This is a genomic window from Burkholderia sp. KBS0801, assembly GCF_005937855.2.
Lineage (GTDB): Bacteria > Pseudomonadota > Gammaproteobacteria > Burkholderiales > Burkholderiaceae > Burkholderia > Burkholderia ambifaria.
This window is the reverse complement of the sequence record NZ_CP042178.1, coordinates 1,950,783-2,007,045: the sequence shown is the minus strand read 5'-3', so window position 1 is coordinate 2,007,045 and position 56,263 is coordinate 1,950,783. Positions and strand designations below refer to the sequence as shown.

Here is a 56,263-nt window from a genome sequence, read left to right as displayed (position 1 = left end):
CCGCTGAACGACGTGAGCGCCGAACTGGTCGGCCGGATCTCGGGGCGGCCGGCCGACGACCCTGTCACGCGGTTGCGCACGATGAGCCTGTTCGGGCAGTTGACGGTGTTCCACCTCGTGCAGCGCTCGGCACTGCAGTTGCTCGACTGGGACGGGTTCGACGGTGAAGGCGGCGCGCTGCTGATGGCGACGATCGCCGACCAGACGCGCGTGCTGCTCGAACATTGGCATGCGCAGCGCGGTGCCATCACCGACGAAGCGCCGCTCGCCTTACCGCGCGGCGCGGGCGCGAAACGCACGGCGAAGCCTGCTGTATCGACCGCCGCCGCGAAGCGCGTGCCGCGCGCGAAGAAGCCGGCGGCACGCTGAGCGGCATGCGCGATCAGTTCGGCTTGCGTTCCGGCGGCGGCGCGGGACGCGTGTCGGCGGCAGGCATGTCGGCGGCATCGCCGTCGTATTCGGGGCCCACGGGTCGCGAACCTTCGTCATACGCGACGAGGCTGCGCTGCGGATTCGCGATCCGGATCCCGCGTTCGCGGAACATCACCGCGATCCGCCGGTTGAACTCGCGCTGCACGCCCCAGCGTGCCGAGTCCTTGCACTGGATCTGGCCTGCCAGCGCGATCATCGCGCCGTCGACCTGGTCGATGCCCCAGTAGCTGAAATCCGACAGGATGCCGTCCTTGTAGTTCGGGTCGTCGCGCAGCGCGGCGGCGATCTCTTTCAGCGTCGCGATTGCGAGATCGATGTCCTGGCCGTAAGCGATGCTGACCTTGACGGCCGCGTTGCCGAGCCCGCGGTTCGTGTTGTTGACGGTCGTCACCGAGCTGAACGGGATCGTGTACAGCGACCCGTCGCCCGCGCGCAGCCGCACGGTGCGGATCGACAGGTATTCGACCGTGCCCGACACGCCGGCGAGCGTGACCCAGTCACCCACCTGCATCGCGTTCTCCATCAGCAGGAAGATCCCGGTGATGAAATCCTGCACGAGCTTCTGCGAGCCGAAGCCGAGCGCGACGCCGAAGATGCTGGCGCCCGCGAGCAGCGGGCCGATGTTCACGCCGATTTCGCTGAGGCCCGTCAGCACGACGACGAGCGCGATCAGGATGAACAGCAGCGAACGCAGCATCGGCAGCAGCGTGCGCAACCGCGCCGCGCGCACGAGGTTGCCTTCGCGCGTCCATAGCTGCAGGCGCCGCTCGATCGCGATGTTCGCGGCTTCCCATACGAGCAGCGCGACGACGGCCGCGATCGCGATCGTGATCAGCGCCGACGCGAGCCGATGGCCGATCGTGCCGGTCCCGAACGCATGGAAGATCGGCACGCCCCAGGTTTGCAGCAAAAGCACGACGGTCACGACGGCGATCACCGCCGACACGATCTGACGCATCAGCGGGTAGTAGCGGTACGCGTGCAGGTGGACGATCGTGCGATCGTCGTCGCGGCGCTGGAACAGCCGCGCGAGTGCGCCGAACACGACGATCGACACGATCCGCATGCCGACCATCACGGCGATCGAGCGGCCGCCGAGCGTGATCAGCACGCGGTAGCCGTTGTGGACGTCGAGCGCCCACACGAACCACAACGCCATCACGACGAACACCGCCACGGGCGCCCACGCGTCGGCGAGCGCGTTGCCGATCACCGCGAAGGCCGGCCGCTCGTCGCCGGCCGCGCGAATGCGCGCGGCGACCGGCTGGCGGCACCGCAGGATCAGCGCCGAGATCATCAGGTGGCCGACGAGCGCGACGGCTTTAAGCAGCGCGACGTGGCCGGCGTCGCTGAGGCCGAAGCTGCCGGCGAGCTCGACCGCGGCGGTGCAGGCGCCGAGGACGATCGCGATGCGCGCGATCGAGCGCTGCGCGAACGCGGCCCAGGCATCGCTGATGTGCAGCAGCCGCAGCTGCGGCGCATCGGGCTGGAAGAACAGCCGGCTGCCGATCGTCACGAGGCGGCAGATCACGTAGATGTCGATCAGCGATTCGAGTGCGATTTCGGTGGGCGTGCCGGCGTCGTCCAGCAACGACATCGTCAGGCTCGCGACGCCGACGAACACCAGCAGCGGCACGACCCGCAGCGCGAGGCTGATCAGCGCGCGCGGCATCCGGCGCAGCAGCGTGGTGTTGCGCCGCGCATGACCGCGGCCTTGCGACAACGTATCGGGCCTGCCGGTGCCGTCCGCCCGGGCGGCGGCGTCGACCGTCGAGGCTGGCGGCGCGTGGTCGTCCAGGCCGGGCGGCTCGGACCCGGCGGGTTCGGCTGGCTCGGCGGGCTCGTCTTCGGCCACGCGCGACGATTCGGCGCGACGCGCGCTCAGCGCCGCCAGCGCGCGCCGCAGCAGCCGCCTCGCGAACCATTCGATGACGAACGCCGGCACGAGCACGGCGAGGATGATCCCGAGCGCGCGCGTGAGGTCCGCACGTGCATCGGCGCGGACCAGCCGCTCGTGCCACCAGTTGCCCACCGAGCCCACATCGAGCAGCGAGCTCAGCGATTCGCGCAGCGCGCCGCCGATCTGGGCGGCCCAGCGCGATCCCTGCCGGACGACCAGCGATGCGAGCCCGTTCGTCGTGAGCGCGGCGGGCGCGGCGGCAGCCGATGCCGCGCTGGCAGGCGCCGCGCCGCTCGCCGGCAGCGCGGGCGTGCTCAGCACGCCGACGGCCGCGATCGCGCGCAACGTGGTTTCGACCTGTTCGCGCTCGCGCGGGTTTTGCAGGACGGAGAGCGCCTGCTGCGCCTGTTGCGGCGTCAGCGCGGGCACGGCGCCAGAGGCGGCCGATGCGGCGGCATGGGCGGGAGCGGCCGCGTGGGCGGCCGAGACGACGGCCGCGAGCAGCCAACCGAGCAGGAAATGTCGCATGAGTAGGCGTGCGGGCGCGCGTCGAAGCGTGGCCCGCCGGTCTGGACGATGGACGGAAGTTAACATGATCGCGAGCGCCGCCGAATAGTTCCGTCGATGAATATTCGATTCGGGCATACCGCATCGGGCATGCTGCATGCGGATTCCTGACGAATCAGCCTGGCTCGTCGTGAAAGACCGGCAGCACGTGCTCGGCGAGTTCCTCGATGACCTCGCGCACCGGCCGGTCCGAGCCGGGATTCAGCGTGACATGGTGCGTGCCGGCCGCGCGCATGTCCCGCAGAATGCCGATCAGCGCGTTGCGTCCGGTTGCATAACCGAGCGACAGCGCGGTGGCCGGCGCATCGCGATTCGCATCGAGATCGAGCCGCATCGACACGCCGAACGCGCGAAAGGCCGGTTGTGCGAGCCGCTCGACCGCCGCTCGCCACATCGAATGGCGCGCACGCTGCGTGTCCGGATCGCGGTGGTACGTCATCCAGCCGATCGCGTTCCGTGCGATCCAGTCGACGCTTTGTCCGCCGGAGCCGACCGCAAGCATCGGCACCGCGTCATCGCCGCGCGGCAGCAGCGTGAAGTCGGGTGCGTCGGGCGGCGTTTCGTCGGGCAGCACGCGGGACGGCACGGCGAGCGCGGCCGCGACGATGTCCCAATGCCGGCGATACCGGTCGCGCCGCGTTTGCGCGTCGACGCCGAACGCCGCATATTCGGGCGGCCGGTCGCCGGAGCCGAGGCCGAGGATGAAGCGTCCGCCGGACAGCGTCGCGACCGACAGCGCGCCCTTCGCGACATGCAGCGGATGACGCAGCGGTAGCACGATCGCGCCGCTCGCCAGCACGATCCGGCGCGTGCGCGCCGCGAGCGCGCCGAGCAGCACCCACGGATCGAGATGCCCGACCGGGTCGGGATAGTCGGCGCTGTTCAGCGGCACGTCGCGAATCCACAGCGCGCGAAAACCGAGCGAATCGGCGAGCGCCGCGAGTTCGAGCTGCTCGTTGAAATCCGCGATGGTGTGACCGCTGCGCAGCAGCGGCAACGTCAGGCCGATCGATAGTCGCTCGGCCGAGAAGACGCGATGCGCGACGTCGGCGCGGTCGAAGGCGGGCAGGGGCATGTCCATTCCTTGAAGACGGGGGCGAAGCGCTCGCGCCCCGTACGGTGTCCGAATGCTAACGTGTTCGCGATGTTCGCGACGCGATCCGCAGCGTCGTGTTGCGCGGCGTGAGACCGAGGCGCTGGCACGCGCCGCCCGGTTCGGCGCCGACGACCAACCGCCGCGCGATGAACTCGGCCAGCGTCGGGCGATTGTAAGCAGATCGTCGGCATCGTGCAGGCGCGAGCGTACGGCAGGCGCACGCGTCCCCACTGCCGCGACGCCGGCGTCGATCGCGCGGGCCCTTTCCCGTCGCTTCACTTTCGAAACATTCACGCATTTCCATTGGCGTGCGATTTGCATCGGGGTCATTTCATCGGCCCGCGCAGCCTTGCGCAGTGAAGCATGGTGCGCTCCTTGCATATCTGTATGTGCCGTGAGCGCGATCGCGGGTGCAGCAAGGGCCGGGCGATCGCTTCAGTGGGTCGGACGTACAGAAGACGGGGACAACAGAATGAAAACAGACCGAATCGCAACGCGCCGTGTTGCAAACATGAATCGCCGACCTGCCCGTGACTTCGCGTCGCCGTTGATTGCGGCGACGTGAGCGCGCGGCCTTCCATTCCATCCGAACCCACCGGATTCGTTCTGAACGACGACGTGCACGCGTGACGCGCGAGGCCGACGATTGTCGGTCGGTCGTCGGGGATGAACCGCCGGTGCATGCAGATGGCGACCATGACTTCCGGATCATCATGCCGACGCGCGAAACGCGGGCGCACCGCGCCCGACGCATGCGCGTGCGTGCCGCATGCGGTCCGGCGCGGCGCTCCGCGCAACATCAGGAAATCGAAGGTGTAGTTCCGGGGAAAGGTCCGCCGGCCGTGCCGCGGCGGATCCGATGACATTGTGCTGTCAGTTGATCCACTACCCCGATGGATCAATTGTTGAAGCGCCCGTCACCATGTGGTCGATGGGCGTCTTTTTTTGCGCGCCGGTCTCGTGCGCGGACCGCCGGCCCGATCGCGCGGCGTTCTGTATCATGTGCTGGCGCGCTGGCCGCCCGTGCGGTGCACGACCTGCCGCCGCGCCCGAACACGTGCCGCCAACATGAACGACACCACCTTGCACGACCCCTCATCCGCCAGCATCGATCCGGCCGCGCTCGATGCGCTGCACACGTTCGTCGAGCGCCATCCGCGGCTGCTTGTGCTGACCGGTGCCGGAATCAGCACGGATTCCGGCATTCCCGGCTATCGCGACCACAACGGTCAATGGATGCGCTCCCCGCCGATCCAGCTGCACGAATTCCTCGGTTCCGACGCGGCGCGCCGACGCTACTGGGCGCGCAGCATGATCGGCTGGCCGGTGGTCGGGCGCGCGCAGCCGAACCGCTCGCACGTCGCGCTCGCGCGGCTCGGCGGCGCCGGCCGGATCGAGCGCCTCGTCACGCAGAACGTCGACGGCTTGCACCAGCGCGCGGGCAGCGGCGACGTGATCGAACTGCATGGCGGCATCAACCATGTCACGTGCCTCGATTGCGGCGAGCATCACGCGCGCGCGATGATCCAGACCGTGCTCGAAACGGACAACCCGGCGCTGCTGGGCGCGCAGGCGGAGCCCGCCGCCGACGGCGACGCGCACCTCGAATGGGCCGCGCTCGACACGTTCCGCATTCCGGCCTGCCCGGCCTGCGGCGGGCTGCTGAAGCCTGCGGTGGTGTTCTTCGGCGAGAACGTGCCGCGCGAGCGCGTCGCGCTGGCGTCGCAGGCGCTCGATGCGGCCGATGCGCTGCTCGTCGTCGGCTCGTCGCTGATGGTGTATTCCGGCTATCGGTTCTGCGTGTGGGCGCAGGCGCGGAACAAGCCCGTCGCCGCGCTGAACCTCGGCCGCACGCGCGCCGATCCGATGCTGACGCTGAAGGTCGAGGCGCGTTGCGCGCCCGCGCTCGACGCGCTGAACGCGCGGCTGGGCGTTTGCGGCGGTGCGGCGGAGCACGCATCGTGACCGGGCCGACGTCTTCGCCCGATCCGTCCGCGCGGCTGTCGGCGCCGGCCGCCGAGCGCAATCGCGGGCCGATCCTCGATGTGCTGCGCCGCGTGCTGCCGGAGAGCGGCAGTGTGCTCGAGATCGCGAGCGGCACCGGGCAGCATGCGGTCCATTTCGCGCAGGCGCTGCCGGGGCTGCGCTGGCAGCCGAGCGATCCCGACGCGCACGCGCGCCGCTCGATCGCCGCGTGGGTCGCGCATGCGGGCCTCGCGAACCTGGCCGAGCCGCTGGCGTTCGACGTGCGCGATGCGTCGTGGCCGGCCGCGGCGCTCGACGCGATCGTCTGCATCAACATGATTCATATCTCGCCGTGGGCCTGCACCAATGCGCTGTTCGACGGCGCGTCGCGCGCGCTGCGCCCGGGCGGCGTGCTGTTCCTGTACGGCCCGTATCGCCGCGAAGGCCGGCACACGGCGCCGTCCAACGAAGCCTTCGACCAGCAGCTGCGCAGCCGCGACCCGTCGTGGGGCGTGCGCGATCTCGAGGCGGTCGTGGCGCTCGGCCTCGATCGCGGGCTCGACTGCATCGAGGTCATCGAGATGCCGGCGAACAACCTGAGCGTCGTGTTCCGCCGGCTGCCGCACGCGGAGCAATGACACGCCGGCGCGCATCGCGGCCGGGTTTCCACTATCCTTTCGCCTGTGCGCGCGGCCCGGTTCGGGTCGCGCCCCGTTTTTTCCGGAGAATTGAATAATGGGCAAACAAGCCATCGGTGTGATCGGGCTCGCGGTGATGGGCCGCAATCTCGCACTCAATATCGAGAGCCGCGGTCATGCGGTGTCGGTGTACAACCGCAGCCGCGCGAAAACCGACGAACTGATCGCCGAATTCCCCGGTCGCAATCTGGTACCGACCTATACGCTCGAGGAGTTCGTCGCGTCGCTCGAAACGCCGCGCCGGATCCTGATGATGGTGAAGGCCGGCGAAGCGACCGATGCGACGATCGCCTCGCTCAAGCCGCTGCTCGAGAAGGGCGACGTGCTGATCGACGGCGGCAATACGCATTTCACCGACACGATCCGCCGCAACCAGGAACTCGCGCAATCGGGCCTGCACTTCATCGGCACCGGCGTGTCGGGCGGCGAAGAGGGCGCGTTGCGCGGCCCGTCGATCATGCCCGGCGGCCAGCGCGACGCATACGACCTGGTCGAGCCGATCCTCAAGCAGATCGCCGCGAAGGCGCCGTCGGACGGCGAGCCGTGCGTCGCGTACATGGGCCCGGACGGTGCGGGCCACTACGTGAAGATGGTCCACAACGGGATCGAATACGGCGACATGCAGCTGATCGCCGAGAGCTATGCGGTGCTGAAGGACGTCGCGGGCCTGACCAACGACGAACTCGGCGCGGTGTACACCGAGTGGAACCAGGGCGAGCTCGACAGCTACCTGATCGAGATCACGTCGAAGATCTTCGGCAAGAAGGACGATGCAACCGGCAAGCACCTCGTCGACGTGATCCTCGATCGCGCCGCGCAGAAGGGCACCGGCAAGTGGACGAGCCAGAACGCGCTGGATCTGGGCGTGCCGCTGCCGCTCATCACCGAGTCGGTGTTCGCACGCGTGCTGTCGTCGCTGAAGACGGAGCGCGTCGCGGCCAGCAAGATCCTGTCGGGCCCGGCCGCAGCACCGTTCGACGGCGATCGTGCGGCGTTCATCGAAGCGGTGCGCCGCGCGCTGTACCTGAGCAAGGTGATCTCGTACGCACAAGGCTTCGCGCAGTTGCGCACGGCGTCGGAAGAGTACGGCTGGAGCCTCGACCTCGGGACGATCGCGAAGATCTTCCGCGCGGGCTGCATCATCCGCGCGCGCTTCCTGCAGAAGATCACGGACGCGTACGCGAAGGATCCGGCGCTCGCGAACCTGCTGCTCGACCCGTACTTCAAGGACATCGCCGCGAACTACCAGGCCTCGCTGCGCGACGTCGTGGTGGCCGCGGTGAAGGCCGGCGTGCCGGTGCCGGCGTTCGCGTCGGCGGTCGCGTACTTCGACAGCTACCGCTCCGAGCGGCTGCCGGCGAACCTTGTGCAGGCGCAGCGAGACTTCTTCGGCGCGCACACGTTCGAGCGCACCGACAAGCCGGGCAGCTTCCACGCGAACTGGTCGTAACGGGCTGCGAGGACGTATTGTTGCGAAAATCTATTCTTTGAGTAGGGTTTTTCGTTTCCGGATCCCGGAATTGTTGGCTCCGCGGAAACAGTGTTTTCGTTCTTTCATGGTTTTCCCTAGGTGATCTCCGGACTAAACTTTGATCAATCGCTGCAGACATGGTGTGTGCGGCGAAGCAAAAAATACCGGAGGTAATCATGAAATCGCTGATCGCAACGTTCGCTGCAGCTGCTGTCCTCGCCGTTCCCGCCGTGTCGTTTGCCCAACAGAACGCGCCCGTCACCCGTGCGCAGGTCAAGGCCGAGCTGGCCGAGCTGCAACAGGCCGGCTACAAGCTGGGCAGCGACCGTACCGACTACCCGGCAGGCATCCAGGCAGCTGAAGCCCGTCTGAGCCCGCAACAAAACGTCGCCGCTGCCGATACGAGCGGCTACGGCGCGCAATCGGCCGCCCAGCAAGAGTCGGGCGCTCCGGCAGCCGCCAAGACCGGCTGGCAAGTGAAGCGCGTGTCGGATGGCGCACCGGTCTACAAGGGTCGTTAATCGCCTTCGGTCGCCGGCCGCATGTGCGGCCTGAGCTGAGCCCGAGCAGTACACGCAGCCCGTCGTTCCGCATCACGGAACGACGGGCTGTTTTTCATTGGCGTCCGCCGCGTCAGTGCAGCGGCCGCGGGCCGCGGCCGATGTCCCGGAACAGCGCTTCGGCCGGTTCGAGCGCCTGCAGCCACGCTTCGTCGTAGCCACTCAGCGTGTCGAGCGCCTCGCGCAGCCGCTCGATTGCGAGCACCGGCAGCTCGACGCTGTGCCGGGTCGCGCCGCTCAGGTGCGTGACGCTCGCTAGCTGGACGAGGGCGTCCGCGGCTTCGGCGACGTCCGTCGCGAACACCAGGTGCCGGTTGAGCAATTCGACGAGGCCGCTGGAACCGGCGAAATCCTCGGCGTTGAGCTGCACGGACAGAAACGTCGCGTTGTTCATGTTGATCTCCTCTTTATTGGCGGATCGTGCGGTGCATCTCCGAGTATAGGAGGTGGCCGGCAACGGGGGCGGTGGCCGACTGGCCATCGCGGTCCGGCCGGCGGGAACCCGCCCGGACGCCCGCGCGGCGCGGCTTGCAGACGGTCGGCGGCCGGCCGGGGCGATGCAAGATTGTTGCCGGATCGGGCGCCTGTCGCAGTCCCGACCGCGACAAATGGTATCTTTCACGATCGGGACGACGTGCAAATGGCGCGAAAAAGGGGCCGGTGAGCCCCGTCGCGTCGGCGTCCCGCTGTGGAAACTGACGGCCGCGACTGCGGTCGGATACTGGTTGGTCCGGCCGTGCGGCCGGACATCGTGCGTCGCGCGCCGGAGGGCGGTGGGCGGCGCATCGACGCAAATCCGGGAGGACCCTTGAGAGAAACGATTCCGATCCACGAGGCGCTCGCGCGCTGGTTGCCGCAGGCGGCGCTCGTCGTCGCGGCCGCCGCGCTGACGGGCTGTACGATGACGCCGTGGACCGACAGCTGGCAGCCGGTGCGGCCGTCGACGCCCATGTCGGCCGCCACGCCGGGCGTGATCGCCGGCTATTACCGCGTGAATCCGGGCGACACGCTCGCCGGCATCGCCGCCGCCTACGGGCAGCGCGTGCAGGACCTGGCCAGCTGGAACCGCATGTCGCCGAATGACGCCGTGTCGCCCGGCCAGGTGCTGCGCGTCGCGCCGCCGCCTGCCGCGACGTCGCTCGGGCAGCCGTCCGCCGCGGCCCAGCCGGGCTCGCTGGCATGGCCGGCGACGGGAAGCGTCGCCGCGCCGTTCTCGGCCGGCAGGACGCGCGGCATCACGATCGCCGCGTCGGGCCCCGACCATTCGGTGCGGGCCGCGGCAAACGGGCGGGTGGTCTACGCCGGCTCCGGCGTCAAGGCGTACGGCCCGCTCGTGATCCTGAAGCACGACAACGGGCTCATCACGGCCTACGGGCACAACGGCAGGCTGCTCGTCAACGAGGGCGACGCGGTGCGCGTCGGCCAGCCGATCGCCGAGATGGGCACCGACGCGAGCGGACGCTCGACGTTCGAGTTCGAAGTTCGGCAGAACGGCAAGGTCGTCGATCCGATGAACTTCCTGCCGCGCAACGGCGGCTGACACGCCGCATCACGACGTGTGCGCCCGGCGGCGCACACGTCCCCGCCTTCATCCTTCCTTGAGCTCCGTGGCGTCAGCCTGCCTCGCATGATTGCCGAGCCAGCGAATGCCCACCGCGAGCCCCGTCGCGCCGAGCGCGATCAGCGAACACTGGATCGCGACCGGCAGATAGCCGTGCGGCCGCGGATCGACGAACGGATACGGATACCAGTTCTCCACCGAGCCGCGCACGAGCGTATAGCCGAGATAGACGATCGGAAAGGCGAGCCATGCGAGCGCGCTGCGCCACGGGATCGGCGAGCGCGGCTCCACGTACAGCCAGTCGCACAGCACCACGAGCGGCACGATCCGGTGCAGGACCCAGTTGTTGAGGGGCGGCGTGACGTGCAGCAGCGCATCGAGCCGGGCGAGCAGCAGTTCGTAGACGATCGCGGTGATCAGCATGTAGAGCACGGCGGCGCCGCGCATCGATTCGTAGCGGGCCGAGCCGGGGCGCGTGACGCGCGACAGCCCCGCGATCAGCATCACCGCCGCATACAGGCTGCTCAGTTGGGTGAAGTAGCTGAGGTAGTTGCCGAGATGAAAGGTCGGCATGGCCCAGTAGTCGGCGACGCTGTGCAGCGTGGTCGACACCGCGAGCAACGCGGCGATCAGCCGGTAGGCCGCAACGAAGAACGCTTTGCTCATGATGCCCGCGCAACGTCGCACGAAAGCTTCATCGTGCCACAGCCATCGGCGCGCGCGATGCGGATTTTCCATATGACGGCGCGGCGACGCGGCAGCCGCGCGAATTCCTCGGATATTTGATCGGGCCGGGCAACAGCGGCCGCACGCGGGGCTACAATCGGTGCAGCCGCCGGGTACCGCCCGGCGCTGCATCTGCCTGCCCCGCATACCAAACGAGAAACACGAGACCAAGCATGAGAAACATCCTCGCGAAACAGACGCGCTACAGCTCGCCTGCGATCTTCTTTCACTGGATCATCTTCCTGCTGGTGGCGCTGGCCTACCTGGCCATCGAGATTCGCGGACCGAAAGGCAGCGACAGTCGCGCGTTCTGGATGAACGTGCACTTGCTCGCGGGTACGTCGGTGCTCGTGCTCTCGGTGCTGCGCGTGTTGTGGCGCGTGGTCAGCCGCGTGCCGGAGCCCATCGTGCAGGCGCCGCTGCTCAAGTGGCTGTCGAAGCTCGCGCATTTCGCGCTGTACGTGTTCATCATTGCCCAGCCGCTGCTCGGCATCATGATGATCAACATGGGCGGCAAGCCCGTGTCGCTCGACTGGATCGGCGTGTCGTTCACGCTGTTCGGTCCGGACAAGGCGCTGCGGCCGACGATCAAGGAGGTCCACGAACTGCTCGGCAATGCGTTCTACTTCGTGATCGGGCTGCATGCGCTGGCCGCGCTTTATCACCATTTCGTGCGGCGCGACGACGTGCTGCGCCGCATGGCGCCGTGATCGCCGCGTGCTGAAGCCGCGCGGCAGCCGGGGCGCATGGTTGTGTTGACAACCATGCGCCCCCGGTTCGTTTACCGCGATGCGCGGCTGGCCTTCGCGGCGAACCTTCGGTAACATCTCGGCTGTTTTTACATTCCGCTTACGCGTCGCCGCGCATGCTGCATCGACATCGTCATCTGACCGCCTGGCTCGGCGTGTTCGCGATCTGGCTCGCGATCGCGGCGCCGCTGGTGTCGCAGTGGCGACTCGCACGGGTGGCAACCCCCGACGCGATTGTCTGCGGCAGCGAGCATGGCGCGCACCGTGCGCCGGATGCAGGCCACGCGCACGATCCCGCGCGGCATCTCGATGCGTGCGGCTATTGCGGCTTCTTCGCGCACAGTCCCGCGATCGGCGGCGCGGCCGCCGTATCGTTCGCTTTCGTCCCCACCCAGGTCGTTTCCGCCGTCGCGCCGCATGCCGTCGCGTCGCGCGCCACCCCCTATCCGCGCGCGTATCCACGCGCACCGCCCGAGCGCGCCTGACGCGCTGCCTTTCGTTCCATTCATCGCCGATATCCATGCGGTCCATCGAGGCCGCATGGAGGGCGTCACTCGGGCTTTCGATCATGACCATTCTTTCCTTGCGCGCGCCGAGGGCGTCGCGCCATTGCCGCGCGCGGTGCGTGCCGCGCATGCTGAAACTCACCATTCCCGCGCTGGCCGTCGGCGCGATGAGCGCGGCGGCCGCCGCTGAAGCCGCACGTGCGGCCGGTGCGCCGACGGACGACGCGGCCGTGCTGCTGCCGCCCGTCGAAGTCGTCGCGTCGCCGCTGACGACACCGCTCGTCATCGTCACGGATCCGAAGACGCCGCGCCAGCCGCTGCCGGCCAGCGACGGCGCCGACTACCTGAAGACGATCCCCGGTTTCACATCCATCCGCAGCGGCGGGACCAACGGCGACCCCGTGCTGCGCGGGATGTTCGGTTCGCGGCTGAACATTCTTGCGAACGGGATGCCGACGCTCGGTGCGTGTCCGAACCGGATGGACGCGCCGACCTCGTATATCGCGCCGGAAAGCTATGACAAGGTCACGGTCGTGAAGGGGCCGCAGACCGTGCTGTACGGCCCCGGTGCATCGGCCGGCACCGTGCTGTTCGAACGCGTGACGCCGCGTTTCGAGCGCCCAGGCATGCGTTTCGACGGCAGCGTGGTCGGCGGCTCGTTCGGCCGCAACGACCAGAACGTCGACGTGACGGCCGGCACGCCGGACGTCTATGGCCGCGTGAGCGCGAACCACGCGCACGCGCAGGACTACAAGGACGGCAACGGCAACACGGTGCCGTCGCAATGGGACAAGTGGAACGCGGATGCGGCGCTCGGCTGGACGCCCGACGATCACACGCGCGTCGAACTGACGGCCGGCACCGGTGACGGTTATGCCCGCTATGCGGGGCGCGGAATGGACGGCGCGCATTTTCGCCGCGAGACGTTCGGCCTGTCGTTCGACAAGCGGCATCTCGGCGACGTGCTCGAGCGCATCGAGGCGCGCGTGTACTACAACGAAGCCGACCATGTGATGGACAACTACACGCTGCGACAGCCCGACCCGACCAGCAGCATGCCGATGAGGATGGCATCCGAAGTGCGGCGCCGCACGCTCGGCGCGCGGGCGGCGGCGACGTTTCGTTTCGGCGACGACTTCAAGCTCGTGACCGGCGTCGACGCGCAGTCGAACCGGCTCGACGCGCGCTCGGCGATGGGGCGGCAGAACTACGGCGACCAGCCGTGGGATGCGCAGGCGACGATGTGGAATGCAGGCGCGTTCGGCGAGCTGACGTGGTACGCGAGCGATGCGGCGCGCGTGATCGGCGGCGCGCGGGTCGACTACGCGAGCGCCCGCGACAAGCGTGCGACGACGAGCGGAATGATGGCGAGCAAGCCGAATCCCACCTTCGACGACGATCGCGCGCGCGTGCTGCCGAGCGGTTTCGTGCGCTACGAGCGCGATCTCGCGTCGCTGCCGGTCACGTGGTACGCGGGCGTCGGTCATGCGGAACGCTATCCGGACTACTGGGAGCTGTTCTCCGCGAAGCGCGGGCCGGCCGGTTCGGTCAATGCGTTCTCGGCGGTGCAGCCGGAGAAGACCACGCAGCTCGACATCGGCGCGCAGTACAAGAGCGACCGGGTCGATGCGTGGGTGTCGGCCTACGCGGGCTATGTGCAGGACTACATCCTGTTCAATTACGCGGCCGGGATGATGGGCCCGACCACACAGGCGACCAACGTCAACGCGCAGATCTTCGGTGGCGAAGCCGGTGTGTCGTGGCGGCCGGTCGCACCGTTGCGCGTCGAGACGTCGCTCGCGTATGCGTGGGGGCGCAACGCGACGAGCGGCGATCCGTTGCCGCAGATGCCGCCGCTCGAGGCGCGCGTCGGGCTCGAATACACGCGCGGCGCATGGTCGGCCGGCGGCCTGTGGCGGATCGTTGCGCCGCAGCATCGCTATGCGCTGAACGAGGGCAACGTGGTCGGCAAGGACTTCGGTCCGAGCGCCGGATTCGGCGTGTTGTCGCTGCATGCGCAGTACAACGTCAGCAAGAAGGTGCAGATCTCGGTCGGCGTCGACAACCTGCTGGACAAGGCCTATGCCGAGCACCTGAACCTCGCCGGCAACGCGGGCTTCGGCTATCCGGCGAACGCGCCGGTGATGGAGCCGGGGCGTACGGCATGGGTGCGCGTGAGCGCGAAGCTGTAATCCATGGCGCGTGTGCGATGCAGCATGCCCGCGCATCGACGCGACCCCGCCCGAACGGGCGGGGCGCGTCAACCGATTAGAGAACCGTATCTAGTCAGGGCGCAAACGTTCGCGACTCGTGATTCACTCCCGCATTCGACGCACACGATGCCCGCGACCGTCGGCAACGTGCCGTGCGCGTCGATCCGATCTCATTCGCACCGGCAGCACAATAATCAGGAGAACATGCATGGCCAGATCGATGCGTTCCAGGGTGGTGGCAGGAGCAGTGGCATGCGCGATGGGCGTCGCGCCGTTCGCGGGGACGACCGCGGTGATGACGTTCGCAACGACGCATGCGGCGATGGCGGCCACCGCGCCGTCGGACGACTACGCGACGACGCGTTATCCGATCATCCTCGTGCACGGGCTCACCGGCACCGACAAGTACGCGGGCGTGCTCGAGTACTGGTATGGCATCCAGGAGGACCTGCAGCAGCACGGCGCGACCGTCTACGTCGCGAATCTATCCGGATTCCAGAGCGACGACGGTCCGAACGGACGCGGCGAACAGCTGCTCGCTTACGTGAAGACGGTGCTCGCCGCGACCGGTGCGACCAAGGTCAACCTGGTCGGTCACAGCCAGGGCGGCCTCACGTCGCGCTATGTGGCGGCCGTCGCGCCCGATCTCGTCGCGTCGGTGACGACGATCGGCACGCCGCATCGCGGCTCCGAGTTCGCCGACTTCGTGCAGGGCGTGCTCGCTTACGATCCGACCGGTCTGTCGTCGTCGGTGATCGCCGCGTTCGTCAATGTGTTCGGGATCCTGACGAGCAGCAACAACAACACGAACCAGGACGCGCTTGCCGCGCTGAAGACGCTGACGACCGCCCAGGCGGCCACGTACAACCAGAACTATCCGAGCGCGGGCCTCGGCGCGCCGGGCAGTTGCCAGACGGGTGCGCCGACGGAGAGCGTCGGCGGCAATACGCACCTGCTGTATTCGTGGGCCGGCACGGCGATCCAGCCGACCGTTTCCGCGTTGGGCGTCACGGGCGCGGCCGACACCAGCACGATTCCGCTGGTCGACCCGGCGAACGCGCTCGACCTGTCGACGCTTGCGTTGCTCGGCACGGGCACGGTGATGATCAATCGCGCGTCGGGCCAGAACGACGGGCTCGTGTCGAAGTGCAGCGCGTTGTACGGGAAGGTGCTGAGCACGAACTACAAGTGGAACCATGTCGACGAGATCAACCAGTTGCTCGGCGTGCGCGGTGCGTATGCGGAAGACCCGGTCGCGGTGATCCGCACGCATGCGAACCGGCTGAAGCTCGCGGGCGTGTGATCGATGACGGCACGGGAAGGACGCGCGCCGCTGGTGCGGCGCGTGGCGGTCTACGGCGCGGTCGGGCTGGCGGCGATCGCCGGCGTCGCGATCTGGAGCGGGGCGGCGTCGCATCGCGGTGCCGACACGGCGCGCCTGTCGGCCGATGCGGCGGCGCGCGACGGCGCGAGCGCCGCATCGCCGCCGCCCGCACTGCCGGCGAGCGCGGGCCTGCCGTCGCCGCTCGCCGGTTCCAGCGCGCCGCGGCTGCCGCTCGATGCCGGCGGCCATCTCGCGAAGTCGCGCGCGGTCCGCGATTTCTTCGACTACTGCCTGAGCGCGCGCAGCGACCTGAGCATGACCGCGCTCGATGCGCTCGTCGTGCGCGGGATCGCCGCGCAGCTCGACGGCACGATCGCGCAGCCCGAGGCGCTTGACGTGTGGCATCGATATCGCGCGTATCTCGACGCGCTCGCGAAGCTGCCGGACGCCGGCGCGGTCGACAAGTCGGATCTCGGTGCGCTGCAGGTCGCGCTCGACCAGCGCGTGTCGATCGCGTATCGGACGCTCGGCGACTGGAGTCAGCCGTTCTTCGGCGCCGAGCAGTGGCGGCAGCGCTACGATCTCGCGCGGCTGAAGATTGCGCAGGACCGCACGCTGACGGAGGCGCAGAAGGCGGAGCGGCTTGCGGCGCTCGCGCAGCAGATGCCGGCCGACGAACGCGCGGCACGGCAGAAGGCGGACCGGCAGCAGGCCGCGATCGACCAGATCGCGCAATTGCAGAAGAGCGGGGCGACACCCGACGCGATGCGCGCGCAACTGACGCAGACGCTCGGGCCCGACGCCGCCGCACGCGTCGCGCAGATGCAGCAGGACGATGCGTCGTGGCAGAGCCGCTACGCCGACTATGCGGCGCAGCGCGCGCAGATTGAAGCAGCCGGGCTGTCGCCGCAGGATCGCGACGCGCAGATCGCCTCGCTAAGACAGCGCATGTTCACGAAGCCCGGCGAAGCGGTGCGCGCGGCGTCGCTCGACCGCGGCGCGGCCGCCGCGCGATGATGAGCGATGGCGCATGATGGCGCACGCCATCACGCCGCGCGCGTGAAGTGCCGCGGCAGGTGCTGTTCGATGGTTGCCGCGAGCGTGTCGAACGCGGGGCCGATGCCTTCGTGCGCGACGCATGCATAGCCGAGCAGCAGGCCGCGGCGTGCGGTATCGAGCCGGCTGTAGTAGCTGGTCAGCGGGCGCACGATCACGCCCGCGTCGAATGCGCTTTGCGTGACCGCGCGATCGTCGCATGCGTCGGGCAGGCCGAGCACCAGATGCAGGCCGGCTTCGTCGCCCATCACCGGCAGCGCGTCGCCGAAACGCGCATGGATCGCATCGATCAGCAATTGCCGGCGCTCGCCGTACAGCGTGCGCATTCGTCTGACGTGCGAAGTCAGGTGCCCGTCCATGATGAACTCGGCGAGCACGGCCTGCTGCATCAGCTGGCCCTCGCGATACAGCTCCGACAGCCCGGTGCGGAACGTGTCGACCAGATGCTCGGGCACGACCATGTAGCCCATCCGCAGGCCCGGGAACAGCATCTTGCCGAGGCTGCCGACGTAGATCACGCGGCCGCCGTCGTCGAGCCCCTGCAGCGACGCGAGCGGGCGGCTGCCGTAGCGGAATTCGCTGTCGTAGTCGTCCTCGATGATCCAGCAGCGGTGCCGGCGCGCGTATTCGAGCAGCATCCGGCGCCGCGCGAGGCTCATCACCATCCCGAGCGGATACTGGTGCGACGGCGTGACGAGCACGAGCCGCGGCGGCTGCTGCATGTCGGCCGCGCTCGGATCGATGCCTTCCTGGTCGACCGGCACCGGCGTGAGCGTGAGGCCGGTCGCCTGCAGCACGCTGCGCACGCCCCAGTAGCACGGCTCCTCGACCCATGCGCGATCGCCGATGTCGGACAGCAGCCGCACCGCGAGGTCGATCGACTGGTGGATGCCGGTCGTGATGATCACCTGATCCGGCGAGCATTTGACCGAGCGCGCGACGCGCAGGTAGTCGGCGAGCGCGCGGCGCAGCGGCCGGTAGCCGCCGCCCGGCGCATAGGTCAGCAGCTCCGGATTCGCTTCCTTCCACAATCGCGCCTGCAGGCGGCTCCACGTGCGGCTCGGGAATTCCGACACGTCCGGCACGCCGGGCATGAACGCGCCCCATTGACGTCGCGACACGCCCGCGTGCTCGATCAGCTGCCGGCCCCGCATTGACAGGCCGCCGTGCGCGTCCGGCTGCGGCGGTTCGTCGGCGGCTGACGGCGGTGGCGCGGCGCCCGGTGCATGGATCACGGCGGCGTCCGGCCGCGTGTCGGCCACGTAGGTGCCGCTGCCGGTCGTCGTCAGCACGTAGCCTTCGGCGGTGAGCTGGTCGTACACGTGCAGCACGGTATTGCGCGCGATCGACAGGTCGGCCGCGAGCGTGCGCGAACTCGGCAGTTTTGTGCCCGGCCCCAATTCCCCGGTCAGGATGGCCTGCTGCATCAGCTGCAGCAACTGCCGGTACATCGGTTCGGGCGAGCTGCGGTCGATCCGGCCCGAGAGCCAATCGGCGACGATGACGGTGTCCAAAGTGGTCCCACGCGGAATATTGAAATGGTTCCCTATTGTAGGACCGTGCGCGCCGTATAGTGAATCTCATCTCATAATCAATTGTCGCGCAGCAAGGGGACAGCCACGATGAAGTCCGATGATGTGATCGTCAGCTTTCGCGGCGTGCGGAAGACCTACGACGGCGAGACGCTGGTCGTCAAATCGCTCGACCTCGACATCCACCGAGGGGAATTCCTGACGCTGCTCGGGCCGTCCGGCTCGGGCAAGACCACCTGCCTGATGATGCTGGCGGGCTTCGAGTTCCCGACGGGCGGCGAGATCTGGCTCGACGGCGAACTGCTGAATACCGTGCCGCCGCACAAGCGCAACATCGGCATGGTGTTCCAGAACTACGCGCTGTTCCCTCACCTGACGGTCGAGCAGAACGTCGCGTATCCGCTGACGGTGCGCAAGCTGTCGGCCGCCGAGCGCGCGGAGCGCGTCGCGCATGCGCTGAAGATGGTGCAGATGGAACGCTTCGCGAAGCGCTATCCGGCGCAGTTGTCGGGCGGCCAGCAGCAGCGCATCGCGCTCGCGCGGGCCCTCGTGTTCGAGCCGAAGCTGGTGCTGATGGACGAGCCGCTCGGCGCGCTCGACAAGCAGTTGCGCGAACACATGCAGTACGAACTGAAGGCGCTGCACGAGAAGCTCGGCGTGACGTTCGTGTACGTGACGCACGACCAGGGCGAGGCGTTGACGATGTCCGATCGCGTCGCCGTGTTCGACAAGGGCATCGTGCAGCAGCTCGATACCGTCGATTGCCTGTACGAATCGCCGTGCAACGAATTCGTCGCGAACTTCATCGGTGACAGCAACCGGCTGCGCGGCACCATCGCGCGCGTCGACGGCGAGTTCTGCGAATTCCGGCTCGACGACGGCACGCAGCTCGTCGGACGCCGCATCGGCGATGCGGCCGAAGGCGCGCCGGCCGTCGCCTGCATCCGCCCCGAACGCATGAGCCTTGCCGCCAACGGGCACGCGAATGGCGCCGCCAACCGCGTGACCGGCGAGGCGCGCAGTCTCATCTATTTCGGCGATCACGTGCGCATGCGCTGCGCGCTGCCGGGCCAGGAGGAATGCTTCGTGAAGGTGCCGCTCGGCACGGATGCGCTCCACGCGTTCGCGCCCGGCGCACCGGTCGCGCTCGCCTTCGCGCCCGAGCACCTGCGCGTGTTCGCGTGACACCGGGTTTCACCGTTTTTCCGTAGCACGTCGTCAACAACAAAGCCCATTTCCACCACGAGAGGAGAGGAACCATCATGAACGGAGCAAGCTCTACCGCACGTCGCACCGCGCTCGCACTGGCGCTGGCTGTCGTCGGCGCATCGGCCACGGCGGCCGAACTCACGGTCGTCAACTTCGGCGGCGCGAACGGCGACGCGCAGAAGGCCGCATTCAACCAGCCGTTCGAGAAGGCGACCGGCAACAAGGTCACGGCCGTCGAGTACAACGGCGAGCAGGCGAAAGTGAAGGCGATGGTCGAGGCGAAGCACGTCAACTGGGACGTGGTCGAAGTCGAATCGGGCGACCTGAACCGCGGCTGCGACGAAGGGCTGTACGAGAAGCTCGACTGGTCGAAGATCGCGAAGAAGTCCGACCTGATTCCGGAAGCGCCGCAGGTGTGCGGCGTCGGCTTCTTCGTGTGGTCGACCGCGCTGTCCTACAACGCGGACAAGCTGAAGTCCGCGCCGACCGGCTGGGCCGATTTCTGGAACGTGAAGAAATTCCCGGGCAAGCGCGGGATGCGCAAGGGTGCGCGCTACAACCTCGAGTTCGCGCTGATGGCCGACGGCGTCCCGACGAAGGACGTGTACAAGGTGCTTGGCACGAAGGCCGGCCAGGACCGCGCGTTCAAGAAGCTCGACGAGCTGAAGCCGTACATCCAGTGGTGGGAAGCCGGCGCGCAGCCGCCGCAGTTCCTGGTGGCCGGCGACGTCGTGATGTCGACCGCGTACAACGGCCGTATCGATGCCGCGCAGAAGGAAGGCAAGAACCTGAAGGTCGTGTGGAACGGCAGCATCTACGACCTCGACTACTGGGCGATTCCGAAGGGCTCGCCGAACAAGGCGCTGGCCGAGAAGTACATCGCGTACACGCTCACGCCGAAGCCGCAGCAAGGGTATGCGCAGCACATCGCGTACGGGCCGACGAACGTCGCGGCGATCAAGTCGCTCGACGCGAAGACGCTCGCGAACCTGCCGAACTCGCCGGCCAACGGCAAGAACGCGGTGCTGGAGGACATCGGCTTCTGGACCGACCACAGCGACGAGCTCGAGCAGCGCTTCAGCGCGTGGGCCACGAAGTAACCGTCTTCAGGCTGTCCTGATGCAACCTGCCGCGCGACGCGCCGAACGCGTCGCGCGGCATTCCGCCGGATCGAGCCCGGCCGGAGAGAACCGTTGAACACGATGACGATCGCTCCTTCCTCGCCGTCGACAGCCGCGCTCAAGCGCGAACTGAAGGCCGCCGAGGCCCGCAAGCGCACGATGGCACTGCTGCTGGTCGCGCCGCTCGCGATCTTCCTGCTGCTCATCTTCGTCGTGCCGATCGGCACGCTGCTCACGCGCGCGGTGCAGAACCCCGAGATCGCGACCGCGCTGCCAAGGACGGTCGCCGCGCTGTCGGGCTGGGACCGCAAGGCGCCGCCGGCCGACGCTGCGTACGTCGCGCTCGCGGCCGACATGACGAAGGTCGCCGACAGCGAGGCGATGGGCGCGCTCGCGCGGCGCCTGAACACCGAGATTCCCGGCTATCGCTCGCTCGTCGCGAAGACGGCGCGTGCGATGCCGCTGAAGGGCGACAACGATGCCGTCGCGGCGCTGACGCCCGCGCAAACGCGCGCGAAACTGCTCGACCTCGATGCGCGCTGGGGCGATGCCGCGTACTGGCAGGCGATCGCGAAGAACGGCAGCCAGGTGTCGCCGTTCTACCTGCTCGCAGCGCTCGACCACAAGCAGGACGGCTTCGGACAGATCGTGCAGGCCGATCCCGACCAGTCGATCTATCTGTCGATCTTCGGCCGCACGTTCGTGATCGGCGTCGCGGTCACGCTGTTCGCGCTGCTGCTCGGCTATCCGCTCGCATACTGGATCTCGACGCTGTCGGATCGGCGCGCGAACCTCGTGATGATCCTGGTGCTGATTCCGTTCTGGACGTCGGTGCTGGTGCGCGTGGCCGCGTGGATCGTGCTGCTGCAAAGCGAGGGGCTGATCAACACGGCGCTGATCGGCAGCGGGCTGATCTCGCATCCGCTGGCGCTGCTGTTCAATCGCGTCGGCGTGTACATCTCGATGACGCATATCCTGCTGCCGTTCATGATCCTGCCGCTCTACAGCGTGATGAAGTCGATCCCGCCGACCTACCAGCGCGCGGCCGTCTCGCTCGGCAGCCATCCGTTCGCGGCGTTCTGGCGCGTGTACGTGCCGCAGACCTATCCGGGCGTCGGCGCGGGCGCGCTGCTCGTGTTCATCCTCGCGATCGGCTACTACATCACGCCCGCGCTGCTCGGCGGGCCGAACGACCAGATGGTCAGCTACTACGTCGCGTACTTCACGAACGTGACGATCAACTGGGGCATGGCGTGCGCGCTCGGCGGGCTGCTGCTCGCGGCGACGCTGGTGCTGTATGCGGTGTACGGGCGCTTCACGCGCTCGAACGTGAGCCTCGGCTAAGCGCCGGGCACAGGGAAAAGGGAAGGGGATGTCGACCATGAAACTCGCCAGGCCGCTGTTCGCTCCGCACATGTCGTTCGTCGAACGCGCGTGGTACGTCGCGCTGCGCGTACTCGTCGTGCTGACGCTGCTGTACCTGATCCTGCCGGTGCTCGCGATCGTGCCGTTGTCGTTCTCGTCGAGCACGTTCCTCGTCTATCCGATCCCCGGTTTCTCGACGCGCTGGTACGAGAACCTGATCGCGTCCGACGAGTGGCGCATGGCCGCGAAGAACAGCTTCATCGTCGCGCCGTCGGCGACCGTCGTCGCGACCGTGCTCGGCACGCTCGCCGCGATCGGCCTCACGAAGGCGGATTTCCGCGGCAAGGGGCTGCTGATGGCCGTGCTGCTGTCACCGATGATCGTGCCGGTCGTCGTGGTCGGCGTCGGCATGTACCTGTTCTTCGCGCCGCTCGGGCTCGCGAATACCTACACGGGGCTGATCGCCGCGCATGCCGCGCTCGGCGTGCCGTTCGTCGTGACGACGGTCGCCGCGACCCTGCAGGGCTTCAACCAGAACCTGGTGCGCGCGAGCCTGTCGCTCGGCGCGAATCCCGTCACGACGTTTTTCCGCGTGACGCTGCCGGTGATCGCGCCGGGCGTGATGTCGGGCGCGCTGTTCGCATTCGCGACGTCGTTCGACGAAGTCGTCGTCACGCTGTTCCTCGCGGGCGCGGACCAGACGACGCTGCCGCGCCAGATGTTCACCGGCATTCGCGAGAACATCAGCCCGACGATCGCCGCGCTCGCGACGATCCTCATCATCTTCTCGACGAGCCTGCTGCTCGCGCTCGAATGGCTGCGCGGACGCAACGCGCGACGTGCGGTGGCGTAACGCGATCGTTGTGCCCTCAACGATGCCGCGCACCCGGCGCGGCATCCCGAAGCTTTCGTTTCGCTGACTGACGGCGCGCTTGCCTGCAGGTTCGATGCGGCTCTGTAACAATACGGGTCGCGACGGTACGTGAACCGGTTTCACCGCATGGCATGCGCCGCCGCGCCGCTCAATTCCGCGACGCCGTGCGTCGCTCGTCAGCCGAGCCTCATCTTGTCCGAATTCGCTTCCCCCGCCGGCGCCCGGGAGCCGGCCGTCAACTGGCGCGCGATGTCCGCCGTGCTGCTGGCCGTCGCGCTCGCGACGCTCGACACCGCGATCGCGAACACCGCGCTGCCCGCGATCGCCACCGACCTGCACGCGTCGCCGGCCGCGTCCGTATGGATCATCAACGCCTACCAGCTCGCGATGGTCGCGACGCTGCTGCCGTTCGCGTCGCTCGGCGACATCGTCGGCCACAAGCGCGTGTATGTCGCGGGCCTCGCGGTGTTTACGCTCGCGTCGCTCGGCTGCTCGCTCGCGTCGACGCTGCCCCAGCTGACGGCGGCGCGGATCGTGCAGGGCTTCGGCGCGAGCGCGATCATGAGCGTGAACGTCGCGCTGATCCGCAACCTGTTTCCCGCGCACCGGCTCGGGCGCGGCGTCGGCTTCAACGCGCTCGTCGTCGGCGTGTCGTTCGCGGTGGGGCCGACGATCGCGTCGTTGATCCTGTCGGTGGCCGCCTGGCCGTGGCTGTTCGCGGTGAACGTGCCGCTCGGCGTGCTCGCGCTTGCCGTCGCGATTCCGTCGCTGCCGCAGTCGGCGCGCGGCAAGCATGTGTTCGATCCGCTCGCCGCGCTGTTCAACGTGATCACGTTCGCGTCGCTGATCTTCGCGCTCGGCGAATTCGCGCAGCGCGGGCCGCTGTCCGTCGTGTTCGCGGCGGCCGCGGTCGCGCTCACGTTCGGCTGGCTGCTGATCCGCCGTCAGGCCGGGCATCCGGCGCCGATGCTGCCGGTCGACCTGTTCCGCCGGCCGGTGTTCACGCTGTCCGCGCTGACGGCCGTCTGCGCGTTTGCCGCGCAGGGGCTCGCGTTCGTATCGCTGCCGTTCTACTTCGAAACCGTCCTGCATCGCAGCGCGGTGGAGACAGGCTTCCTGATGACGCCGTGGTCGGCGGTCGTCGCGCTCGCCGCGCCGATCGCGGGCCGGCTGTCCGATCGTTATCCGCCCGGATTGCTCGGCGCGATCGGGCTCGCGCTGCTGAGCGCGGGGATGGTCGCGCTCGCCGCGCTGCCGGGCGCGCCGAACGTTCTCGACATCGGCTGGCGGATGATGCTGTGCGGCGCGGGCTTCGGCTTCTTCCAGTCGCCGAACCTGAAGGCGCTGATGTCGAGCGCGCCGCCCGAGCGCAGCGGCGGCGCGAGCGGGATCATCGCGACCGCGCGGCTGATCGGGCAGGCGACCGGCGCGGCGCTCGTCGCGCTGTCGTTCGGCATCGCGGGGCGTCACGGGCCGACGCTCGCGCTGATGCTCGGCGCGGGTTTCGCAGGTGCTGCGAGCGTCGCGAGCGGATTGCGGCTGTTTGCACCGTCGCATCGGAGCGGTGTGCCGGCCGCGCCGCAGCCTGTGAACGAGCGTGCGACGGAGTAGGGTGATGCGCGAATTCCGCGCGACCTGAAGGCGACAAAGCCGGCGCGCGGCAAATCACTGCCGCGCGCCGGCCTTCACATATCGCTCAGAACCCGCCCGACTTGATCAGCTGGTTGAGGTTCGCGATGTTCAGGCTGCCGAAGCCGGTCGTCAGATCCCAGCCGGTGCCGGCGGTGTAGCCATACCCCTGATAGCCGTTGTTACCCGACACGACGTCATAGCGCACGAGCGACCGGTTCGACGGAATCGCGCGATACAGGTTGCCGGCCGGGAAACCGAGGCCCGTGCCGTTTGCCGCGAGCAGACGCGCCCAGAAGCCGGTGAAGATCGGCGCGGAAAGGCTCGTGCCGCCGATCTGCTGCAACTGGCCGTAGTTGTAGATGTACGCGCCCGTGCCTTGCGCGGCGTCGAACGATACATCGGGCAACTGACGGTTGCTGCCCGACTGCCACGACGGCGCCGGCAGGATCGAGCTGACGCCGCCGCCCGTGGCCCATAGCTTGCCGTTGCCGTCGAGCCCCTCGTTCCACACCGTCTCGTTCGAGAATGCACCCGAGGACGTCGTATACAGCGTCGTGCCGCCGATCGCGAGCACGTGCGGCGACGCGGCCGGCCACGACACCGTGTAGTTCCCGCCGTCCGGATAGCCGCGGTTGTTGCACTCGTACACGCCTTCGTCGCCCGACGACACCGAGAACGTCTGTCCTTGCGCGGCGGCCGTCGTGAAGATCTGCTCTTCGGCGTCGAGCGTGCCGTCCGCGTTCGCGTCGGTCTCGCACCAGCCGAGCGACACGTTGATCACCTTCGCGGTGTTGTCCGACACCGCGCGGTTGAATGCCTGCGTGAGCCCGGTGTTGCCGGCGGCGTTCAGGTCCGCCATGTAGAACACGAGCTTGCCGACCTGGCCGCCGGCCGAGCCGACGATCGACTGGCTGTCGAGATCCCATTCGCCCTGGCCGTCCTGGTCGTCGCTGTAGCTGCCGCTCGTGCCGGTGCCGTTGGTCTTGACGGTCTGGGTCGTGACCGTGCCGTAACCGTTGCTCGACGTGAACTGCCTGAGGTCCTGCAGCGTTTGCGACACGCCGCCGATCGTGACGATGCCGACGGTCACGCCGGCCGCGGTCGGCACGCCGGTCGCGTTGTAGAGGCCCGGGAATTCCTTCGGATAGTGGCCGGTGGCCGTGCCGGCCGCGAGCGCCTGCGGCTTCGCGACGTTGCCGATGCGCAGCAGCGGCCGTGCGCGTGCGACGTTCTGCAGCCCGAGCACCGAGCCGACGACGTCGCCGAGCGCATGCGGCACCTGCGCGGTCGACGCGTTCGCGAAGCCGGAGCGGCCCGCGTACTCGAAATGAACGAGTGACGTGTTGAACGCGGTCCTCACCGTGCCGGCCGTGCCGTGCGCGGACACCAGCAGCCGGTTCGGCGCGACTTCGATGTTCACGAAGCCGCTCTTGCGCAGATAGTCGACGACCGACTTGACCTGGGCTTCGGTCGGCGCGTAGCCGGCGAGGAACTGTTCGTGCGTGAGGTACTGGCGGTAATGCGCGTTGCCGGGCCGGTTCACGTCGTGCGCGAGTTGCTTGAGCTGCGCGGCGTTGCGCAGCTTCAGGCTGACGACGATGTCCGTCGTCTCGCCGGCCGCGAGCTCGAGCGACGGCTCCGCGCTGCGCGCCATCAACTGCGGGCCGGTCAGAAAGGCTTTCGTATGGGTATCGACCCAATCCGTCGCCGCATGGGCCGCGGCGGCGGCGAACACGAGCGGTACCGCGCACGCGAGGTGGCGGGGCGACAGAAGGGGCAGCGCAAACCAGGTGTTCCTTTTCATCGGGAGTCCTTTTGAGGAGGGACGACGTTGCTGGAACCCCCGGCCCTTGTGGGGCCGCGAGCGGTCACGAGCGTAGGGCGTCGGTGCTATTCAGGTAGCTGCCAGTTTCCATAGCTGTCAGATCTGACATCGACGGGCTCGCACTCCTGCGGCACGTCGTTCGTGCACGCGCAGCGGCCCCGGCGAAGGGAACCGGTTCGCGGCACGCTCGCGCGACGGTCGACGACGTTTGAACGCACGCGTCGTTCGTTGAGGTGCCGGAATGCGCGCGATTGCGGAGTGCAGCGCCGTGCGAGCGCATTTGCCGCGAGCGGGCCTGCACGCGTCGTGCGTCGCACTATGTGGTCAAGTGCGGCCGCGGCATCCGCGCGACGACGTCCCGAGGGGCGGATTCACGAAAACGGGGCCGGTCGATCGCGCGCCTTTCCCGAACTGTGGAACGGCGCGTCGCCGAGTCTTGCAGCGTGCTTTCGGTTCGCGAGCCGGGTGAGCCGATTAGAGGAAGGGCTCGAATTCATGCGGTGGCGCGCGCTCGCGGTCCGTCGCGCGCCGGTACGCCGCCGTTCGGCCTGTTGCTGCGAACGCACGCCTGAAAGGATCGCACGACGCCCCCCCGCGAAATTCCTCCTTGACGCGCACCATTGCGAGGCTATCCTTCAATCCATAACCATCAAGTTATTGATTGAAACATGCAAAACACTCACGACGTGCTGTTCAGGACGCTTGCCGATCCGACGCGCCGCGCGCTCTTCGAGCGGCTGTGCGAGCAGGGCGAGCTGACGGTGGCCGCGCTGACGGCCCATGCAGGCGTGTCGCAGCCGGCGGTATCGAAGCATCTGGGTGTACTGAAGCAGGCCGGGCTCGTCAGCGACCGTCACGCGGGCCGGCAGACGCACTACAGCGCGCAGCCGCAGGCGCTGACTCCGTTGATCGACTGGACCAGCCAGATGGCAGGCTTCTGGCAGAACCGGTTCGACGCTCTCGAAGATCTGCTCAAAAGGATTGATCAATGAACCAGCCCACTTCCGAAACACGCACCGTCGTCGTCGAACGGGAACTGTCGCATTCGCCGGAGAAGATCTGGCGCGCGCTCACGCAACCGCACCTGATCGAGGCGTGGCTGATGAAGAGCGATTTCGAGCCCGTCGCGGGTCGCACGTTCAGCTTTCACGCGGACTGGGGTTCGGTCGACTGCACGTTGCTGACGATCGAACCGCAGCGCGTGCTGTCCTACACGTGGGCCGCTTATGGCCTGGAAAGCGTCGTCACATGGACGCTCACGCCGACGCCCGGCGGCACGCTGTTGCGCATGGAGCAGGCCGGCTTCCGCGCGGATCAGGAACAGGCATACCGCGGTGCGCAGCACGGCTGGGTGCGGTTCTTCGAGTCGCTCGAACAGGTGCTCGCGCGTGCCGATGAAGACGAGGAGGGCCGGGCATGAGCGCATCCGACCCGGGCCTGCCGCCGTCGGCCCGTATCGACGCGCTGATCGCGGGGATCGCCGACTGGCGCGGCAAGACGTTCGCCGAAGTGCGCGAGACGATCCTCGCCGTCGACGACGGCATCGTCGAGGAATGGAAATGGATGGGCAGCCCCGTGTGGGCATGCGACGGGATGATCGCGGTCGCGAACGCGCACAAGGGCAAGGTGAAGCTGACCTTCATGCACGGCGCGCACCTGCCCGATCCCGACGGGCTGTTCAATGCGGGCCTCGAAGGCAATGCGCGCCGCTCGATCGATTGGCTCGAAGGCGACAAGCTCGACAAGCGGGGGCTGAAGCGCCTCGTTCGCGCGGCAATCGACTACAACCGCGCGCACCTGAAGAAGAACGCGCGCAGCGGCGCTGGCGCGAAGGCGCGAGCCGACAAGGCCGCCTGACGCACCGGCAGACCGGGCGCACGGCCCGGCCGCCGCCTTCGCGCCGCCGGCCGGCAGACGAAAAAAAGCCCGACACGAGGTCGGGCATTCAAATCGGCCGCAACCGCCGCGAGGCGGCTGCGGCACCTGCAAAAGCAGGACGCTTACGCTGCCAGCAGCGAGCGCAGCACGAACGGCAGGATACCGCCGTGCTTGTAGTAGTCGACTTCGATCGGCGTATCGATGCGCAGCAGCACCGGCACGCGCTGCGTTTCGCCGTTCTTGCGGTGAATCACGAGCGTGACGTCCTGCTGCGGCTTGAAGTCGTCGCCGAGGCCTTCGATGTCGTAGGTCTCTTCGCCGGTGATGCCGAGCGACTGGACGCTGTCCGCACCCTTGAACTGCAGCGGCAGCACGCCCATGCCGACCAGGTTCGAGCGGTGGATCCGCTCGAAGCTGCGTGCGATCACGGCCTTCACGCCGAGCAGTTGCGTGCCCTTCGCGGCCCAGTCGCGCGACGAGCCCGTGCCGTACTCCTCGCCCGCGAACACGACGGTCGGCGTGTCGGCGTCGACGTAGCGCATCGCGGCGTCGTAGATCGACAGCTGGTCGCCGCTCGGCTGGTGGATCGTCAGGCCGCCTTCGACGCGCGAGCCGTCTGCCTTCACCGGGATCATCAGGTTCTTGATCCGGACGTTCGCGAACGTGCCGCGCATCATCACGTCGTGGTTGCCGCGGCGCGAGCCGTAGCTGTTGAAGTCGGCCTTCTGCACGCCGTTCTCCTTCAGCCACTTGCCTGCCGGCGAGTCTTCCTTGATCGAGCCTGCCGGGCTGATGTGGTCGGTCGTGACCGAGTCACCGAAGATGCCCAGTGCGCGCGCGCCCTTGACCGTCGGGATCGACGTGGCCGGCTCCATCGAGAAGTCGTTGCCGAAGAACGGCGGCTCCGCGATGTAGGTCGACTTCGGCCAGTCGTAGACCTGGCCCGTTTCGCCCTCGATCTTGCTCCACAGGTCGCCCTTCTTGGTCAGCTTCGAGTAGTTGTCCTCGAACTTCTTCGGGTCGAGCGCGAACTTGAGCAGCGCGTGGATTTCCTCGCTCGTCGGCCAGATGTCGCCGAGGTAGATGTCGTAACCGTCCTTGCCCTTGCCGACTGGCTCGGTCATCAGGTCGCGCGTGATGTTGCCGGCGATCGCGTAGGCGACGACGAGCGGCGGCGATGCGAGGAAGTTCGCGCGGATGTTCGGGTGGATACGCGCTTCGAAGTTACGGTTGCCCGACAGCACGGCTGCCGCGACGATGTCGTTCTTCGTGATCGCTTCGTTCAGTTCCGGCGTCAGGTCGCCCGCGTTGCCGATACAGGTCGTGCAGCCGTAGGCGGCGACTTCGAAGCCGAGCTTCGACAGGTAGGGCAGCAGGCCCGTCTTCGTCAGGTACTCGGTGACGATGCGCGATCCCGGCGCGAGCGAGGTCTTGATCTTCGGATCGACCGTGAGGCCCGCTTCCACGGCCTTCTTCGCGAGCAGGCCGGCGGCCAGCAGCACGCTCGGGTTCGACGTGTTCGTGCACGACGTGATCGCGGCGATCAGCACGTCGCCGTTCTTCACGTCGACGCCGTTGCTCGTCGTGTATTGCGTGTTCAGTTCTTCCGCTTTCTTCGCGAAGCCGTTTTCCGCGACCGGCTTCGAGAACAGCTCGGTGAACGTCGACTTGACGTTGCCGATCTCGATGCGGTCCTGCGGGCGCTTCGGGCCTGCCAGCGACGGCGCGACCGTCGCCAGGTCGAGCGTCACCGTCTTCGTGTAGTCGATGTCGCCGGCCTGCGGAATGCCGAACAGGTTCTGAGCCTTGAAGTAGTTCTCGAAGGCGGCGATTTCCGCCTTCGTGCGGCCCGTGCCTTCGAAGTAGTCGATGGTCTTTTCGTCGACCGGGAAGAAGCCCATGGTCGCGCCGTATTCCGGCGCCATGTTGCCGATCGTCGCGCGGTCCGGCAGCGACAGCGACTTCGTGCCTTCACCGAAGAACTCGACGAACTTGCCGACGACCTTCTCCTTGCGCAGCATTTCGGTGATCGTCAGCACCAGGTCGGTGGCCGTCACGCCTTCGCGCAGCTTGCCCTTCAGCTCGACGCCGACGACGTCCGGCGTCAGGAAGTACACCGGCTGGCCGAGCATGCCGGCTTCGGCCTCGATGCCGCCCACGCCCCAGCCGACCACGCCGATGCCGTTGATCATCGTCGTGTGGCTGTCCGTGCCGACGAGGGTGTCCGGGTAGTACACGGTGTCGCCGCCGTTCGCCTTCTTGTGGACGCCGCGCGCGAGATACTCGAGGTTCACCTGGTGGACGATGCCGACACCCGGCGGCACGACCTTGAACGTGTCGAACGCCTGCATGCCCCACTTCATGAACTGGTAGCGTTCGTTGTTGCGCTGGAATTCCAGCTTCATGTTCAGGTCGAGCGCGTCCTTCTGGCGGAAGTAGTCGATCTGGACCGAGTGGTCGACGACGAGATCGACCGGCACCAGCGGCTCGATCTTCTTCGGGTTCTTGCCCGAACGCTCGGCGACGCCGCGCATGGCCGCGATGTCGGCGAGCAGCGGCACGCCCGTGAAGTCCTGCAGCACGACGCGCGACACCACGAACGGAATCTCGTCGACGCGCTTCGCGGTCGGCTTCCAGTTCGCCAGCTGCTCGATGTGTTCCTCGGTGATTTTCTTGCCGTCGTAGTTGCGCAGCACGGACTCGAGCACGATACGGATCGACACCGGCAGGCGCTCGATCTTCGTCTTCAGTTCCTTGCCGAGCTGCGGCAGCGAGTAGAACTTGCCTTTGCCGGAACCGCTGTCGAATTCCTTGAGGGTCTTGTGGAGATTGTGGGCCATGGTGATTTTCCTGGGTTTAAGGCTAGGAAACAAAGAGTCCTGTATCTGACGGCTATATCACATACAAGTCGACGTATTCATCGACCGGCATTGCTTCGAGCTTTGCCTGGTCCAGCGACACGTCGAGAATCGCTTGTTGCTGCCTGGCCGGAAAGCGGCGGGCGAGGTTGGTCCTGAACTTCTCGACCAGCAGCGGGATGCCTTCCGTGCGGCGGCGCCGGTGGCCGAGCGGGTATTCGATCGCCACTTCGGCAAGCTTCGACCCGTCCGCGAATTCGATCGTCAGCGCATTCGCGATCGATCGCTTGGCCGGGTCATGGTAATCCTTCGTGAACTGCGGATCCTCGACGCACACGGTTTTCGCGCGCAGCGCGTCGATGCGCGGATCGGCGGCGAGCGCGTCTTCGTAATCGGCCGCGGTCAGCCGGCCGAACAGCAGCGGCACGGCGACCATGTACTGGATGCAGTGATCGCGATCGGCCGGATTGGCGAGCGGGCCCTGCTTGTCGATGATGCGCAGCGCGGCCGCGTGCGTGCGGATCGTGATCCGGCTGATGTCGTCGGTCGTGCGGCCCGCCGCGGCGAGCCGGGCGTGCAACTGCAGCGCGGCCTCGGCGGCCGTCTGCGCGTGGAATTCGGCCGGGAACGCGATCTTGAACAGCACGTTCTCCATCACGTACGTGCCGTACGGGCGCTGGAAGCGGAACGGCTGCCCGTCGAACAGCACGTCGTAGAAGCCCCAGGTCTTTGCGGTGAGCGCCGACGGGTAGCCCATTTCACCCGTTCTCGCGATCAGCGCGAGGCGCACCGCGCGGGACGTCGCGTCGCCGGCCGCCCATGACTTGCGCGAACCGGTGTTCGGCGCGTGGCGGTAGGTGCGCAGCGCGTGGCCGTCGACGAATGCGTTGGACACCGCGTTGATCAGCTCGTCGCGCGTGAGCCCGAGCAGGCGGCCGACGACGGCCGTCGACGCGACCTTCACGAGCAGCACGTGGTCGAGCCCGACCGCGTTGAAAGAATTCTCGAGGGCGAGGCAACCCTGGATCTCGTGGGCCTGGATCATCGCGACCAGCACGTCGCGCATGAGCAGAGGCTTCCGGCCGGCCGCGACGGCCGTGCGGGACAGCCAGTCGGCCGTCGCCAGGATCCCGCCCAGATTGTCGGACGGATGACCCCATTCGGCGGCGAGCCAGGTGTCGTTGAAGTCCAGCCAGCGGATCATCGCGCCGATGTCGAACGCGGCCTGGACGGGATCGAGCTGGAAGGACGTGCCGGGCACCTTCGCGCCGTTCGGCACGATCGTGCCGGGCACGACGGGGCCGAGCAGCTTGGTGCAGGCGGGATAGGACAGCGCCTCGAGTCCGCATCCGAGCGTGTCGATCAGGCAATGACGCGCCGTCTCCAGCGCGAGCGCGCTGTCGATGCCGGTGTCCAGCACGTAGTCGACGATATCGACGAGTACCGTATCCGGAGCAGGGCGGACGTTGGAGACCGGGGCGGACATCGAGGGGCCGGGGGGAACGCGCTTAGTTCGTTGCCGGCTTCAGCTCGTTCGACTGCGTCGGTGCCGCGGTGCCTTGCGCCATTTCCGGCGTCACGCATTCGTCCGCGAGGCGCTCGCCGCCGTTTGCGTCGGAGAACAGCATCGCCTTGGTCGGGATCACCACCAGCTTCAAGCCGGCTGCCGGATCGTAGAACGTGTCGGCGCCCGTCGTCGTGGCTTCGCGCGGCAGCTTGTAGTTCCTCTTCGCCCAGTGAACCGTGACGAGCTGGTCGCGCTTCATGTCGCCGGCGAGGTCGAACGACAGACCTTCCTTACAGGACCACTTGACCGCGCCTTCCGGCACCGAATCGACCTTGGCAGCCGCGCGTGCCTGCGCCTTCTTGCTGCGCGGGATGATGCGCTTGGCCGGCGCCGGGCGCTTGGCCGTCTTCTTCGCGGTCGTCGCCGTACCCTGGGCGAACGCGCTCGGAGCCGACACCAGCATCGTGGCGGACAACGCGCCGATGGCGGTAGCGATCAGGAGTTTCTTCATGGAGTCAGAACCTTTCGATTATCAGTTGACAAGGGCCGGCAATCGAAACCGCCGGCCGGTTTGAAACTGCACGCGCCCCGGAAGCGCGCAGCGGCCGCTATTTTCACCTATTTGGCCGCGCAAATTTCAGGTTTTCGGGCTCCGTTACGTTTTTTGTCGTTTCGCAAACCTGCGTCGGGTTCACGCCCCGGCGATTCGATGAAATGCGTGTGTCGGCGCGCGCTCACCGCGCGTCTCCGGCGGCCGGGCCGAACAGCGGCGCGGCCTCGGCCGGCACCGGCTGGCCGGTCGCCCGCGCGCGGCGCAGCACCGACCAGTAATAGCGATAGCTCGCGCGGTCGTGCAGCGTATCGCCGTGGCGCGTCGGGCCCCAGTCGGCGGCCTGCGCGGCCAGCAGGATCTCGGCGGCCAGTGCGACTTCATCGGTGCGCGGCGCGAATGCGTCGACGATCGGGCGGATCTGCGCGGGGTGGATGCTCCACATCCGCGTGAACGCGAACTCGTCGCGTGCGCGGCGCGCGTCGCCGGCGACGACTGCCATGTCGCGCACCTCGGTTGTCACATTGTGTGACGGTGTCTTGCCGTGCGCGTGGCAGGCCGCGGCGATCTCCAGCTTCGCGCGGCGCACGAGCGGGTGGTCGAACTGGCCGGGCGAGCGCATCGCCGCATCGGGAATCGCGCCGTGATGGGCGGACACGAAGTCCATCAGCCCGAAGCTCAGCGTGCCGACCAGCGGCAGCGCGGCGAGGGCGGCCGCCTGCGCGAGAGCGCCGTGCGTCTCGACCAGCACGTCGACGGGAATCGGCCGCGCGAGGCCGAGCTCGCGGCGCGTGCCTTCGATGAACGCGACCATCTCGGCCGCGTCGGCGGCGCTCGCGATCTTCGGCAGCGTGACGTAGGCCGGTGCGCGCGCGGCGCGCAGCACGATGCGCACGTCGTCGCGCCAGTGCGGATGGGAAAAGTCGTGGATACGGACGCCGACCCGCCCGAAGCGGTTCTCGGCGCTGCCGAGGAGCTCGGCGACGAGCTGCGCGTGCGCGGCTTCCTGACCGACGGCCGCGCCGTCCTCGCAGTCGAGCGTGATGTCGAACACGGGGCCGAGTTCGGCCTGGAGCGCGAACGACTTGCGCATCAGCTTCTCGCTGCCCGCGTAGTGATCGCAGCAGGGCAGGATCGCGGGCGGCGACGCCCCGTCGTACAGCACTTGTGCAGGAGTGAGCGCGGACATCTCTTCTACGTCAAGGAAGCGGCCAACGTGGAGAAAATCGGATTCGGGCGCGTTCTGGGCCGGCGCGCGGGGCGCGTGAGCGGCAAAACGTGCGCGGATCGGATCGGGCGGCGGGGCCGGCTGCCGGCCCGCCGCCCGTGCCGTGACCGGCCCGCCCGGAGGCGGCCCGGCCATCATGCAGCCTGCTTAGTTCTTCAGCAGGTGGGCGACGCCGTCGCGCTCTTCGAGCAGCTCGGCCAGCGTGCCGTCCATCTTCTCGCGCGAGAACGCGTCGATTTCCAGGCCTTCGACGCGCTTGTACTCGCCGTTTTCGCACACGACGGGCACGCCGTAGATGATGTCTTCGGGGATGCCGTACGAGCCGTCCGACGGAATGCCCATCGTGACCCACTTGCCGTTCGTGCCGAGGACCCAGTCACGCACGTGGTCGATCGCCGCGTTGGCTGCCGACGCTGCCGACGACAGGCCGCGCGCTTCGATGATCGCCGCGCCGCGCTTGCCGACGGTCGGGATGAACGTGTCGCGGTTCCACACGTCGTCGTTGATCAGCTTCAGCAGCGACTCGCCTTCGGCGGTCGCGAAGCGGAAGTCGGGGTACATCGTCGGCGAGTGGTTGCCCCACACGGCGAGCTTCTCGATCGATGCGACCGGCTTGCCCGACTTCGCGGCGAGCTGCGACAGCGCGCGGTTGTGGTCGAGGCGCAGCATTGCGGTGAAGTTCTTCTTCGGCAGATCCGGTGCCGATTTCATGGCGATGTACGCGTTGGTGTTCGCCGGGTTGCCGACGACCAGCACCTTCACGTCGCGGCTCGCGACTTCGTTCAGCGCGGCGCCCTGGACCGTGAAGATCTCGGCGTTCGCCGACAGCAGGTCCTTGCGTTCCATGCCCTTCGAGCGCGGACGTGCGCCGACCAGCAGAGCGACGTCTGCATCCTTGAATGCCACCTTCGGATCGTCGGTGATCACGACGCCCGCGAGCAGCGGGAACGCGCAATCGTCGAGCTCCATCACGACGCCTTTGACGGCGGCTTGGGCTTGCGGGAGGTCGAGCAGTTGCAGGATGACCGGCTGGTCCTTGCCGAGCAGGTCGCCGTTCGCGATGCGGAACAGCAGGGAGTATGCGATTTGACCTGCGGCGCCGGTGACGGCAACGCGCTTTGCGGGCTTAGCCATTGAAAATCTCCAGGACGGGTGAAGCGGTGGACGCTAGGCAAAACGCCATTCTATGCGCGTTACGCGTAGCGTTGCATTGAAGCAGGGCGGAGGACTCGCGAATGGCACACGCGGTGAACCTGGAGACGGCCGTGGCACGTAGCCGGGGACGCATTTTGCACCCGCGAACCCTTGCTCGCCCCGGAGTGTAGGAGCCGGCTGGCCCAAAGTCAAACGGTATCATATGTCTTATATAAGACAGATGTTTTGCGGAATTTGAGTGGACGAAAAAGCGCGGTTTGTGATGAAATGCGCGCCATGACATCGAACCAGGCGAACAACGCGAATCCAACCGGCGCAGGCGGCCCAGGGCAGCCGGGCGCGGGTGATTCCGCGCCGGCGCCTGCCGCTTCGCCGTCCCCGACCTTTAGCCCGTTATACCAGCAGATCAAGTCATTGATCACGCAGAGTCTCGAATCCGGTGAATGGAAGCCGGGCGAGATCATCCCGAGCGAAGTGGAGCTCGCCGCCCGCTACAAGGTGAGCCAGGGCACCGTTCGCAAGGCGATCGACGAACTGGCCGCCGAAAACCTCGTGGTCCGGCGGCAGGGCAAGGGGACGTTTGTTGCGACGCACAACGAGGATCGCGCGCAGTTCCGCTTCCTGCGGCTGCTGGCCGACGACGGTGCCGAGCATCCGCACGTGAGCCGGCTGCTCGAGTGCCGGCGCCTGCGCGCGCCGGCCGAGATCGCGCGGCAGCTCGACCTGAAGCCGGCCGACCCGGTCGTGCAGGTGCGGCGCCTGCTGGAGTTCGATAGCGAAGTAACGGTGCTCGACGAGATCTGGCTGCCGGGCACGATGTTCCGCGGGCTCACGTTCGAGCGGTTGAGCGAGTACAAGGGGCCGCTCTACGCGATGTTCGAGACGGAGTTCGGCACGCGGATGATCCGCGCGACGGAGAAGATCCGCGCGGTCGCGGCGGAGCCGGCGGTGGCCGACCTGCTGCACGTGCCGGCGGGTTTTCCGTTACTGTCGGTCGAGCGGGTGTCCTACACATACGGTGACCGGCCGGTGGAAGTGCGGCGCGGCTGGTATGTCACAACCGGGTACTACTATCAGAATGACTTGAGTTGACGGTGTTCGGCTCGGGCCGGTGCATTCGCGTTCCCCACGCACGCGAAGCACGTTTTGGGCCGCCTTTGTTCGTGTTCGCGCAACTATCCAGAGCAGACTTTCGCTGCAGCGCGATATAAAAAGGCGCTAAAATCGCGGATTAGTGTGACAACATAGTAGGGGTCTAGCATGACTGACGCAGTAAGAAAGCCGAGGCCGGAATACCGGAACATCGGAATCGGCGACATCACGTTGAAATACCGCATGCCTCTGGCTGCGATATTGTCGATTCTCCACCGAGTCAGCGGCGCGCTGCTGTTCCTGTTCCTGCCGTTCCTGCTGTTCCTCTTCGACCAGAGCCTCACCTCCGAGCTCAGCTTCGAAGTCTTCAAGGCTTTTCTCTCCAACATCGTCGTCAAGCTGATCGTCCTCGCGCTGTCGTGGGCGTTCCTCCACCATTTCTGCGCCGGCATTCGCCACCTGCTGATGGACGTCAACCACGACGCCGTCTCGAAGGAAGGCGGCAAGCGGACGGCAGTCGTCGTCTTTGTCGTCTCGATCGCGCTGACGATCGCCATGGCACTCAAACTGTTCGGAGCATTCTAAGAAAATGGCAGCCAATAACCGAATCGGCTCGAAGCGCCTCGTCGTCGGCGCTCACTACGGCCTGCGCGACTGGCTCGCGCAGCGCGTCACCGCCACGATCATGGCAGTCTACACGGTCATTCTGCTCGCGCTGTTCTTCGGCGCGCATGACTTCTCGTACGAAGGCTGGGCGTCGATCTTCTCCGCGCAATGGATGAAGCTCGCGACCTTCGTGACGCTGCTTTCCCTCTTCTACCACGCATGGGTCGGCGTGCGCGACATCTGGATGGACTACGTAAAGCCCGTCGGTGTGCGCCTGCTGCTGCAATCGCTGACCATCGTCTGGCTGCTCGCATGTGCGGGCTACGCCGCGCAGATTCTCTGGAGAGTGTAAAGAATGGCTGCAATCAAAACTTCCCTGCCGCGCCGCAAGTTCGACGTGGTGATCGTCGGCGCGGGCGGCTCGGGCTTGCGCGCAGCGCTGCAACTGTCGCGCGCGGGCCTGTCGGTCGGCGTGCTGTCGAAGGTGTTCCCGACCCGTTCGCACACGGTGGCCGCACAGGGCGGCATCGGCGCGTCGCTCGGCAACATGAGCGAAGACAACTGGCACTTCCACTTCTACGACACGATCAAGGGTTCCGACTGGCTCGGCGACCAGGACGCGATCGAGTTCATGTGCCGCGAAGCACCGAACGTCGTGTACGAACTGGAACACTTCGGCATGCCGTTCGACCGTAACGCAGACGGCACGATCTACCAGCGTCCGTTCGGCGGCCATACGGCGAACTACGGCGAGAAGCCGGTCCAGCGCGCTTGCGCGGCCGCCGACCGTACCGGTCACGCGCTGCTGCACACGCTGTACCAGCAGAACGTCGAAGCGAAGACGCAGTTCTTCGTCGAATGGATGGCGCTCGACCTGATCCGCGATGCCGACGGCGACGTGCTCGGCGTGACGGCCCTCGAGATGGAGACGGGCGACGTCTACATCATGGAAGGCAAGACGACGCTGTTCGCGACGGGCGGCGCAGGCCGGATCTTCGCGGCGTCGACCAACGCGTTCATCAACACCGGCGACGGCCTCGGCATGGCCGCGCGTTCGGGCATCGCGCTGCAGGACATGGAGTTCTGGCAGTTCCACCCGACCGGCGTGGCCGGCGCGGGCGTGCTGATCACCGAAGGCGTGCGCGGCGAAGGCGGTATCCTGCGCAACGCGAACGGCGAGCGCTTCATGGAACGCTACGCGCCGACGCTGAAGGATCTGGCGCCGCGTGACTTCGTGTCGCGTTCGATGGACCAAGAAATCAAGGAAGGCCGCGGCGTCGGTCCGAACAAGGACCACGTGCTGCTCGACCTGTCGCACATCGGCGCCGAGACGATCATGAAGCGTCTGCCGTCGATCCGCGAAATCGCGCTGAAGTTCGCGAACGTCGACGCGATCAAGGAACCGATCCCGGTCGTCCCGACGATCCACTACCAGATGGGCGGCATCCCGACCAACATCCACGGTCAGGTCGTCGGCACGTCGCGCGATCACAAGGAACCGGTCAACGGCTTCTACGCAGTGGGCGAATGCTCGTGCGTGTCCGTGCACGGCGCGAACCGCCTCGGCACGAACTCGCTGCTGGACCTCGTGGTGTTCGGCCGGGCGGCCGGCAACCACATCGTCGAGCACGTGAAGAACCAGAAGGAACACAAGCCGCTGCCGGCCGATGCAGGCGAATTCTCGCTGGCGCGTCTGAACAAGCTCGACAAGTCGTCGTCGGGCGAATACACGCAGGACGTCGCGAACGACATCCGCGCGACGATGCAGAAGCATGCAGGCGTGTTCCGCACGTCGGCGCTGCTGAAGGAAGGCGTCGAGCAGATGGCCGGCCTCGCGGCACGCGTGGAAAGCATCCATCTGAAGGACAAGTCGAAGGTGTTCAACACCGCGCGCGTCGAAGCACTCGAGCTGGAGAACCTGATCGAAGTGGCCCGCGCGACGATGGTGTCGGCGGAAGCGCGCAAGGAAAGCCGTGGCGCACACGCGCACAGCGACTACGAACACCGCGACGACGACAACTGGCTGCGCCACACGCTGTGGTACAGCGAAGGCGATCGCCTCGACTACAAGCCGGTTCAAATGAAGCCGCTGACGGTCGAATCCGTGCCGCCGAAGCCGCGCACGTTCTAAGCCGAGTCAAAGGAATCCGAAATGGCAAAACGCATTTTTGAAGTCTACCGCTACGATCCGGACAAGGACGCGGCGCCGCGCATGCAGACGTACGAGCTCGAGATCCAGCATGAGCGCATGCTGCTCGACGCACTGGTCAAGCTGAAGGCAGTGGACGAGACGCTGTCGTTCCGCCGTTCGTGCCGTGAAGGCGTGTGCGGTTCGGACGCGATGAACATCAACGGCAAGAACGGTCTCGCGTGCCTGACGAACCTGAACGACCTGCCGCAGAAGATCGTGCTGCGCCCGCTGCCGGGCCTGCCCGTCGTGCGCGACCTGATCGTCGACATGACGCACTTCTTCAACCAGTATCACTCGATCAGGCCGTACCTGATCAACGACGCGCCGCCGCCGGAGAAGGAACGCCTCCAGTCGCCGGAAGAGCGCGACGAGCTCGACGGCGTGTACGAGTGCATTCTGTGCGCGAGCTGCTCGACGTCGTGCCCGAGCTTCTGGTGGAACCCGGACAAGTTCGTCGGCCCGGCCGGCCTGCTGCAGGCTTACCGCTTCATCGCGGATAGTCGCGACACCGCCACCGGCGAGCGTCTCGACAACCTGGAAGACCCGTACCGTCTGTTCCGTTGCCACACGATCATGAACTGCGTCGACGTTTGCCCGAAGGGCCTGAACCCGACGAAGGCGATCGGCAAGATCAAGGAACTGATGGTTCGCCGCGCGGTTTGACATGATGACCCCCAAGCTCACTTTGTCCGCCGCCCCCCGAGGGGGCGTCGACACCCTTGGGGCGGCCCTGCGGGTGTCTTTGCGATGAGCGACGATTCGCATCAATCCGACCCGCACCGTCGCGCGCGCCTCCGCTGGCGCGCGCGGCGGGGTCTGCTGGAAAACGACATCATCTTCGAGCGTTTCTTCAGCAGATACGAGCATGACCTCACCGATGCAGACGTAGGCGCGTTGTCGCGCCTGCTCGATCTGAGCGACAACGACCTGATGGACTTGCTCCTCGCGCGCAAGGAACCAGAGGGCGACCTAGACAGCCCGGAAATTCACAGGCTGTTGGAGATGCTGCGCAACGTGTAACGCCAAGGTGTCGCGCGTTGTGCCCGTTATCGAATCCCGTTTCTTTATTTCGATTGAGGATGTGCCATGACTCCGTCTGATGTTAAAGCCACGCTATCGTTCAGCGACAACTCGCCGAGCGTCGAAATGCCGATCTACAAGGGGACGATGGGCCCGGACGTAATCGACATCCGCAAGCTGTACGGCCAGACCGGCAAGTTCACTTACGACCCGGGCTTCATGTCGACGGCAGCTTGTAATTCGGCGATCACGTACATCGACGGCGACAAGGGCGAACTGCTGTACCGCGGCTACCCGATCGACAACCTCGCGCAGAACGCCGACTTCCTTGAGACCTGCTACCTGCTGCTGAAGGGCGAGCTGCCGAACGCCGCGCAAAAGAAGGAATTCGTCGACACCGTCACGAAGCACACGATGGTGCACGAACAGATGCACTTCTTCTTCCGTGGCTTCCGTCGCGACGCGCACCCGATGGCGGTGCTGGTGGCGGCCGTCGGCGCGCTGTCGGCGTTCTATCATGACTCGCTCGACATCAACGATCCGCGTCACCGTGAAGTATCGGCGATCCGCATGATCGCGAAGCTGCCGACGCTCGTCGCGATGGCGTACAAGTTCAGCATCGGCCAGCCGTTCGTTTATCCGAAGAACGAACTTTCGTACAGCGCGAACTTCATGCACATGATGTTCTCGAACCCGTGCGAAGAGTACAAGGTCAACGATGTGCTCGTGCGCGCACTCGACCGTATCCTGATCCTGCACGCCGATCACGAGCAGAACGCATCGACGTCGACGGTCCGCCTGGCCGGCTCGTCGGGCGCGAACCCGTTCGCGTGTATCGCTGCCGGTATCGCGTGTCTGTGGGGCCCGGCGCACGGTGGTGCGAACGAAGCCGCGCTGAACATGCTCGAGCAGATCGGTTCGCCGGACAACATCCCCGAATTCATCAAGCAGGTGAAGGACAAGAATTCGGGCGTGAAGCTGATGGGCTTCGGCCACCGCGTGTACAAGAACTACGACCCGCGTGCGAAGCTGATGCGCGAAACGTGCTACGAAGTGCTGAACGAACTGGGCCTGCACGACGACCCGCTGTTCAAGCTCGCGATGCAGCTCGAGAAGATCGCGCTGGAAGACGAATACTTCGTGTCGCGCAAGCTGTACCCGAACGTCGACTTCTACTCGGGCATCGTTCAGCGCGCGCTGGGCATCCCGACGTCGATGTTCACGTGTATCTTCGCGATGGCACGTACGGTCGGCTGGATCGCACAGTGGAACGAAATGATTGCGGATCCGGAGCAGAAGATCGGCCGTCCGCGTCAGCTGTTCATCGGCGACACGCCGCGCGAAGCGAAGCCGATCAACGCACGTTAAGTCGTGCGCGGCGCGAACGGCCGTCAGGCCGCTCGCGTCCGGCAATCGCAACGCCCCGACACCCCGGTGGGTCATTCCGCCGGGGTGTTTTCATTTGCGCGGCCGGCGTTGGCCATGTCCCGGTCCGGTCCCGCGTTCCAGCGACGGCGGCCGCGTGTCGAGCGGCGGCGCGTCGGCGTCGGGCGCGTGGCCGTGCTGGGCGAAGAACTGCCGGTAAGCGCCGGGCGTCATCCCGCGCGCGGCGAGGAACTGGCGGTTGAAGTTCGCGGCATTCGGAATGCCGCAGCGCGCAGCCACCGTGGCGATCGGCCAGTCGGTGCCGACCAGATGGCGGCACGCATGCGCGAGGCGCAGCCGCTGCACGTAGCGGCCGACGCTTTCGCCGAGATGCCGTACGAACAGCCGCTGCAGCGTGCGCTCGGACATGTGTGCGACGGCGGCGAGCGCGTCGATGCGCAGCGGCTCGTGGAAGTGCCGGTCGATCGCATCGAGCACGCGATCGAGGCGCTCGGCTTCGGGCGCGGCCGAGTCGGGCGATGACGTTGCCGGGTCGGCACGCTCGTAGGCCTGTGCGGTGGCGAGCGGCTCGCCGCCGGCCTCGGCAAGGTCGGCGAGCGTGTCGAGCGCGGCCGCGAGGCGTACGCGCGGCGACGGGTCGAGCAGCCGCGGCAGTCGCTCGCGCATCGCGCGGGCCGTCGCGGCGTCGAACGCGAGGCCGGGCGCCGCGCGCCGCAGCAGCGAGCGCAGCGGTGCGTACTCGGGGCAGCAGTCGGCCACACGCCGTGCCCAGTCGCCGTCGAACCAGACGACGAGCGCGACTTCCGGCGCGTCGCGATCGATGCGCGCATTCGATGACCACGTATGCGGCAGGTTGGGCGGCACGAGCACGAGGTCGTCGTCCGTGTAGCGGGCGACGTGATCGCCGACGAAGCGTCGGCCGCGGCTGTTCAGTGTCAGCGTCAGTTCGTACTCGGGATGGCGATGCCATTCGAACGGAATGCGTGCGAGCTGGCGGTGGTACACGCGGATCGAACAGCCGGAGGCGAACGCCACATGCTCGTACTGCGGTTTCATCAGGATTTGCTCCGAGAAACCCCGCCATTTCCCCCAAGGGGACTTCCTCGGGGCGGATGGCGGGAAGGAAAGGAGTGCTGTTGACAGGCAGCTTCTTGCACGGGTTAGGATCACCGGCATGATCCTTGTCTACCGCTACCGCGTGAAGTCGCTCAACGGACTGCTCAACAAGCAGAGCCGTGCGGTGAACTACGTCTGGAACTTCTGCAACGACACGCAGAAGCACGCGCTCAAGTGGAGCAAGAAGTGGCCGACGGGATTCGATCTGAACGTGCTGACGACGGGGAGCAGCAAGGCGCTCGGCATCCACTCCGGCACGGTCAACGCGACGTGCGAGCAATATGCGAAGTCGCGCAGTCAGCACCGTCGGCCCTACCTGCGCTATCGCGGCAGGAAATCGCTGGGCTGGGTGCCGCTGAAGGGGCGTGACCTGAAGCGCGAGGGTGACGCGTTCCGCTTTGGAGGCAACACCTTTCGCGTGTTCAACAGCCGCCCACTTCCTGAAGGCAAGATCAAGGACGGAACCAACTTCGCACAGGATGCACGCGGCAACTGGTTTCTCAACATCGTGATCGAGATGCCCGATGTGCAGGCCCGCCCGGTCCGTTCCGGTGTTGGCATCGATCTCGGCCTGAAAGACTTCGCCACACTTTCGACGGGCGAGAAGCTGCCCAATGACCGATTCGGCCGACGCGCGGCGGAGAAACTGGCGAAAGCACAACGGGCGCGCAAGCACAAGCGACATATCGCGAAGTTGCACGCCAAGGTCGCGAATGCCCGCGCCGATTTCCAGCACAAACTTGCGCTCGATCTGGTGCGGCGCTTCGATTACATCGCAGTCGGCAACGTGTCGGCCGCCAAACTTGCCAGAACCAGGATGGCGAAAAGCGTCTACGACGCATCCTGGTCGTCCTTCCGAGAAAAGCTCCGTTACAAGGCGATGGCGCACGGGGCAACGTTCGAGGAAGTCGACGAAAGCGGTTCCACCCAGTCCTGTTCGGCGTGCGGGTCGAAAGACAGCACGACGCGGCCGAAAGGTATCGCGGGACTGCGAATAAGAGAATGGGCCTGCAGTGACTGTGGTGTCGAGCATGATCGAGATACCAACGCTGCGCTGAACATTCTCCGATGCGGACGTGCATCGCCAGGTGTGGGAATCCTCCGTCTTTAGGCGGAGGAGGACGTCAACGCGACCTCCGGTCGAGCGGGGCACCGCGCCGTGGCATGATCGTGATCGATCTTCACGACGGAGCGATGCCATGTTTTCACATGTTTGCGTGGGCGTGCGCGATACCGCGCGCGCGTACGACTTTTACGCGCCGCTGTTCGCGGAACTCGGCCTGCGTCTGAAATTCAGCGAGCCGGACGGCTGGTCGGGCTGGATGCCGGCCGACGTCGACCGGCCGCTGTTCTTCTTCGGCCGGCCGCTCGACGGCCACGCGCCGGAACCGGGCAATGGCCATACGATCGCGTTCGACGCGCAAACGCGGGCGCAGGTCGACCGCTGCCATGCGCTTGCGCTGCAGCACGGCGGCACCTGCGAAGGGCCGCCGGGCCTGCGGCCGCACTATCACCGCGACTACTACGGCGCGTATTTCCGCGACCCGGACGGCAACAAGCTGTGCGTGGTCTGCCATCGTCCCTAGTAGCGCGCCGGTTGTCAGGATTGTATCGATTGTTGGCCGGATAGTGTCGATCGCAGCCGTGCGTCGGCCGTACGCTGAGCACTCGTACGACACGATTCCATGAGGAGACAGCGATGCACCTGACGATCGACGATTTGCCGGCCGCGATCCGCGCGGCGAAAAGGGCGCTGCGCGCCGACCTGCCCGGATACGCGGCCACGTTCCGCGAGCTGGAGGGCGATATCGCGCGGCAGGTCGATGCGATCCGCCGGGCACACGCGCACGGCCATGACGTAACTCCGGTGCTGCGGTTCGCGGATATCGCGAACGGCACCGTCGCTCCACAGACGATCGCCGCGATCCGCACGCACGGTGCGGCGGTGATCCGCGGCGTGTTCGACGCGGCGCAGGCGCGTGACTGGAATGACGAGATCGGCGCGTACCTGGATGCGAACCGCTTCGCCGAGCGGCTGGAGGCGCGTGCCGAGGACCGCTACTTCGGCAACCTCGCGTCGGGCAAGCCGCAGATCTACGGCGTCTACTGGTCGAAGCCCCAAGTGGCCGGGCGCCAGTCGCCGGCACTCACGCAGGCACGCGTGTTCATGAACCGCCTGTGGCGGCATGCGGACGGCCAGCGCACGCACTTCGATCCCGACCAGGTGCCGGCCTACGCGGACCGGATCCGCCGCCGGCCGCCGGGCTCCACGTCGCTCGGGCTGTCGCCGCATGTCGACGGCGGCTCGGTCGAACGCTGGCTCGGCGCGAATTTCCGGCAGGTCTATCGCCACGTGCTGGGCGGCCGCTGGCGCGATTACGACCCGTTCGACGCCGCGTTTCGTCCCGATGTGGAGGAGATTCCGTCGCCGGCCGTATGCTCGATGTTCCGCACGTTCCAGGGCTGGACCGCGCTGACGCCGCAGGGGCCCGGCGACGGCACGCTGCAGTTGATTCCGGTGGCGAACGCGATGGCGTACGTCGTGCTGCGCGCGCTGCAGGACGACGTCGCCGACGACGATCTGTGCGGCGCGCGTCCGGGCCGCGCGCTGTCGATCCTGCCCGAATGGCATGCGTTGCTGCTCGACGCGCTGGTGCCGATTCCGCACATGGAGCCGGGCGATGCCGTGTTCTGGCACGGCGACGTCGTGCACGCGGTCGAGGATACGCATCGCGGCAGCGGCGACAGCAATGTGATGTACATCGCGGCCGCGCCCGGCTGCGCGAAGAACGGCGCGTACCTGCAGCGCCAACGGCTCGCGTTCCTGCGCGGCGAAAGCCCGCCGGATTTCCCGGCCGATCATTTCGAGGTCGAATTCGACGGCCGGGGTGGCGAGGGCGACCTCACGGCGCTTGGACGCACGCAAATGGGGTTCGGGCCGGTCGCTGCGTGACGGATGCGGCGGCCGCAGTGGCCGGAGCGGCCGGAGCGGCCGCTCCGGCACGCGGAATCGGCCGATCGCGCGCCGGCCATCTGCCGAATCCGCTGCGTTCCGCGTTCAATTCGACGCGATCGGCTGCGGGCGTGCCCGAAATCGACGCGAATTGCGCAAATTGGCTTCCGATAATGGTCCGGACACAACGCAGCCGCCCCGTGCACCGCACGGGGGCAGCGTGACCATGGAGGAGTCGATGCAATTCACGCAAGCGATCGTTCGCCGTCCCGCGCCGTCCTGTGGCGCAGGTCTTACCACCGCCACGCTCGGCGCACCCGACTACGACAAGACGCTCACGCAATTCCACGCCTACTGCAACGCGCTGCGCGGGCTCGGCGTCGAGCTGACCGAGCTGCCGCCGCTCGACGCATTCCCCGATGCGCATTTCGTCGAGGACGTCGCCGTCGTGACGCCCGAATTCGCGGTCATCACGCGTCCCGGCGCCCCGGCGCGGCGCGGCGAGACGGTGCACATCGAAGCCGCGCTCGGCGCGCATCGCGACCTGCTGCCGATGCAGGCAGGCCGTCTCGACGGCGGCGACGTGATGCTGGTCGGCAAGCGCTTCTACATCGGCCTCACGGGCCGCACCGACGCCGACGGCATCGCCGCGTTCGAAGCGCTGGTGTCGCGCTTCGGCTATTCGGTCGTCGCGGTGCCGGTCGCCGCGGGCCTGCATCTGAAGTCGGTCGTCAACGCGCTCGGCGACGACACGCTGCTCGTGACCGAGGCGCTGGCCGCGCATCCGGCGTTCGCCGACTATCGCCGGATCGCGATTTCGGCCGCCGACGAATACGCGGGCAACACGCTGCGCGTGAACGGCACGCTGATCACGCCGGCCGGCTATCCGCGCGTGCACGACGCGATCGGCTCGCTCGGGCTGCCGCTGCACGTGATCGACACGAGCGAGTTCCGCAAGATGGACGGCGGCCTGACCTGCCTGTCGCTGCGGTTCTAGTCGATTGGCGCGCGGCCGCTTCGGCCGGATAATGTGGCCCCCGCGCGGAAACGGATGAGACGCTCCGCGCACCAGCCACGACCCGACCGGAGCGAACGCGGATGACCGACAAGAAGATGCAGCTCGACAAGATCGATCTCCGGATCCTCGACATCCTGCGTACCGACGGACGGATTTCGTACCGCAAGCTGTCGGAGCTCGTGAACCTCACGCCGCGTCCGTGCCAGGCGCGCGTGGAGCGGCTCGAGGCGCTCGGCGTGATCGAAGGCTACCGCGCGGTGATCAAGGCGCCGCGCGCGACCAAGCCGATCGTCGTGATCGCGCAGATCGTGCTGGCCGATCACGGGCGTTCGCAGGCGCCGTTCGAGGATGAAATGCGGACCAATCCGGCCGTGCTCGACTGCTGGCTCGTCAGCGGCACGTTCGATTTTCTCGTGCGGCTCGCGTGCGAGGATCTCGACGAATACCGGCGGATCGCGAACGCGTGGCTGGAAAGCCAGCGGTTCCGGATCGAGAAGATCGTGACGACCGCCGAGCTGCAGGCGATCAAGCGCAGCATCGTCTGACGCGGCTGTGTGCGGCAGTGCGCGTCGGGGCCGCCGGCATCGGATGCGCGGGCCCGGCGGGCAGAACCGTTTTTCGAAGCGAATAACCGGGTCGATCGATTGGCATTCCGAATCAAATCGAACGGCCCGATTCCAATCAGGGTGAATGCTATGGATGCTTTGCAAGCGGCAGCGCAGACGGCCGCGCCGTCCGGGACGGCGCTCAAGCGCCGGCTGCAGGGCCGCCACATCGCGATGATCGCGATCGGCGGCTCGATCGGCACGGGGCTGTTCGTCGCGTCGGGCGCGTCGGTCGCGCAGGCGGGGCCGGGCGGCGCGATCGCCGCGTATGTCGCGATCGGACTGATGGTCTATTTCGTCGTCACCGGGCTCGGCGAGATGGCCGCGCTGATGCCGGTGTCGGGCTCGTTCGCGATCTACGGCGAGAAATACGTCGACGAAGGCTTCGGCGTCGCGCTCGGCTGGACGTACTGGTACAGCTGGGCCGTGACGATCGCGATCGAGCTGGTCGCCGCGCAGATCGTGATGCGCTACTGGTTTCCCGCGATCCCTGGCGTATGGTGGGGCGCGGGGTTCCTGGTGCTGATCTTCCTGCTGAACACGCTGTCCGTGCGCGGCTTTGGCGAATCGGAATACTGGTTCTCGCTGATCAAGGTCGTCACCGTGATCGCGTTCATCGCGGCGGGGTTGCTGATCGCGGCCGGGCTGCTCGGCAACGGGCATCCGGTCGGCTTGCGCAACTTCAGGACCGGCGACGCGCCGTTCGTCGGCGGCGTGCACGCGATGATGAGCGTCGCGCTGATCGCGGGCTTCTCGTTTCTCGGCACCGAGCTGGTCGGCATCACGGCCGGCGAATCGGAAAACCCGCGCAAGACGATCCCGCGCGCGGTGAAGCAGATCTTCTGGCGGATCATGCTGTTCTACGTGTTCGCGATCTTCGTGATCGGCCTGCTGGTGCCGTACACCGATCCGAACCTGCTGAAGAGCGACGTGACCGATATCGGCGTGAGCCCGTTCACGCTCGTGTTCAGCCACGCGGGCTTTCCGCTCGCGGCCGGCGTGATGAATCTCGTGATCCTGACGGCCGTGCTGTCGGCCGGCAATTCCGGCACGTATGCGGCCACGCGGATGCTGTACAACCTCGCGGCCGAAGGCCGTGCGCCCGCGATGTTCGCGACGCTGTCGCCGGGCGGCGTGCCGCGCAACGCGCTGTACGCGACGATGGCGGTGGGCGGGCTGTGCTTTCTCACATCGCTGACCAACAACCAGAGCATCTATTTGTGGCTGCTCAATACGGTCGGCATCACCGGCTTCATCGCGTGGCTGGGCATCGCGGTCTGCCATTACCGGTTCCGCAAGGGCTTCCTGAAGCAGGGCTACCGGCTCGATCAACTGCCGTACCGCGCGAAGTGGTTCCCGTTCGGGCCGCTGTTCGCGATCGCGATCTGCATCGTGATCTCGCTCGGGCAGGACTATCAGGCGTTCTTCGCGGCCCGCATCGACTGGCTGGAAGTGCTGTCGATCTATGTGTGGATCCCGCTGTTCGTCGCGATCTGGTGGGCGTATCGCCGCATGCGCAAGAGCCGGCTCGTGCGGTACGAGGAGATGGATATCGGGCCGTGGCTCACGCGCTCGGTGGAGGCCGTCGACGCGGCGCTCACGCAACACGGGCAGCACGGGCAGTCGCGCTGAGCGGCGGGCCTGCACCGCTCAGCGCGCGCGGGGCGCACGCGCCGGCCTCGCGATCCCGATCCACGAATGACGCGAGACACGGACCGACGGTGAAGGGCGGCGCACGGTGCGGCGCTCGCTGGCCATGTTCCTGCATGAAGCGGCTGGCCTGACCGTGTGGCGTCATCGTCACGAGCTGCCGGTCCGCATCTGAGTCGACGCTACTTGTCGAGCTCCGGATAGTGCCGGAAGATCCCCATGTCGTTGAACGGGATGCGGCGCTCGGACTCGAGATAACGCACGATCGGCGGATGCAGCGCGACGCGATCGTGCAGGCCGACGAGTCCCTCGACCTTGCGCTCCGCGCGCTTCATCGCCTTCGGAAACGCGTAGCGCAGGCCTTCGATCAGCTGGAATATCGACAGGTCCGCGTAACTCAGCGCGCTGCCGGCAAGATAGCCGCCCTTGTGCGGATTCTGCTCGAGCACGCGATCGAAGTAGCCGAGGTATTTCGGCAGTCGGTGCTCGAGGAAGTCGGCCGCGCGCTCGGCGGCCTCGGCCTTCTGGTCCTCGTAGTACAGGCCGCTGCCGATCGGGTGATGCGTGTCGTGGATCTCGGTGACGAAATCGGCGACGGTCAGCTGGAGCTGATGCACCCACAGTCGCCCGGCCTCGTCGTCGGGCGCGAGCCCGAGCCGCGCGCCGAGAAACAGCAGGATGTTCGCGGCCTGCCCGACGACCACGTCGCCGGCCTTCAGGAACGGCGGCGCGAACGGCACGCATTCGTCCTTCGTGCTGTCCATCATGCGCATCATCGCCGACACGCCCATGCCGCGCCCCGATTCGCGCGCGACATCGACGTAGTCGGCCTCGGCCGCCTCGAGCGCGAGCCGCACGTATTCGCCGCGGCCCTGGATCTCGGGCCAGTAATAGAGTTCATATCGCATGCATTGCTCCTGTCCGGTCGATGCGGCGGGGTTGCGCGCATCGTGGTGGCGGGGCGGGCGGCCGTGCGCCGCCCGTTGCGAATAGACAGTCTAGGAGATCGAGCGGGAAGTGCCGCGCGCGTCGCGTCAGGTGCTGCGCTCGCCGCTTTCGCCGCCTTCCGGGCCATGGAAGAACACCCAGGTCGAGAAGTCGTCGGAGAAGCCGGCGAAGCGGTGCGCCGCGAACGCGGGCACGAACAGCACGTCGCCGGCCGCGACGCCGCATTCGCGTCCGTCGAGGACGAACCGCGACGTGCCCGCGGCAATCACGTAGACCTCGTCGCGCGTATGCGGCGTTTGCAGGTCCTCGCCGCGCGGCCGGTACAACTCGATGTCGAGCGTGCCGTGGCGAAACAGCGTCGTGAACAGCGTGCCTTCAGCGTCGAGGCGGGCGAGCGATGCGTTCAGGCCGAGCTTCATCGTGGTGTGCTCCGGGTCCGGTCGTGGGAACGTGCGTTGCGCCATCGTAACGCGAAATCCGGAGATGGCCGTGCAGTGCGCGACGATGCATGCGAATCGCTTGCTCGCCAGCGGTGAAGGTGAAACGACGGTTGCGTTCGCTCGCCACGGATGAAACGCATTCGTCCGCTTGCGAAACGGCATGACGAGCACCTGCATTCGATCGTCCGATTCACTGCAATTTAATAAACGCCCCCTAAGATCCTGCATCGTCCATCGACAAGGTACTGCGATCCGAACCGCGCGTCGATGCCGTCGCCCGTTTGCGCATTGGCCCATTTCCCGCCGTGCGACGTACCCGGTCGTCTTTTCCCGTGAACCCGCGATCCGCAACGCCGTGACCCGCTCCGGCGTTGTCCGCACCATTTGCATTGCTCATGAATCTGAATCCTTCGGCTTCTTCGCGCAGGAAATTCCTTGCCGCCGCACCCGCCGTCGCGGCGGCCCCCCTGCTGAGCGCATGCGGCGGCGACGACGTCGCGTCGGCGCCCATCGCCGATAGCGCGCTTGCCGCGCAGATGTCCGCGAAGCTGAACGCGCAGCTCGGCGACGCGGCGACGGTCAATGCGATCGTGCCGGCGATGACCGATGTCGGCTTCAACTGGGATCTGCCGACGGTTCCCGCCGCGCAGATCGGCGCGATCGTCGCATACAGCTTTGGCAATCGCCCGAACGCGGCGAGCGGCAATACGTCCAGCAACGGCGGCAACCAGTCCGCGCTGCCCGATCCGGGGCCGGTCAACGAGGCGCTAGCGGATGCCGTGTATCGCATCCGCCAGCTGAAGCCGGTCAAGGTCTACGCGCAGTGGGAAATCGCGCGCTTTCTCGTGTCGAAATACGGGATGGGCGCCGACGTGCTGTCGTCGATCGAACCGGTGATCGCGAGCGACGGCTCGATCGTGTACCTGAGCACGGCGGGAGTCGCGGCCGTGGCCGTGTCGCGCGCGGGCGGCGCGGCCGCGATGGGCACCGTCGCGGTGGTCGGCCATCGCGATCACGCGAAGCGCTGCATCCAGACCTCGCAGCAGGCGGGCATGACGGCGGCAGCGGTTGCCGAGGTGCCGCTGCCGACCGTGTACGACCCGCAATCGGGGCAGCCGTGGACGCGCAAGCGCAGCCTCTACCTCGTGCACGACATGTATGCGCAGATGCTGACGCGCGCGGTAACCGCGACGATGCAGGCGTTCCCGAAGGGCTGACGCCCGCCGTTCCCTACCCGATGCTCATGACCATGAAAACCCGCCGCCATTTTCTGGCTTCCTCTTCCGTGCTCGCCGCGTCGTGCGCGGCTGCCTCACCCGTGTTCGCAAGCGACGCGCCGGCCTCCGATGCCGAGCTGCGGCGCCAGATGCTCGGCAAGCTGACGAACGAACTGAACGATCACGCGACCGCCACCGACGAGACGGGTTACCTGTTCGACACGTTATTCTCGTGGGCGCCGCCCACCGTCGCGGCGGCCGGCATCAATGCGATTGCCGCGTTCGGCTTCGGCGGTCGCGCCGCGGCAGCCGGCGCCGCGCCGGTGCCGGGTCCGGTGAACGAAGCGATTGCCGACGCCGTGCTCGTGCTCCGGCAGATGGTTGCCGTGCCGGTCTACGCGCAACAGGAAGTCGCGAGCGTGCTTGCGTCGAAATACGGGCTCACGGCCGGCGTGACGACGATCGCGACGCCGGCCATGAGCGCCGGCAGCCCAATCCCGACGCCCGACGGTGTCGCCGCCGCGATCGTCAGGCAGGCCGGCTCGGCCGCGGCGCTCGGCAACGTCGGTATCGTCACGCACGCGGATCAGGCGTCGATCGCCGTGCGCGTCGCGATTGCTGCGGGGATGCGGGCCGCGGTGCCGGTCGGGCTGGCGCTGCCGTCGCTCTACGACACGTCCGCGCAGTTGCCGGCCATGCGCCGCCGCGATCTCTACCTGTTGAGCAACGCGGGCATCCAGCTCGCCATGCTGCGGCTCGACCTGATCAATCGCGAATACCCGAACGGCTGAGGCCGCCGGAGGGGGCGGCCTATCGCGCCCGCCCCGGTCGACGCGATCCACGATCTCCGTCGACCGGAGCGACCGTGCCCCGTTTGCCGGGTAATGCCGATACAGGTATTGGCACTACCAGCCAAACCACTGTTTTTAATGGGTTTTTTCGCGTCGCGCCTGCGCCGCGGCGCGTTCTGCGTGGCATAATCGACCGCATCCGCAAGGCTTGTAGTCACAACGACCCCGCATACCCATGGCACAGACTCTCTACGACAAACTGTGGAATACCCACGTCGTCCACACCGAGGACGACGGCACGGCATTGCTCTATATCGACCGTCAGCTGCTGCACGAAGTCACGAGCCCGCAGGCATTCGAAGGGCTGAACGTCGCGCACCGCCCGGTGTGGCGCATCAGCGCGAACCTGGCCGTGTCGGACCACAACGTCCCCACCACGGATCGCAGCCACGGCATCGCCGATCCGGTCTCGAAGCTGCAGGTCGACACGCTCGACGCGAACTGCGACGCGTTCGGCATCACGCAGTTCAAGATGAACGACGTACGCCAGGGCATCGTGCACATCATCGGGCCGGAGCAGGGCGCGACGCTGCCGGGCATGACGATCGTCTGCGGCGATTCGCACACGTCGACGCACGGCGCGTTCGGCGCGCTCGCGCACGGCATCGGCACGTCGGAAGTCGAGCACGTGCTCGCGACGCAAACGCTGCTGCAGAAAAAGAGCAAGAACATGCTCGTGAAGGTCGAGGGCGCGCTGCCGCGCGGCTGTACCGCGAAGGACATCGTGCTCGCGATCATCGGCAGGATCGGCACTGCCGGCGGCACGGGCTACGCGATCGAATTCGGCGGCTCGACGATCCGCGCGCTGACGATGGAAGGCCGGATGACCGTCTGCAACATGGCGATCGAAGCCGGCGCGCGCGCGGGCATGGTCGCCGTCGACGACACGACGATCGACTACCTGAAGGGCCGTCCGTTCGTGCCGACCGGCGCGGAATGGGACCAGGCCGTCGAGTACTGGCGCGAATTCAAGTCCGACGAAGGCGCGCAGTTCGACCGCGTCGTCGAGCTGAACGCGACCGAGATTGTTCCGCAGGTCACGTGGGGCACGTCGCCGGAGATGGTCACGTCGATCGACGGTCGCGTGCCCGATCCCGAGCGCGAGAAGGATCCGGTCAAGCGCGACGCGATGGAGCGCGCGCTGGCCTACATGGCGCTCGAGCCGAACACGCCGATGGAGTCGATCAAGGTCGACAAGATCTTCATCGGTTCGTGCACGAACGCGCGCATCGAGGACATCCGCGCGGCCGCGTATGTCGTGAAGAAGCTGAACCGTCGCATCGCATCGAACGTGCGGCTCGCGATGGTCGTGCCGGGCTCGGGCCTCGTGAAGGCGCAGGCCGAGCGCGAAGGGCTCGACAAGGTGTTCACCGATGCGGGTTTCGAATGGCGCGAGCCGGGCTGCTCGATGTGCCTCGCGATGAACGCCGACCGGCTCGATCCGGGCGAGCGCTGCGCATCGACGTCGAACCGCAATTTCGAAGGCCGGCAGGGCGCGGGCGGTCGCACGCACCTCGTGAGCCCCGCGATGGCGGCGGCGGCGGCGATCGAAGGCCACTTCGTCGACATTCGCCAGCTGGGGTAACGCGTGACGGCATCGAAGCTCATCGCGCGGCTGGTTGCCGCGCTGGCGCTCGCGGGGCTGGGCTTCGGCCTTGCGGGCTGCAATACCGTCCGAGGCTTCGGCCAGGACGTCAATGCCGCCGGCAACGCGCTACAGCGCGCCGCGGACTGACGCCCGCCAGGAATTTGTCGATGTGCGCCGGCTGACTGCCGGCCCTTCAACCGGATAGACGGATCATGGAAAAATTCACAGTGCATACCGGCGTCGTGGCGCCGCTCGATCGCGAGAACGTCGACACCGACGCGATCATCCCGAAGCAGTTCCTGAAGTCGATCAAGCGTACGGGCTTCGGTCCGAACGCGTTCGACGAATGGCGTTATCTCGACCACGGCGAGCCGGGCCAGGACAACTCGAAGCGCCCGCTGAACCCGGACTTCGTGCTGAACCAGCCGCGCTACCAGGGCGCATCGGTGCTGCTCGCACGCAAGAACTTCGGCTGCGGCAGCTCGCGCGAGCACGCACCGTGGGCGCTGCAGCAGTACGGCTTCCGCGCGATCATCGCGCCGAGCTTCGCCGACATCTTCTTCAACAACTGCTACAAGAACGGGCTGCTGCCGATCGTGCTGACCGAGCAGCAGGTCGATCACCTGTTCAACGACACGTATGCGTTCAACGGCTATCAGCTGACGGTCGACCTCGACGCGCAGGTCGTGCGCACGGGCGACGGCCGCGAGTATCCGTTCGAGATCGCCGCGTTCCGCAAGTACTGCCTGCTGAACGGCTTCGACGACATCGGCCTGACGCTGCGTCACGCGGACAAGATCCGCCAGTTCGAAGCCGAGCGGCTCGCGAAGCAGCCGTGGCTCAACAACAAGCTGGTCGGCTGAGATTGCCTCCGGGCGGGCGCGCATGACGCGCGCTCGCCGACCTGCCACCCACACCTACCCAGTCAGGAATAACGCATGAAGATTGCAGTGCTGCCCGGCGACGGCATCGGTCCGGAAATCGTCAACGAAGCCGTCAAGGTGCTGAACGCCCTCGACGAACAGTTCGAACTCGAGCAGGCGCCGGTGGGCGGCGCGGGCTACGAGGCGAGCGGTCATCCGCTGCCGGACGCCACGCTGAAACTCGCGAAGGAAGCGGACGCAATCCTGTTCGGCGCGGTCGGCGACTGGAAGTACGACTCGCTCGAGCGCGCGCTGCGCCCCGAGCAGGCGATCCTCGGGCTGCGCAAGCACCTCGAGCTGTTCGCGAACTTCCGCCCGGCGATCTGCTATCCGCAGCTCGTCGATGCGTCGCCGCTGAAGCCGGAACTGGTCGCGGGCCTCGACATCCTGATCGTGCGCGAACTGAACGGCGACATCTATTTCGGCCAGCCGCGCGGCGTGCGTGCGGCGCCGGACGGCCCGTTCGCCGGCGCGCGCGAAGGCTTCGACACGATGCGCTACTCGGAACCGGAAGTGCGCCGCATCGCGCACGTCGCGTTCCAGGCCGCGCAAAAGCGTGCGAAGAAGCTGCTGTCGGTCGACAAGTCGAACGTGCTCGAAACGTCGCAGTTCTGGCGCGACGTCATGATCGACGTGTCGAAGGAATATGCGGACGTCGAGCTGTCGCACATGTACGTCGACAACGCGGCGATGCAGCTCGCGAAGGCGCCGAAGCAGTTCGACGTGATCGTGACCGGCAACATGTTCGGCGACATCCTGTCGGACGAAGCGTCGATGCTGACGGGCTCGATCGGCATGCTGCCGTCGGCGTCGCTCGACAAGAACAACAAGGGTCTGTACGAGCCGTCGCACGGTTCGGCGCCGGACATCGCGGGCAAGGGCATCGCGAATCCGCTGGCGACGATCCTGTCGGCCGCGATGCTGCTGCGCTACTCGCTGAATCGCGCCGAGCAGGCCGATCGCATCGAGCGCGCGGTGAAAACGGTGCTCGAACAAGGCTATCGCACCGGTGACATCGCGACGCCGGGCTGCAAGCAGGTCGGCACGACGGCGATGGGCGATGCGGTTGTCGCCGCGCTGTAACGCGCAGGGCGATGACGT

At 67.1% G+C, this 56,263-nt stretch carries 52 protein-coding genes (1 of these 52 running past the window's edge); 38 read left to right on the top strand and 14 right to left on the bottom strand.

Features of this window, described 5'->3' with window-relative positions:
* On the top strand, positions 1 to 369 hold the 3' portion of the coding sequence (locus FFI87_RS25885; protein WP_138848556.1) for a CerR family C-terminal domain-containing protein. 459 nt of this gene lie to the left of the window's left edge; only the last 369 of its 828 coding nucleotides appear in the window; the start codon falls outside the window, past its left edge; it ends in the stop codon at positions 367 to 369.
* Between the two features lie 13 nt (positions 370 to 382).
* Here the strand turns inward: FFI87_RS25885 and FFI87_RS25880 are convergent, their stop codons facing one another.
* Together FFI87_RS25880 and FFI87_RS25875 are read right to left on the bottom strand one after the other, a co-directional pair.
* A complete protein-coding gene (locus FFI87_RS25880; RefSeq protein WP_138850174.1) occupies positions 383 to 2,860 on the bottom strand; it encodes a mechanosensitive ion channel domain-containing protein in 2,478 nt (825 codons plus the stop codon).
* A gap of 154 nt (positions 2,861 to 3,014) precedes the next feature.
* A complete protein-coding gene (locus FFI87_RS25875) occupies positions 3,015 to 3,974 on the bottom strand; it encodes an LLM class oxidoreductase (protein WP_138848557.1) in 960 nt (319 codons plus the stop codon).
* Between the two features lie 1,089 nt (positions 3,975 to 5,063).
* Between FFI87_RS25875 and FFI87_RS25865 the strand changes: the two genes are divergently transcribed.
* The 4 genes from FFI87_RS25865 (at position 5,064) to FFI87_RS25850 (ending at position 8,650) form a co-directional block, all read left to right on the top strand.
* Complete coding sequence (locus FFI87_RS25865; RefSeq protein ID WP_138848558.1) at positions 5,064 to 5,960, top strand: NAD-dependent protein deacetylase; 897 nt, start codon at positions 5,064 to 5,066, stop codon at positions 5,958 to 5,960.
* Positions 5,957 to 6,598 carry a DUF938 domain-containing protein gene (locus FFI87_RS25860; RefSeq protein ID WP_012365654.1) on the top strand — a complete coding sequence of 214 codons (642 nt, stop codon included), beginning with the start codon at positions 5,957 to 5,959 and terminating at the stop codon, positions 6,596 to 6,598. Before FFI87_RS25865 ends, FFI87_RS25860 begins: the two co-directional genes overlap by 4 nt.
* A 97-nt stretch (positions 6,599 to 6,695) precedes the next feature.
* Positions 6,696 to 8,108, top strand: a complete 1,413-nt coding sequence (gene gndA / locus FFI87_RS25855; RefSeq protein WP_006760524.1) for an NADP-dependent phosphogluconate dehydrogenase — start codon at positions 6,696 to 6,698, stop codon at positions 8,106 to 8,108.
* Positions 8,109 to 8,305: 197 nt separating this feature from the next.
* Positions 8,306 to 8,650 (top strand): DUF4148 domain-containing protein, encoded by a 345-nt coding sequence (locus FFI87_RS25850; RefSeq protein ID WP_006754857.1) that lies wholly within the window; start codon positions 8,306 to 8,308, stop codon positions 8,648 to 8,650.
* 112 nt (positions 8,651 to 8,762) lie between these two features.
* Here the strand turns inward: FFI87_RS25850 and FFI87_RS25845 are convergent, their stop codons facing one another.
* Positions 8,763 to 9,083 (bottom strand): hypothetical protein, encoded by a 321-nt coding sequence (locus FFI87_RS25845; RefSeq protein ID WP_012365656.1) that lies wholly within the window; start codon positions 9,081 to 9,083, stop codon positions 8,763 to 8,765.
* Positions 9,084 to 9,497: 414 nt separating this feature from the next.
* Between FFI87_RS25845 and FFI87_RS25840 the strand changes: the two genes are divergently transcribed.
* Positions 9,498 to 10,229 (top strand): murein hydrolase activator EnvC family protein, encoded by a 732-nt coding sequence (locus FFI87_RS25840; RefSeq protein WP_138848559.1) that lies wholly within the window; start codon positions 9,498 to 9,500, stop codon positions 10,227 to 10,229.
* A 48-nt stretch (positions 10,230 to 10,277) separates the two neighbouring features.
* Here FFI87_RS25840 and FFI87_RS25835 read toward each other — a convergent pair whose 3' ends face one another.
* Entirely contained in the window at positions 10,278 to 10,916 is a 639-nt protein-coding gene (locus FFI87_RS25835; protein WP_012365658.1) for a Pr6Pr family membrane protein, read from the bottom strand.
* Between the two features lie 233 nt (positions 10,917 to 11,149).
* On the opposite strand from FFI87_RS25835, the gene FFI87_RS25830 reads away from it, so the two are divergent.
* The 5 genes from FFI87_RS25830 (at position 11,150) to FFI87_RS25805 (ending at position 16,785) form a co-directional block, all read left to right on the top strand.
* Complete coding sequence (locus FFI87_RS25830) at positions 11,150 to 11,686, top strand: cytochrome b (protein WP_012365659.1); 537 nt, start codon at positions 11,150 to 11,152, stop codon at positions 11,684 to 11,686.
* A 155-nt stretch (positions 11,687 to 11,841) separates the two neighbouring features.
* Positions 11,842 to 12,210, top strand: a complete 369-nt coding sequence (locus tag FFI87_RS25825; RefSeq protein WP_138848560.1) for a DUF2946 domain-containing protein — start codon at positions 11,842 to 11,844, stop codon at positions 12,208 to 12,210.
* Between the two features lie 83 nt (positions 12,211 to 12,293).
* Positions 12,294 to 14,423 (top strand): TonB-dependent copper receptor, encoded by a 2,130-nt coding sequence (locus FFI87_RS25815; protein ID WP_138848561.1) that lies wholly within the window; start codon positions 12,294 to 12,296, stop codon positions 14,421 to 14,423.
* 229 nt (positions 14,424 to 14,652) lie between these two features.
* Positions 14,653 to 15,747: an esterase/lipase family protein gene (locus FFI87_RS25810; protein WP_138848562.1), complete on the top strand. Its 1,095-nt coding sequence runs from the start codon at positions 14,653 to 14,655 to the stop codon at positions 15,745 to 15,747.
* Positions 15,748 to 15,750: 3 nt separating this feature from the next.
* Positions 15,751 to 16,785: a lipase secretion chaperone gene (locus tag FFI87_RS25805; RefSeq protein WP_138848563.1), complete on the top strand. Its 1,035-nt coding sequence runs from the start codon at positions 15,751 to 15,753 to the stop codon at positions 16,783 to 16,785.
* Positions 16,786 to 16,814: 29 nt separating this feature from the next.
* On the opposite strand, the gene FFI87_RS25800 is transcribed toward FFI87_RS25805, so the two are convergent.
* On the bottom strand, positions 16,815 to 18,338 hold the full coding sequence (locus FFI87_RS25800) for a PLP-dependent aminotransferase family protein (RefSeq protein WP_138848564.1): 1,524 nt from the start codon (positions 18,336 to 18,338) through the stop codon (positions 16,815 to 16,817).
* A 108-nt stretch (positions 18,339 to 18,446) separates the two neighbouring features.
* Here FFI87_RS25800 and FFI87_RS25795 point away from each other — a divergent pair, with 108 nt between their 5' ends.
* The 5 genes from FFI87_RS25795 (at position 18,447) to FFI87_RS25775 (ending at position 24,536) form a co-directional block, all read left to right on the top strand.
* Positions 18,447 to 19,541 (top strand): ABC transporter ATP-binding protein, encoded by a 1,095-nt coding sequence (locus tag FFI87_RS25795; RefSeq protein WP_138848565.1) that lies wholly within the window; start codon positions 18,447 to 18,449, stop codon positions 19,539 to 19,541.
* A gap of 77 nt (positions 19,542 to 19,618) precedes the next feature.
* Positions 19,619 to 20,665 carry an ABC transporter substrate-binding protein gene (locus tag FFI87_RS25790; RefSeq protein ID WP_012365665.1) on the top strand — a complete coding sequence of 349 codons (1,047 nt, stop codon included), beginning with the start codon at positions 19,619 to 19,621 and terminating at the stop codon, positions 20,663 to 20,665.
* Between the two features lie 102 nt (positions 20,666 to 20,767).
* Entirely contained in the window at positions 20,768 to 22,030 is a 1,263-nt protein-coding gene (locus FFI87_RS25785) for an ABC transporter permease (RefSeq protein ID WP_012365666.1), read from the top strand.
* 37 nt (positions 22,031 to 22,067) lie between these two features.
* Complete coding sequence (locus FFI87_RS25780) at positions 22,068 to 22,904, top strand: ABC transporter permease (protein WP_138848567.1); 837 nt, start codon at positions 22,068 to 22,070, stop codon at positions 22,902 to 22,904.
* A gap of 213 nt (positions 22,905 to 23,117) precedes the next feature.
* Positions 23,118 to 24,536, top strand: coding sequence for an MFS transporter (locus tag FFI87_RS25775; RefSeq protein WP_186381735.1), 1,419 nt, complete (start codon positions 23,118 to 23,120; stop codon positions 24,534 to 24,536).
* A gap of 85 nt (positions 24,537 to 24,621) precedes the next feature.
* Here FFI87_RS25775 and FFI87_RS25770 read toward each other — a convergent pair whose 3' ends face one another.
* Positions 24,622 to 26,361: a protease pro-enzyme activation domain-containing protein gene (locus FFI87_RS25770; protein ID WP_138848568.1), complete on the bottom strand. Its 1,740-nt coding sequence runs from the start codon at positions 26,359 to 26,361 to the stop codon at positions 24,622 to 24,624.
* Positions 26,362 to 27,050: 689 nt separating this feature from the next.
* On the opposite strand from FFI87_RS25770, the gene FFI87_RS25760 reads away from it, so the two are divergent.
* Genes FFI87_RS25760 through FFI87_RS25750 form a run of 3 tightly spaced genes read left to right on the top strand, consistent with a single transcriptional unit; the run spans position 27,051 to position 28,239 of the window.
* Entirely contained in the window at positions 27,051 to 27,374 is a 324-nt protein-coding gene (locus tag FFI87_RS25760) for an ArsR/SmtB family transcription factor (RefSeq protein ID WP_012365670.1), read from the top strand.
* Entirely contained in the window at positions 27,371 to 27,802 is a 432-nt protein-coding gene (locus tag FFI87_RS25755; protein ID WP_012365671.1) for an SRPBCC domain-containing protein, read from the top strand. Before FFI87_RS25760 ends, FFI87_RS25755 begins: the two co-directional genes overlap by 4 nt.
* The gene (locus FFI87_RS25750) at positions 27,799 to 28,239 is read left to right on the top strand and encodes a DUF1801 domain-containing protein (RefSeq protein WP_012365672.1); all 441 of its coding nucleotides are present in this window, start codon (positions 27,799 to 27,801) and stop codon (positions 28,237 to 28,239) included. The genes FFI87_RS25755 and FFI87_RS25750 overlap by 4 nt, the downstream gene beginning before the upstream one ends.
* 143 nt (positions 28,240 to 28,382) lie before the next feature.
* Here the strand turns inward: FFI87_RS25750 and acnA are convergent, their stop codons facing one another.
* From acnA to FFI87_RS25725, 5 genes are all read right to left on the bottom strand, one after another.
* Entirely contained in the window at positions 28,383 to 31,100 is a 2,718-nt protein-coding gene (gene acnA / locus FFI87_RS25745) for an aconitate hydratase AcnA (protein ID WP_138848569.1), read from the bottom strand.
* A 52-nt stretch (positions 31,101 to 31,152) separates the two neighbouring features.
* Positions 31,153 to 32,604: a bifunctional 2-methylcitrate dehydratase/aconitate hydratase gene (locus FFI87_RS25740; RefSeq protein WP_012365674.1), complete on the bottom strand. Its 1,452-nt coding sequence runs from the start codon at positions 32,602 to 32,604 to the stop codon at positions 31,153 to 31,155.
* A gap of 22 nt (positions 32,605 to 32,626) precedes the next feature.
* Positions 32,627 to 33,136 (bottom strand): hypothetical protein, encoded by a 510-nt coding sequence (locus FFI87_RS25735; protein WP_012365675.1) that lies wholly within the window; start codon positions 33,134 to 33,136, stop codon positions 32,627 to 32,629.
* 223 nt (positions 33,137 to 33,359) lie between these two features.
* Positions 33,360 to 34,364 carry an HpcH/HpaI aldolase/citrate lyase family protein gene (locus tag FFI87_RS25730; protein ID WP_138848570.1) on the bottom strand — a complete coding sequence of 335 codons (1,005 nt, stop codon included), beginning with the start codon at positions 34,362 to 34,364 and terminating at the stop codon, positions 33,360 to 33,362.
* A 186-nt stretch (positions 34,365 to 34,550) separates the two neighbouring features.
* The gene (locus tag FFI87_RS25725; RefSeq protein ID WP_006754984.1) at positions 34,551 to 35,537 is read right to left on the bottom strand and encodes a malate dehydrogenase; all 987 of its coding nucleotides are present in this window, start codon (positions 35,535 to 35,537) and stop codon (positions 34,551 to 34,553) included.
* A gap of 288 nt (positions 35,538 to 35,825) precedes the next feature.
* Between FFI87_RS25725 and FFI87_RS25720 the strand changes: the two genes are divergently transcribed.
* The 7 genes from FFI87_RS25720 (at position 35,826) to gltA (ending at position 41,835) form a co-directional block, all read left to right on the top strand.
* Positions 35,826 to 36,650 (top strand): GntR family transcriptional regulator, encoded by an 825-nt coding sequence (locus FFI87_RS25720; RefSeq protein WP_011658350.1) that lies wholly within the window; start codon positions 35,826 to 35,828, stop codon positions 36,648 to 36,650.
* A 168-nt stretch (positions 36,651 to 36,818) separates the two neighbouring features.
* Positions 36,819 to 37,235, top strand: coding sequence for a succinate dehydrogenase, cytochrome b556 subunit (gene sdhC, locus FFI87_RS25715; protein ID WP_012365678.1), 417 nt, complete (start codon positions 36,819 to 36,821; stop codon positions 37,233 to 37,235).
* Between the two features lie 4 nt (positions 37,236 to 37,239).
* Positions 37,240 to 37,608, top strand: a complete 369-nt coding sequence (gene sdhD / locus FFI87_RS25710; RefSeq protein ID WP_006756688.1) for a succinate dehydrogenase, hydrophobic membrane anchor protein — start codon at positions 37,240 to 37,242, stop codon at positions 37,606 to 37,608.
* A 3-nt stretch (positions 37,609 to 37,611) separates the two neighbouring features.
* On the top strand, positions 37,612 to 39,387 hold the full coding sequence (gene sdhA / locus FFI87_RS25705; protein ID WP_006754980.1) for a succinate dehydrogenase flavoprotein subunit: 1,776 nt from the start codon (positions 37,612 to 37,614) through the stop codon (positions 39,385 to 39,387).
* A gap of 21 nt (positions 39,388 to 39,408) precedes the next feature.
* Positions 39,409 to 40,110 carry a succinate dehydrogenase iron-sulfur subunit gene (locus FFI87_RS25700; protein WP_012365679.1) on the top strand — a complete coding sequence of 234 codons (702 nt, stop codon included), beginning with the start codon at positions 39,409 to 39,411 and terminating at the stop codon, positions 40,108 to 40,110.
* Between the two features lie 84 nt (positions 40,111 to 40,194).
* Positions 40,195 to 40,467, top strand: a complete 273-nt coding sequence (locus FFI87_RS25695; protein ID WP_011658353.1) for a succinate dehydrogenase assembly factor 2 — start codon at positions 40,195 to 40,197, stop codon at positions 40,465 to 40,467.
* A 66-nt stretch (positions 40,468 to 40,533) separates the two neighbouring features.
* Positions 40,534 to 41,835, top strand: coding sequence for a citrate synthase (gene gltA, locus FFI87_RS25690; RefSeq protein ID WP_012365680.1), 1,302 nt, complete (start codon positions 40,534 to 40,536; stop codon positions 41,833 to 41,835).
* A gap of 90 nt (positions 41,836 to 41,925) precedes the next feature.
* On the opposite strand, the gene FFI87_RS25685 is transcribed toward gltA, so the two are convergent.
* Positions 41,926 to 42,909 carry a helix-turn-helix domain-containing protein gene (locus FFI87_RS25685; protein ID WP_138848571.1) on the bottom strand — a complete coding sequence of 328 codons (984 nt, stop codon included), beginning with the start codon at positions 42,907 to 42,909 and terminating at the stop codon, positions 41,926 to 41,928.
* A gap of 118 nt (positions 42,910 to 43,027) precedes the next feature.
* Here FFI87_RS25685 and FFI87_RS25680 point away from each other — a divergent pair, with 118 nt between their 5' ends.
* The 6 genes from FFI87_RS25680 to FFI87_RS25655 all read left to right on the top strand — a co-directional run bounded on the left by FFI87_RS25680 (position 43,028) and on the right by FFI87_RS25655 (position 49,177).
* Complete coding sequence (locus tag FFI87_RS25680; protein WP_138848572.1) at positions 43,028 to 44,080, top strand: RNA-guided endonuclease InsQ/TnpB family protein; 1,053 nt, start codon at positions 43,028 to 43,030, stop codon at positions 44,078 to 44,080.
* A gap of 88 nt (positions 44,081 to 44,168) precedes the next feature.
* Positions 44,169 to 44,555: a VOC family protein gene (locus FFI87_RS25675; RefSeq protein WP_138848573.1), complete on the top strand. Its 387-nt coding sequence runs from the start codon at positions 44,169 to 44,171 to the stop codon at positions 44,553 to 44,555.
* Between the two features lie 113 nt (positions 44,556 to 44,668).
* Positions 44,669 to 45,922 (top strand): DUF1479 domain-containing protein, encoded by a 1,254-nt coding sequence (locus tag FFI87_RS25670; RefSeq protein ID WP_138848574.1) that lies wholly within the window; start codon positions 44,669 to 44,671, stop codon positions 45,920 to 45,922.
* Positions 45,923 to 46,160: 238 nt separating this feature from the next.
* The gene (locus tag FFI87_RS25665) at positions 46,161 to 46,919 is read left to right on the top strand and encodes a dimethylarginine dimethylaminohydrolase family protein (RefSeq protein WP_138848575.1); all 759 of its coding nucleotides are present in this window, start codon (positions 46,161 to 46,163) and stop codon (positions 46,917 to 46,919) included.
* A gap of 101 nt (positions 46,920 to 47,020) precedes the next feature.
* Positions 47,021 to 47,485, top strand: coding sequence for an Lrp/AsnC family transcriptional regulator (locus tag FFI87_RS25660; protein ID WP_138848576.1), 465 nt, complete (start codon positions 47,021 to 47,023; stop codon positions 47,483 to 47,485).
* 150 nt (positions 47,486 to 47,635) lie between these two features.
* A complete protein-coding gene (locus tag FFI87_RS25655; protein WP_138848577.1) occupies positions 47,636 to 49,177 on the top strand; it encodes an amino acid permease in 1,542 nt (513 codons plus the stop codon).
* Positions 49,178 to 49,377: 200 nt separating this feature from the next.
* Here the strand turns inward: FFI87_RS25655 and FFI87_RS25650 are convergent, their stop codons facing one another.
* Positions 49,378 to 50,103, bottom strand: coding sequence for a glutathione S-transferase (locus FFI87_RS25650; RefSeq protein ID WP_138848578.1), 726 nt, complete (start codon positions 50,101 to 50,103; stop codon positions 49,378 to 49,380).
* Between the two features lie 126 nt (positions 50,104 to 50,229).
* Positions 50,230 to 50,562, bottom strand: coding sequence for a cupin domain-containing protein (locus tag FFI87_RS35260; protein ID WP_006754092.1), 333 nt, complete (start codon positions 50,560 to 50,562; stop codon positions 50,230 to 50,232).
* A 416-nt stretch (positions 50,563 to 50,978) separates the two neighbouring features.
* Between FFI87_RS35260 and FFI87_RS25640 the strand changes: the two genes are divergently transcribed.
* The 6 genes from FFI87_RS25640 to leuB all read left to right on the top strand — a co-directional run bounded on the left by FFI87_RS25640 (position 50,979) and on the right by leuB (position 56,245).
* A complete protein-coding gene (locus FFI87_RS25640; RefSeq protein WP_138848579.1) occupies positions 50,979 to 51,800 on the top strand; it encodes a hypothetical protein in 822 nt (273 codons plus the stop codon).
* 32 nt (positions 51,801 to 51,832) lie between these two features.
* Positions 51,833 to 52,591, top strand: coding sequence for a Tat pathway signal protein (locus FFI87_RS25635; RefSeq protein ID WP_138850176.1), 759 nt, complete (start codon positions 51,833 to 51,835; stop codon positions 52,589 to 52,591).
* Positions 52,592 to 52,826: 235 nt separating this feature from the next.
* Positions 52,827 to 54,236, top strand: coding sequence for a 3-isopropylmalate dehydratase large subunit (gene leuC / locus FFI87_RS25630; protein WP_105788831.1), 1,410 nt, complete (start codon positions 52,827 to 52,829; stop codon positions 54,234 to 54,236).
* A gap of 3 nt (positions 54,237 to 54,239) precedes the next feature.
* Positions 54,240 to 54,386, top strand: a complete 147-nt coding sequence (locus tag FFI87_RS25625; protein WP_011658379.1) for an entericidin A/B family lipoprotein — start codon at positions 54,240 to 54,242, stop codon at positions 54,384 to 54,386.
* A gap of 65 nt (positions 54,387 to 54,451) precedes the next feature.
* Positions 54,452 to 55,102 carry a 3-isopropylmalate dehydratase small subunit gene (leuD, locus tag FFI87_RS25620; RefSeq protein WP_006754088.1) on the top strand — a complete coding sequence of 217 codons (651 nt, stop codon included), beginning with the start codon at positions 54,452 to 54,454 and terminating at the stop codon, positions 55,100 to 55,102.
* A gap of 75 nt (positions 55,103 to 55,177) precedes the next feature.
* The gene (leuB, locus tag FFI87_RS25615) at positions 55,178 to 56,245 is read left to right on the top strand and encodes a 3-isopropylmalate dehydrogenase (RefSeq protein ID WP_138848580.1); all 1,068 of its coding nucleotides are present in this window, start codon (positions 55,178 to 55,180) and stop codon (positions 56,243 to 56,245) included.
* Positions 56,246 to 56,263 lie beyond the last annotated feature (18 nt).

Excerpts from the sequence above, each read along its gene's own strand:
- FFI87_RS25880 (WP_138850174.1), bottom strand. The coding sequence starts at position 2,860 with ATGCGACATTTCCTGCTCGGTTGGCTGCTCGCGGCCGTCGTCTCGGCC.
- FFI87_RS25875 (WP_138848557.1), bottom strand. The coding sequence starts at position 3,974 with ATGCCCCTGCCCGCCTTCGACCGCGCCGACGTCGCGCATCGCGTCTTC.
- FFI87_RS25865 (WP_138848558.1), top strand. The coding sequence starts at position 5,064 with ATGAACGACACCACCTTGCACGACCCCTCATCCGCCAGCATCGATCCG.
- gndA (WP_006760524.1), top strand. The coding sequence starts at position 6,696 with ATGGGCAAACAAGCCATCGGTGTGATCGGGCTCGCGGTGATGGGCCGC.
- FFI87_RS25850 (WP_006754857.1), top strand. The coding sequence starts at position 8,306 with ATGAAATCGCTGATCGCAACGTTCGCTGCAGCTGCTGTCCTCGCCGTT.
- FFI87_RS25845 (WP_012365656.1), bottom strand. The coding sequence starts at position 9,083 with ATGAACAACGCGACGTTTCTGTCCGTGCAGCTCAACGCCGAGGATTTC.
- FFI87_RS25835 (WP_012365658.1), bottom strand. The coding sequence starts at position 10,916 with ATGAGCAAAGCGTTCTTCGTTGCGGCCTACCGGCTGATCGCCGCGTTG.
- FFI87_RS25830 (WP_012365659.1), top strand. The coding sequence starts at position 11,150 with ATGAGAAACATCCTCGCGAAACAGACGCGCTACAGCTCGCCTGCGATC.
- FFI87_RS25825 (WP_138848560.1), top strand. The coding sequence starts at position 11,842 with ATGCTGCATCGACATCGTCATCTGACCGCCTGGCTCGGCGTGTTCGCG.
- FFI87_RS25815 (WP_138848561.1), top strand. The coding sequence starts at position 12,294 with ATGACCATTCTTTCCTTGCGCGCGCCGAGGGCGTCGCGCCATTGCCGC.
- FFI87_RS25810 (WP_138848562.1), top strand. The coding sequence starts at position 14,653 with ATGGCCAGATCGATGCGTTCCAGGGTGGTGGCAGGAGCAGTGGCATGC.
- FFI87_RS25805 (WP_138848563.1), top strand. The coding sequence starts at position 15,751 with ATGACGGCACGGGAAGGACGCGCGCCGCTGGTGCGGCGCGTGGCGGTC.
- FFI87_RS25795 (WP_138848565.1), top strand. The coding sequence starts at position 18,447 with ATGAAGTCCGATGATGTGATCGTCAGCTTTCGCGGCGTGCGGAAGACC.
- FFI87_RS25790 (WP_012365665.1), top strand. The coding sequence starts at position 19,619 with ATGAACGGAGCAAGCTCTACCGCACGTCGCACCGCGCTCGCACTGGCG.
- FFI87_RS25785 (WP_012365666.1), top strand. The coding sequence starts at position 20,768 with ATGACGATCGCTCCTTCCTCGCCGTCGACAGCCGCGCTCAAGCGCGAA.
- FFI87_RS25780 (WP_138848567.1), top strand. The coding sequence starts at position 22,068 with ATGAAACTCGCCAGGCCGCTGTTCGCTCCGCACATGTCGTTCGTCGAA.
- FFI87_RS25770 (WP_138848568.1), bottom strand. The coding sequence starts at position 26,361 with ATGAAAAGGAACACCTGGTTTGCGCTGCCCCTTCTGTCGCCCCGCCAC.
- FFI87_RS25760 (WP_012365670.1), top strand. The coding sequence starts at position 27,051 with ATGCAAAACACTCACGACGTGCTGTTCAGGACGCTTGCCGATCCGACG.
- FFI87_RS25755 (WP_012365671.1), top strand. The coding sequence starts at position 27,371 with ATGAACCAGCCCACTTCCGAAACACGCACCGTCGTCGTCGAACGGGAA.
- FFI87_RS25750 (WP_012365672.1), top strand. The coding sequence starts at position 27,799 with ATGAGCGCATCCGACCCGGGCCTGCCGCCGTCGGCCCGTATCGACGCG.
- acnA (WP_138848569.1), bottom strand. The coding sequence starts at position 31,100 with ATGGCCCACAATCTCCACAAGACCCTCAAGGAATTCGACAGCGGTTCC.
- FFI87_RS25740 (WP_012365674.1), bottom strand. The coding sequence starts at position 32,604 with ATGTCCGCCCCGGTCTCCAACGTCCGCCCTGCTCCGGATACGGTACTC.
- FFI87_RS25735 (WP_012365675.1), bottom strand. The coding sequence starts at position 33,136 with ATGAAGAAACTCCTGATCGCTACCGCCATCGGCGCGTTGTCCGCCACG.
- FFI87_RS25730 (WP_138848570.1), bottom strand. The coding sequence starts at position 34,364 with ATGTCCGCGCTCACTCCTGCACAAGTGCTGTACGACGGGGCGTCGCCG.
- FFI87_RS25725 (WP_006754984.1), bottom strand. The coding sequence starts at position 35,537 with ATGGCTAAGCCCGCAAAGCGCGTTGCCGTCACCGGCGCCGCAGGTCAA.
- FFI87_RS25720 (WP_011658350.1), top strand. The coding sequence starts at position 35,826 with ATGCGCGCCATGACATCGAACCAGGCGAACAACGCGAATCCAACCGGC.
- sdhC (WP_012365678.1), top strand. The coding sequence starts at position 36,819 with ATGACTGACGCAGTAAGAAAGCCGAGGCCGGAATACCGGAACATCGGA.
- sdhD (WP_006756688.1), top strand. The coding sequence starts at position 37,240 with ATGGCAGCCAATAACCGAATCGGCTCGAAGCGCCTCGTCGTCGGCGCT.
- sdhA (WP_006754980.1), top strand. The coding sequence starts at position 37,612 with ATGGCTGCAATCAAAACTTCCCTGCCGCGCCGCAAGTTCGACGTGGTG.
- FFI87_RS25700 (WP_012365679.1), top strand. The coding sequence starts at position 39,409 with ATGGCAAAACGCATTTTTGAAGTCTACCGCTACGATCCGGACAAGGAC.
- FFI87_RS25695 (WP_011658353.1), top strand. The coding sequence starts at position 40,195 with ATGAGCGACGATTCGCATCAATCCGACCCGCACCGTCGCGCGCGCCTC.
- gltA (WP_012365680.1), top strand. The coding sequence starts at position 40,534 with ATGACTCCGTCTGATGTTAAAGCCACGCTATCGTTCAGCGACAACTCG.
- FFI87_RS25685 (WP_138848571.1), bottom strand. The coding sequence starts at position 42,909 with ATGAAACCGCAGTACGAGCATGTGGCGTTCGCCTCCGGCTGTTCGATC.
- FFI87_RS25680 (WP_138848572.1), top strand. The coding sequence starts at position 43,028 with ATGATCCTTGTCTACCGCTACCGCGTGAAGTCGCTCAACGGACTGCTC.
- FFI87_RS25675 (WP_138848573.1), top strand. The coding sequence starts at position 44,169 with ATGTTTTCACATGTTTGCGTGGGCGTGCGCGATACCGCGCGCGCGTAC.
- FFI87_RS25670 (WP_138848574.1), top strand. The coding sequence starts at position 44,669 with ATGCACCTGACGATCGACGATTTGCCGGCCGCGATCCGCGCGGCGAAA.
- FFI87_RS25665 (WP_138848575.1), top strand. The coding sequence starts at position 46,161 with ATGCAATTCACGCAAGCGATCGTTCGCCGTCCCGCGCCGTCCTGTGGC.
- FFI87_RS25660 (WP_138848576.1), top strand. The coding sequence starts at position 47,021 with ATGACCGACAAGAAGATGCAGCTCGACAAGATCGATCTCCGGATCCTC.
- FFI87_RS25655 (WP_138848577.1), top strand. The coding sequence starts at position 47,636 with ATGGATGCTTTGCAAGCGGCAGCGCAGACGGCCGCGCCGTCCGGGACG.
- FFI87_RS25650 (WP_138848578.1), bottom strand. The coding sequence starts at position 50,103 with ATGCGATATGAACTCTATTACTGGCCCGAGATCCAGGGCCGCGGCGAA.
- FFI87_RS35260 (WP_006754092.1), bottom strand. The coding sequence starts at position 50,562 with ATGAAGCTCGGCCTGAACGCATCGCTCGCCCGCCTCGACGCTGAAGGC.
- FFI87_RS25640 (WP_138848579.1), top strand. The coding sequence starts at position 50,979 with ATGAATCTGAATCCTTCGGCTTCTTCGCGCAGGAAATTCCTTGCCGCC.
- FFI87_RS25635 (WP_138850176.1), top strand. The coding sequence starts at position 51,833 with ATGAAAACCCGCCGCCATTTTCTGGCTTCCTCTTCCGTGCTCGCCGCG.
- leuC (WP_105788831.1), top strand. The coding sequence starts at position 52,827 with ATGGCACAGACTCTCTACGACAAACTGTGGAATACCCACGTCGTCCAC.
- leuD (WP_006754088.1), top strand. The coding sequence starts at position 54,452 with ATGGAAAAATTCACAGTGCATACCGGCGTCGTGGCGCCGCTCGATCGC.
- leuB (WP_138848580.1), top strand. The coding sequence starts at position 55,178 with ATGAAGATTGCAGTGCTGCCCGGCGACGGCATCGGTCCGGAAATCGTC.